Source organism: Streptococcus agalactiae ATCC 13813 (assembly GCF_000186445.1).
Classification (GTDB): domain Bacteria; phylum Bacillota; class Bacilli; order Lactobacillales; family Streptococcaceae; genus Streptococcus; species Streptococcus agalactiae.
Map to the genome: position 1 here is coordinate 213,062 of NZ_GL636070.1, position 43,734 is coordinate 256,795.

41 protein-coding genes and 2 pseudogenes are annotated in these 43,734 nt (G+C 35.6%); 37 read left to right on the top strand and 6 right to left on the bottom strand.

Going from position 1 to position 43,734, the window contains the following annotated elements:
- The 8 genes and pseudogenes from HMPREF9171_RS111890 to HMPREF9171_RS111855 all read left to right on the top strand — a co-directional run.
- Positions 1-738, top strand: a 738-nt coding sequence (locus HMPREF9171_RS111890) for a radical SAM/SPASM domain-containing protein (protein WP_000306733.1), incomplete at its 5' end; no start/stop codon positions are given.
- Positions 722-1,579 (top strand): phosphotransferase, encoded by an 858-nt coding sequence (locus HMPREF9171_RS111885; RefSeq protein WP_001871946.1) that lies wholly within the window; start codon positions 722-724, stop codon positions 1,577-1,579. The genes HMPREF9171_RS111890 and HMPREF9171_RS111885, both read left to right, overlap by 17 nt.
- Positions 1,563-2,006, top strand: coding sequence for an NUDIX hydrolase (locus HMPREF9171_RS111880; RefSeq protein ID WP_001255977.1), 444 nt, complete (start codon positions 1,563-1,565; stop codon positions 2,004-2,006). Before HMPREF9171_RS111885 ends, HMPREF9171_RS111880 begins: the two co-directional genes overlap by 17 nt.
- Entirely contained in the window at positions 2,006-3,205 is a 1,200-nt protein-coding gene (locus HMPREF9171_RS111875) for a nucleotide sugar dehydrogenase (RefSeq protein WP_000259329.1), read from the top strand. Before HMPREF9171_RS111880 ends, HMPREF9171_RS111875 begins: the two co-directional genes overlap by 1 nt.
- Before the next feature lie 35 nt (positions 3,206-3,240).
- Positions 3,241-4,197, top strand: a complete 957-nt coding sequence (locus HMPREF9171_RS111870) for a recombinase family protein (RefSeq protein ID WP_001871950.1) — start codon at positions 3,241-3,243, stop codon at positions 4,195-4,197.
- A complete protein-coding gene (locus HMPREF9171_RS111865; protein WP_000160969.1) occupies positions 4,190-5,629 on the top strand; it encodes a recombinase family protein in 1,440 nt (479 codons plus the stop codon). The genes HMPREF9171_RS111870 and HMPREF9171_RS111865 overlap by 8 nt, the downstream gene beginning before the upstream one ends.
- A 110-nt stretch (positions 5,630-5,739) precedes the next feature.
- Positions 5,740-6,066, top strand: a pseudogene (locus tag HMPREF9171_RS111860) (NUDIX domain-containing protein); the annotation flags it as partial.
- Complete coding sequence (locus HMPREF9171_RS111855; RefSeq protein WP_000631751.1) at positions 6,038-6,508, top strand: GNAT family N-acetyltransferase; 471 nt, start codon at positions 6,038-6,040, stop codon at positions 6,506-6,508. The pseudogene HMPREF9171_RS111860 and the gene HMPREF9171_RS111855, both read left to right, overlap by 29 nt.
- Positions 6,509-6,546: 38 nt before the next feature.
- On the opposite strand, the gene HMPREF9171_RS111850 is transcribed toward HMPREF9171_RS111855, so the two are convergent.
- The gene (locus HMPREF9171_RS111850; protein ID WP_000859575.1) at positions 6,547-7,263 is read right to left on the bottom strand and encodes a MerR family transcriptional regulator; all 717 of its coding nucleotides are present in this window, start codon (positions 7,261-7,263) and stop codon (positions 6,547-6,549) included.
- A gap of 129 nt (positions 7,264-7,392) precedes the next feature.
- Between HMPREF9171_RS111850 and HMPREF9171_RS111845 the strand changes: the two genes are divergently transcribed.
- The 25 genes and pseudogenes from HMPREF9171_RS111845 to HMPREF9171_RS111730 all read left to right on the top strand — a co-directional run bounded on the left by HMPREF9171_RS111845 (position 7,393) and on the right by HMPREF9171_RS111730 (position 31,102).
- Complete coding sequence (locus tag HMPREF9171_RS111845) at positions 7,393-7,845, top strand: MepB family protein (RefSeq protein WP_228305702.1); 453 nt, start codon at positions 7,393-7,395, stop codon at positions 7,843-7,845.
- Entirely contained in the window at positions 7,842-8,795 is a 954-nt protein-coding gene (prmA, locus tag HMPREF9171_RS111840; RefSeq protein ID WP_001099298.1) for a 50S ribosomal protein L11 methyltransferase, read from the top strand. The genes HMPREF9171_RS111845 and prmA overlap by 4 nt, the downstream gene beginning before the upstream one ends.
- Complete coding sequence (locus HMPREF9171_RS111835; RefSeq protein WP_001188246.1) at positions 8,795-9,535, top strand: 16S rRNA (uracil(1498)-N(3))-methyltransferase; 741 nt, start codon at positions 8,795-8,797, stop codon at positions 9,533-9,535. Before prmA ends, HMPREF9171_RS111835 begins: the two co-directional genes overlap by 1 nt.
- Positions 9,532-10,119, top strand: coding sequence for an AAA family ATPase (locus HMPREF9171_RS111830; protein WP_000582348.1), 588 nt, complete (start codon positions 9,532-9,534; stop codon positions 10,117-10,119). Before HMPREF9171_RS111835 ends, HMPREF9171_RS111830 begins: the two co-directional genes overlap by 4 nt.
- 200 nt (positions 10,120-10,319) lie before the next feature.
- On the top strand, positions 10,320-11,201 hold the full coding sequence (locus HMPREF9171_RS111825) for a substrate-binding domain-containing protein (protein ID WP_000716332.1): 882 nt from the start codon (positions 10,320-10,322) through the stop codon (positions 11,199-11,201).
- Between the two features lie 14 nt (positions 11,202-11,215).
- On the top strand, positions 11,216-12,061 hold the full coding sequence (gene pstC / locus HMPREF9171_RS111820) for a phosphate ABC transporter permease subunit PstC (protein ID WP_000814831.1): 846 nt from the start codon (positions 11,216-11,218) through the stop codon (positions 12,059-12,061).
- Between the two features lies 1 nt (position 12,062).
- Positions 12,063-12,941: a phosphate ABC transporter permease PstA gene (gene pstA, locus HMPREF9171_RS111815; protein ID WP_000427930.1), complete on the top strand. Its 879-nt coding sequence runs from the start codon at positions 12,063-12,065 to the stop codon at positions 12,939-12,941.
- Entirely contained in the window at positions 12,934-13,683 is a 750-nt protein-coding gene (gene pstB, locus HMPREF9171_RS111810; RefSeq protein WP_000041121.1) for a phosphate ABC transporter ATP-binding protein PstB, read from the top strand. Before pstA ends, pstB begins: the two co-directional genes overlap by 8 nt.
- Positions 13,680-14,336: a phosphate signaling complex protein PhoU gene (gene phoU, locus HMPREF9171_RS111805; protein WP_000621377.1), complete on the top strand. Its 657-nt coding sequence runs from the start codon at positions 13,680-13,682 to the stop codon at positions 14,334-14,336. The genes pstB and phoU overlap by 4 nt, the downstream gene beginning before the upstream one ends.
- Positions 14,336-15,013 (top strand): winged helix-turn-helix domain-containing protein, encoded by a 678-nt coding sequence (locus HMPREF9171_RS111800; RefSeq protein WP_000638643.1) that lies wholly within the window; start codon positions 14,336-14,338, stop codon positions 15,011-15,013. The genes phoU and HMPREF9171_RS111800 overlap by 1 nt, the downstream gene beginning before the upstream one ends.
- On the top strand, positions 15,006-16,661 hold the full coding sequence (locus HMPREF9171_RS111795) for a sensor histidine kinase (RefSeq protein ID WP_000162283.1): 1,656 nt from the start codon (positions 15,006-15,008) through the stop codon (positions 16,659-16,661). Before HMPREF9171_RS111800 ends, HMPREF9171_RS111795 begins: the two co-directional genes overlap by 8 nt.
- Before the next feature lie 157 nt (positions 16,662-16,818).
- Complete coding sequence (locus HMPREF9171_RS111790) at positions 16,819-19,002, top strand: PTS transporter subunit IIBC (protein WP_000795067.1); 2,184 nt, start codon at positions 16,819-16,821, stop codon at positions 19,000-19,002.
- 53 nt (positions 19,003-19,055) lie between these two features.
- Positions 19,056-19,871 (top strand): endonuclease/exonuclease/phosphatase family protein, encoded by an 816-nt coding sequence (locus HMPREF9171_RS111785; RefSeq protein WP_001029865.1) that lies wholly within the window; start codon positions 19,056-19,058, stop codon positions 19,869-19,871.
- Positions 19,872-20,147: 276 nt separating this feature from the next.
- Entirely contained in the window at positions 20,148-20,900 is a 753-nt protein-coding gene (locus HMPREF9171_RS111780) for a response regulator transcription factor (RefSeq protein WP_001019934.1), read from the top strand.
- Positions 20,901-20,968: 68 nt separating this feature from the next.
- Positions 20,969-21,266: pseudogene (locus tag HMPREF9171_RS1000000114215) on the top strand (GHKL domain-containing protein).
- A 122-nt stretch (positions 21,267-21,388) separates the two neighbouring features.
- Positions 21,389-22,237, top strand: coding sequence for an ABC transporter ATP-binding protein (locus HMPREF9171_RS111775; RefSeq protein ID WP_000926587.1), 849 nt, complete (start codon positions 21,389-21,391; stop codon positions 22,235-22,237).
- A gap of 5 nt (positions 22,238-22,242) precedes the next feature.
- Complete coding sequence (locus HMPREF9171_RS111770) at positions 22,243-23,397, top strand: ABC transporter permease subunit (RefSeq protein WP_000623422.1); 1,155 nt, start codon at positions 22,243-22,245, stop codon at positions 23,395-23,397.
- A gap of 228 nt (positions 23,398-23,625) precedes the next feature.
- Complete coding sequence (locus HMPREF9171_RS111765; protein WP_000369170.1) at positions 23,626-24,660, top strand: acyltransferase family protein; 1,035 nt, start codon at positions 23,626-23,628, stop codon at positions 24,658-24,660.
- Positions 24,661-24,906: 246 nt separating this feature from the next.
- Positions 24,907-25,332 (top strand): PTS sugar transporter subunit IIA domain-containing protein, encoded by a 426-nt coding sequence (locus tag HMPREF9171_RS111760; protein ID WP_000823122.1) that lies wholly within the window; start codon positions 24,907-24,909, stop codon positions 25,330-25,332.
- Between the two features lie 16 nt (positions 25,333-25,348).
- Complete coding sequence (locus HMPREF9171_RS111755; RefSeq protein ID WP_000632641.1) at positions 25,349-25,840, top strand: PTS sugar transporter subunit IIB; 492 nt, start codon at positions 25,349-25,351, stop codon at positions 25,838-25,840.
- Between the two features lie 15 nt (positions 25,841-25,855).
- Positions 25,856-26,665: a PTS mannose/fructose/sorbose/N-acetylgalactosamine transporter subunit IIC gene (locus tag HMPREF9171_RS111750; RefSeq protein ID WP_000605775.1), complete on the top strand. Its 810-nt coding sequence runs from the start codon at positions 25,856-25,858 to the stop codon at positions 26,663-26,665.
- The gene (locus HMPREF9171_RS111745) at positions 26,662-27,489 is read left to right on the top strand and encodes a PTS system mannose/fructose/sorbose family transporter subunit IID (protein WP_000841956.1); all 828 of its coding nucleotides are present in this window, start codon (positions 26,662-26,664) and stop codon (positions 27,487-27,489) included. The genes HMPREF9171_RS111750 and HMPREF9171_RS111745 overlap by 4 nt, the downstream gene beginning before the upstream one ends.
- Positions 27,490-27,626: 137 nt before the next feature.
- Positions 27,627-29,276, top strand: a complete 1,650-nt coding sequence (locus HMPREF9171_RS111740; protein ID WP_001215125.1) for a sensor histidine kinase — start codon at positions 27,627-27,629, stop codon at positions 29,274-29,276.
- A 3-nt stretch (positions 29,277-29,279) separates the two neighbouring features.
- Positions 29,280-30,053: a response regulator transcription factor gene (locus tag HMPREF9171_RS111735; RefSeq protein WP_000286071.1), complete on the top strand. Its 774-nt coding sequence runs from the start codon at positions 29,280-29,282 to the stop codon at positions 30,051-30,053.
- An 11-nt stretch (positions 30,054-30,064) separates the two neighbouring features.
- Entirely contained in the window at positions 30,065-31,102 is a 1,038-nt protein-coding gene (locus HMPREF9171_RS111730) for an extracellular solute-binding protein (RefSeq protein WP_000660657.1), read from the top strand.
- Positions 31,103-31,323: 221 nt separating this feature from the next.
- On the opposite strand, the gene HMPREF9171_RS111725 is transcribed toward HMPREF9171_RS111730, so the two are convergent.
- The 4 genes from HMPREF9171_RS111725 to HMPREF9171_RS111710 all read right to left on the bottom strand — a co-directional run bounded on the left by HMPREF9171_RS111725 (position 31,324) and on the right by HMPREF9171_RS111710 (position 35,883).
- A complete protein-coding gene (locus HMPREF9171_RS111725; protein ID WP_000226646.1) occupies positions 31,324-31,821 on the bottom strand; it encodes a kinase in 498 nt (165 codons plus the stop codon).
- On the bottom strand, positions 31,821-32,858 hold the full coding sequence (locus tag HMPREF9171_RS111720; RefSeq protein WP_000450428.1) for a M42 family metallopeptidase: 1,038 nt from the start codon (positions 32,856-32,858) through the stop codon (positions 31,821-31,823). Before HMPREF9171_RS111720 ends, HMPREF9171_RS111725 begins: the two co-directional genes overlap by 1 nt.
- Before the next feature lie 10 nt (positions 32,859-32,868).
- A complete protein-coding gene (nrdI, locus tag HMPREF9171_RS111715; RefSeq protein WP_001125401.1) occupies positions 32,869-33,324 on the bottom strand; it encodes a class Ib ribonucleoside-diphosphate reductase assembly flavoprotein NrdI in 456 nt (151 codons plus the stop codon).
- A 156-nt stretch (positions 33,325-33,480) separates the two neighbouring features.
- On the bottom strand, positions 33,481-35,883 hold the full coding sequence (locus tag HMPREF9171_RS111710; RefSeq protein ID WP_000033925.1) for a bifunctional 2',3'-cyclic-nucleotide 2'-phosphodiesterase/3'-nucleotidase: 2,403 nt from the start codon (positions 35,881-35,883) through the stop codon (positions 33,481-33,483).
- 259 nt (positions 35,884-36,142) lie between these two features.
- On the opposite strand from HMPREF9171_RS111710, the gene HMPREF9171_RS111705 reads away from it, so the two are divergent.
- The 4 genes from HMPREF9171_RS111705 (at position 36,143) to HMPREF9171_RS111690 (ending at position 42,599) form a co-directional block, all read left to right on the top strand.
- On the top strand, positions 36,143-38,359 hold the full coding sequence (locus tag HMPREF9171_RS111705) for a RelA/SpoT family protein (protein WP_000237872.1): 2,217 nt from the start codon (positions 36,143-36,145) through the stop codon (positions 38,357-38,359).
- A 9-nt stretch (positions 38,360-38,368) separates the two neighbouring features.
- Positions 38,369-38,812, top strand: a complete 444-nt coding sequence (gene dtd, locus HMPREF9171_RS111700; RefSeq protein WP_000691434.1) for a D-aminoacyl-tRNA deacylase — start codon at positions 38,369-38,371, stop codon at positions 38,810-38,812.
- Between the two features lie 254 nt (positions 38,813-39,066).
- Positions 39,067-39,990: a metal ABC transporter solute-binding protein, Zn/Mn family gene (locus HMPREF9171_RS111695; RefSeq protein WP_000822455.1), complete on the top strand. Its 924-nt coding sequence runs from the start codon at positions 39,067-39,069 to the stop codon at positions 39,988-39,990.
- Positions 39,991-40,016: 26 nt separating this feature from the next.
- The gene (locus HMPREF9171_RS111690; RefSeq protein ID WP_001080380.1) at positions 40,017-42,599 is read left to right on the top strand and encodes a pneumococcal-type histidine triad protein; all 2,583 of its coding nucleotides are present in this window, start codon (positions 40,017-40,019) and stop codon (positions 42,597-42,599) included.
- Between the two features lie 281 nt (positions 42,600-42,880).
- Here the strand turns inward: HMPREF9171_RS111690 and HMPREF9171_RS111685 are convergent, their stop codons facing one another.
- Complete coding sequence (locus tag HMPREF9171_RS111685) at positions 42,881-43,657, bottom strand: DeoR/GlpR family DNA-binding transcription regulator (RefSeq protein ID WP_000919190.1); 777 nt, start codon at positions 43,655-43,657, stop codon at positions 42,881-42,883.
- Between the last annotated feature and the right edge of the window lie 77 nt (positions 43,658-43,734).

Here is a 43,734-nt window from a genome sequence, read left to right on the forward strand (position 1 = left end):
CGATTATTAATTAATAATAGAATTCTCGATATTCTAACAAGAATGAATTACATACTAATTAGTGTTGATGCTGGCTCACAGAATACATATGATTGTCTAAAAAACAATGGTAAATCATCTACAAACTTTCAACGATTATTGGACAATATAGAAATGTTGAATAAATATAAAAATGATTATAATAGGGGTGTTGAAATTAATGTAGGGTTTGTATTAAATGAAATGAATTACAATGAAATTTATCCATTGGCTGTATTATTAAAAGAAAGAGGGGTATCGAATTTAAGGATTAAAACAGATATTTCATTGAAATATTTGATTGATGAGTCTTTCAAAACTTTAGTTCAGGAGCAATATGATCTTGTTCGAAAAAATCTTGTTGATGAGAGCTTTAATCTAGTAGAGTTACATCGAATAACAAAACAAGTAGATAGAGAAAGATACTTTGATAGGTGTATAATTAATAAAATATACGCTAATATAAGCTCTGATGGATTTGTTTATGCATGTAACTATCATCCAGCAATTAAAGGAGTAAAGTATGGAAATGTAAAAACAGTCCCATTTGATGAAATTTGGGAAAATGCAGAAAAGGATTTTAATTTATCATTGTGTCCAAGGGTATGTGATCCATTTAAAACAAGAGCAAATAATATGCTGAATTCTTATTTCAATGATACAGATTATAGAAATCAAGTTGATAGTGTACTGGTTGATAGATATGGATATTCTAAGTAAAAAGTTTAACAAAAATATATATAAGGTTATAGTTGCAGGAAATGCTTACATTATTAATTATTGTTTATTAGATAACCAAAAATTATTTAATAACTTGAATAAAATACATACATACTGTAGTCAAAAGGGATTATGTCCTGAAATTATTGTAAATTCAAAAAAATTTTTTATTTATAAGTACCTAGCCAGTTTGGAAGTTGAAGAAAATTTTCGAAGGTATGCTAGGAGTATTGGAGAACTGCATAAAACATTATCAGAAGCAGAAATTGATTTTAGTTCTTTGTATCAATTCAAAAATCAAAGTTATGAACTAAGTATTAGACAGCTGGAATTAATGAATACTAAGAATTCAAGAGATATGACTGAAATTTTAAAAAGTCTTAAGAAAAATAATTGCTTATCTGTGAAGATGAACGAAGAAGATATTAGGTTAATACACGGTGATTTGCATATAGGTAACATTATTTTTTCTGAAAGCAATAGAACTTTCTTTATTGACTTTGAACAGCTATCTTATTTTTACGCTTCATATGAAGTATTACGTTTTTTCTTTCATACAATTAGTCTAGAGGATGATATGTCCAATATATTAAAAAATCTTCAATCATTTATTTGTGAATATAATAAAATAGTTGGACTAGAAATATCAGAATGGTCCGCAAGTTTATTTTTTTATTTAGAAATATTAACAAAAGATACTTCAATGGCAGTCAGTAATCCAAAATATTACGGATTTAGAGTCAATCTAGCAAAATTTATATTTAGAAATTTTGATGATTTATTTTTAACAATTGTTAATGCTATTCAGATTAGAGAGGAAAACAATGAGGTCAGAATATAATGTTTTAGTAATACCATTTGTTGAGAAAGAAGGCTTAGTTGAATTTTGTATCTTAAAAAGAACAGATTTAAAAATTTGGCAATTTGTAGCTGGAGGTGGTGAAAGTGGAGAAGATTCCATAACTTCTGCTTTGAGGGAGTTAGAGGAAGAAATTGGTTATAAAGGTGATAGAGAAAAAATAATATGTTTAGATTCAAGTGCAACTGTGAGAATTGATTGTTTTCCTGACTTAAAAGAAAGTAATAAATTTGTCATACCTATCCATTGTTTTGCATGTAGGATGAGTGACAAAAACATTATTCTTTCTAATGAACATACTGAATATAAATGGGTTAACTACGAGATTGCAGATCAATTCTTACATTTTGATTTGGATAAAACTGCAATGTGGGAGCTTGCTAAAAGAATTGTGAGGAATGAATATTGATGGTAACATATGAAGAGTTACGTAATCGAAACGCTTCAATTTGTGTAATTGGCTTAGGTTATGTTGGATTTCCATTACTCAAATTATTATCCAAAAAATACAGAGTGATTGGATATGATAGCGATTACAGGGTTGTTGCAAAATTATCAGCAGAAGCTGGGAATATAAATAAGAACTATGAACTGACTAATGATCCGAAGGCTATAAGTAATTGTAAGGTTTTTATTGTTACAGTTCCAACACCAACTAATGAGGATGATTACTCACCAAATTACTCATATATAAAAAGTGCTACAGCCACCATTGCTTCTCATATGGGGATAGGTACACTTGTTATATATGAATCAACCGTAGGACCTGGCACTACTGTTGAAAAGTGTGTCCCATTATTGGAAAAAATATCAGGACTTAAATGTGGTAAGGATTTTAGTGTGGGTTATTCGCCTGAAAGAATAAATCCAGGTGATACTATAAATACACTTGAGCAAATCACGAAACTCGTCTCAGGGTTTGATTTGAAAACTACAAATTTAATAAAACAGATATATGATAATGTTATGATTACGCCAACTTATCCTGTTTCAGATATAAAAATTGCAGAACTTTCAAAGCTTTTAGAAAATATACAAAGAGATGTTAATATTGCTTTGTTAAATGAGTTTTCTGAAGTATTATCTAATTTAAACATTAATGTACAAGAAGTACTAGAAGCTGCTCGTACAAAATGGAATTTTGTGAATTTTAGACCAGGGATTGTTGGTGGGCACTGTATAGGGGTTGATATCAATTATTATTTGGAATTTGTTAGTAAAAATAATCTCACTTCTAAATTAATTGGAACTGCAAGGGACATAAATGAAGAACATGTTGAATATATATTTGAAAAGATTCAGGGATATCTTGAGAATAGTAATGCAAAAAAAATTTGTGCGATGGGAATTTCTTACAAAGAAAATGTTTCTGATATTCGTAATAGTAAGGCTTTGAAAATAATAAATCATCTTCAAGATTCAAAAAAATTTGAGATAGATATTTTTGATCCATTACAAGATAAGGAGGAAATGAAACAAAATAAAATATCTCTGATAGATATAAAAGATTTTGATCCATGTCAGTATGACTGCTTATTACTATTTGTTGCTCATAGAGCATTTAAAGAATTTTTAGATGATAAAATTAATTTCGATACCCAATTTTAGAGTTTGTTTTTCAAGAGGCAATCGAAGGTAAATCCATGCCTCAGATTACTGCTGAATTGAATCGTAGAGAAATTGCTGTACCTCATTCCTACCGTAAGACAGGTCAATTATATAGAAGTGAGCAGGATACGAAAAGATGGCAAGCAGGAAATTTACTTCGTCTGATTAAGATGCCTGTTTACAGGGGAGACCTTGTTCAGCGAACACGAAACAAATCCTTATCTGAAGATGACTATATCTATTTTGAAAATGCGCAGGAAGCCTATATCAGCAAAGATGACTACGAAAAAATTCTTCAGTATTCAGCTAGTCGTAAGTCTGTTAAAAAGACTGACCGAGTGAAAACTTCAAATCGCTATAAAGGTTTGATTTATGCCAAAACCAAATCAGCTCAAATGGTTCGAAAGTGTCGCCATTTTTCAAACAATAAGTCTGATTATGATTACTATTATTTTATGGACTACGTCTATGATTCCAACCAATCAGAAAGACGGACAGTTTCTATTAGTGAGAATGCTTTGGATAAGATAATCTTAGAGTTGCTTCAAACTACAATGAAGCGTTTAGGTACAGTTGAGACTTTATTGCCTCGACTTGAATCTAAAAAGGAGAATTGCCTTAAGAATTATCAAAAGCAGTTGAGGGGTCATCAAGGTTCAATAGTACAATGGAATGCTGAACTAAGCGATCTATACGCAGTGTTCAGTCTTAATCGGTCTAAGCGAGAAGACTATCTTTCCAAGAAGAAAGAAATAAACTCAAAAATCAAAACCATTTCACAAGAAATAGCCCAATGTGAAACTTCAATAAAGCAGATTGAGGAGGAGCACAGTAAGCAGGTGAATTGGGTTAGACATCTAGCCAAGAGTAACAATCAAGCAGTTTTAACGGCAGAACTCTTAAATTCTTTAATAGAACGGATTGAAGTTGATGTGGACAAAACAGTCACAGTAACTTTTAACTGTCGGATCGGGGGGGACGAGCATGACTAAAATCGCTCTATACCTCCGCTTGTCAGTTGATGAGGCTAATACAGATGAAAGCAACTCAATTACTCATCAACGGTACTTATTAAACCATTTTCTTGACCAAGAATCTAAGTTCAAGAACTGGGAACGTTTGGAGTTTGTGGACGATGGTTTTTCAGGCACCAGTCTTAACCGTCCAGCCTTTAAACGCATGATGGCTGATGTTAAGGCTGGAACTATCCGTTATATCATCGTCAAGGATTTGTCTCGATTTATGCGTGACTATCTGGAATTGGGAAACTATTTGGAGAATATTTTTCCTTTTCTCGGAGTTCGATTTATTGCTCTCAACGACCATTATGATAGCCTGGTTTCTGAACATAATGGACTGGATATTGATGTGCCCTTTAGAAACTTACTCAATGATTTCTACGCCAAAGATGTTTCTGAAAAAGTCAAGAGTGCAATGAACAGTATGAAACGCTCTGGGAAGAACATGAGTTGGTTACCACCGTTTGGTTATATCAAGGACCCAAATGACCGATTTAAGATTATCATTGATGAGGAAGTCGCTCCAATTGTGAGACGAATTTTTAGACTTTGCATTGAGGGAATGGGAACTCAAAAAATAGCGATGTTACTTAATAGTGAACAGACTATTACTCCAGCAGAGAGGAAAATGCAGGTTAGTCAAGCAAGGTATGCAAAATCAATTATCATTACTGTCGAACAAAAGAGGAATGTATGGACGAGAAGTGGAGTTCTCCAAATACTCAAAAATGAAGCCTATAAGGGGACGTACCTGTTTAACACTAGAACAATGGTAAATGGTAAGCAGATTAGACGACCTGAATCAGAGTGGGAACGTCTTGAAAATAACCATGAGGCAATTGTACCAAGTGAGGACTTTGACAAAGCTCAACAATCACTGGCTTCTCGCATTAGTGGGGCGAAAAGTCAGACTTGTAATCAGCCACAAGAAGTTTTATTGCGAGGCTTAGTTATCTGTGAACATTGTGGGCATCGTCTCCTTCGATATAGCCACTATAACAACTATGATTATTTTTATTGTCGCTATTGTAGAAGCCAAGGCCAGAGCATGAAGTCCTGTCGGATAGATAGAATAGAAGATGCTATCGAGAAAGAATTAAAGTCTCGGTTGCCGATGAGCTCTCCAAAGTTACCCAAAAGGAATCCTATAAGAGAAGTTGAACGGCTGAAAACTCAAAAGGTTTCTCATTTTCAAGACTATAAAGAGGGTTTGATGACAAGAGAAGCTTTTATGAAAAAACGCCAGATTTTGGACAATTCTATAATGGAATTAGAAGAACAACTAAAGGTAGTTGATGGGGAAAATATAGCATTTGACAAGAAATTGACCAGGGAAGTGGTTGACATTCATATCGATAGGATTGTCGTCAATGGCCAAGGTTCTTTTACAGTCGTCTATAAATAATCAAATGAGAGGCTTGTGTAATAGCAAGTCTCTTTCTTGAAAAGTAGCTTTGTGGTATAATAAGAGTGTATAAAGTGGAGAAAAATAGTGTCATTTACTTGACATAAGAGGGTGGTCGTGAGGGCGATGAAACACCTTTGGAATGTCTTTTTCGAGAAGTTAGTGAAGAATTAAATCTGACCTTAACTCGAAACCATATTAATTGGGTCAAGACTTATAGGGGTATGTTGAAGCCTGATAAATTATCAGTTTTTATGGTTGGACATATCAGTCAGAAAGAGTACGATAGCATTGTTCTAGGTGATGAAGGACAAGGCTACAAGCTCATGTCCATTGACGAATTTCTAAGCCATAAAAAGGTCATTCCTCAGTTGCAGGAGAGGTTGAGAGATTATTTGGAGGTGGAAGATGATTACTTTACAAAAGGCGGAAGCTAGTGATTTAGAGAAGATTATTGCCATTCAGAGAGCTAGCTTTAAGGCAGTCTATGAGAAATACCACGATCAATACGATCCCTATGTGGAAGAAGTTGAGCAGATTCGATGGAAACTAGTGGAGCGACCAGATTGTTTCTATCATTTTGTCCTTGTTGATGAGACAATTGTTGGTTTTCTTAGACTGGTTATCAAAGACGAGGAGAAGCGTGCTTGGCTTGGTACGGCGGCTATTCTTCCCCAATATCAAGGGCAGGGCTACGGCTCAGCAGCGATGGCTTTATTAGAGAAAACCTATCCTAAGCTTACAAAGTGGGATTTATGTACGATTGCGCAAGAAAAACTAATGGTCAGTTTTTATGAAAAATGTGGTTATCATTCAACCCATACCGAACCTGAGCAAGAAGGAATGGATATGGTCTATATGACAAAGAAGATAGAATAAAAAAAGAAAACTAGATGATTGTCTAGTTTTCTGATAGTTTATTGGCAATAGTAAGCAATAGCTTGGCTGACAAAATCACTTGTTCCTGCTCCACCAGCTTTGTCAATTGATTGACTAAACCGGTCATCTGATTGATACATTTGTCCTAGTCCAGCAAGGATTTCATTGGTACAGGTGTAAAAATGCTGAGAGATATAGTCTTGTAGCCGTTTCACACACATTTGAACAGATTCATCAGATACATTTTGTGTCTTTAATTGCCCAAATTGTACCATTATTTTTGCCATTTCTTGGCTAATTTGTGCAAAGTCATCTGAAGCATGTTTTTGAGCAAATTCTTGGTAGGCTGCTGTTTGTCCCCATTTTTCTTTTGCTTCAGCTTGTAATTGTTCTAATTCTGTTTTATTATAAACATCGAAATTCATATAATCATCTCCTTTTTCTTGTAATCGTTTCGCATGGGTGATAACCTGCTCAAGATGCGATCTTTTCCATTCAAGCAATTTGATTTGTTGGGCTAATAAGTCTTGCCTTTCCTCTTTTGCTTGCTCAAGCAGGTATTTGATATCTTTGAGAGGGAATTCCAACTCACGAAATAGCAAAATTTCTTGCAGGCGAATCAATGCTTCATCGTCATAAAGTCGATAGCCTGCTTCGGATAGGGCGGTAGGTGGGAATAAACCGATTTTATCATAGTGATGCAAGGTGCGCACACTTACACCGCTTAAGATACTGACTTCTTTAACTGTTTTCATGGTAATAACCTCCTCTCACTTACATAGTATAAAGGATAACCTAAGGTCAGGGTCAAGCAAAAAATAAATTATTTTGAAAAGTATGGTTAATCATATTGATTTGAAGATAAAGGAGGGATAGTTATAGAAATAGTTGAGCTACTAAGGGAATGGTATTCTTCCTTTGAAGTTAAAGAAGAAAAGTGGAATGAAAAATATGAAGGTATCCTCATAAGAATTGAAGGCGATAGAAACTATAAAAGGTGTCGTTTAGCTCATAAGACAGCTAGCAAGATGGGGTATTTTACAGTATTTTGGCAGAAAGATGGAAATGGTAAAAATATTCCTTTTTATGAACAAGATGAAGTGGAAGATTTGATTATTGTCATTAAAGATGGTAGATGGAAAGGTTTGTTCATCATTCCCAAAGAGGTTGCAGTGAGTAAGGGTATTCTTTCATCTGCTAACTCTCAAGAAAAGATGGCTATGCGATTTTACCCTCCTTGGTGTAGCGATTTAAATAGAACAGCTTTGGTGACACAGCGATGGCAGTTGAATTATTTTATTGATTTAAGTAGAAATAATGAAGGAGTTACTACATGAACACATGGAATGAACTAACGGTTCACGTGAATCGTGAGGCAGAGGAAGCTGTCTCGAATTTATTGATTGAAACTGGCAGTCAGGGGGTTGCGATTAGCGATTCGGCTGACTACCTTGGACAGGAGGATCGTTTCGGTGAGCTTTATCCTGAGGTGGAGCAATCTGATATGATCGCTATTACTGCCTATTATCCTGATACGCTTGATATTGAGGTGGTTAAGGCTGATTTGGCTGATCGTTTGGCTAATTTTGAAGGCTTTGGTCTTGCGACGGGTAGCGTCAACCTTGACAGTCAGGAATTGGTTGAAGAGGACTGGGCTGATAATTGGAAGAAGTACTATGAGCCAGCTCGCATTACCTATGATTTGACCATCGTGCCGTCATGGACGGACTACGAGGCTAAGGCTGGTGAGAAAATCATCAAGCTAGATCCTGGTATGGCTTTTGGGACTGGGACTCACCCAACGACTAAGATGAGTCTTTTCGCTTTGGAGCAGGTGCTTCGTGGTGGTGAGACGGTTATCGATGTGGGGACTGGTTCTGGCGTTTTGTCTATCGTTAGCTCTCTTTTGGGTGCCAAGGACATCTATGCCTTTGATTTGGATGATGTTGCGGTGCGCGTGGCTCAGGAAAATATCGATATGAACCCTGGTACTGATAATATTCATGTGGCTGCTGGTGACCTGCTCAAAGGTGTCGAGCAAGAGGCAGATGTCATTGTTGCCAATATTTTAGCGGATATTTTGATCCATCTGACAGATGATGCCTACCGTTTGGTCAGGGATGGGGGCTACCTCATCATGTCTGGTATCATTTCTGAAAAATGGGATATGGTGCGTGAAAGTGCTGAGAAAGCTGGTTTCTTCCTTGAGACTCACATGGTTCAAGGTGAGTGGAATGCCTGCGTTTTCAAAAAGACAGATGATATTTCAGGAGTGATTGGCGGCTAATGCAACAGTATTTTGTAAATGGTAAAGCAGATGACTTTGTGACCATTGAGGACAAGGATACCATCAAGCACATGTTCAATGTCATGCGATTGACAGAAGATGACCAAGTGGTCTTGGTTTTTGATGATGCCATCAAGCGTCTGGCAAAGGTGGTGGACAGCTCTGCCCATCGCTTCCAAATTCTAGAAGAGCTAGACAGCAATGTTGAAATGCCTGTCCAAGTGACCATCGCCTCAGGCTTTCCCAAGGGAGACAAGCTAGACCTTGTGACACAAAAGGCGACAGAATTGGGTGCAGCGGCTATCTGGGCCTTCCCAGCTGACTGGTCAGTCGTCAAGTGGGATGGCAAAAAACTGGCTAAAAAAGAAGATAAGCTGGCAAAAATTGCTCTGGGCGCTGCAGAGCAGAGCAAGCGTAATCGTCTTCCTCAGGTTCGTTTATTTGAGAAGAAGGCTGACTTTCAAGCGGAGCTTAATGGCTTTGATAAGATTTTTATCGCCTATGAAGAGTCTGCCAAGGAGGGTGAAATGTCAGCGCTAGCCCAGAATTTGCAGACTGTAAAAGCAGGTGACAAGCTCCTCTTCATCTTTGGACCAGAAGGGGGCATTTCTCCAAAAGAAATCGCAGCTTTTGAAGAGGTTGGAGCTATCAAGGTGGGCCTAGGGCCACGCATCATGCGCACAGAAACAGCGCCGCTCTATGCTCTAAGTGTTATTAGTTACTCAACGGAGTTATTATGATTATTGCTATTCAAGGTGGTATGGCTGTAGGGAAAACCACAGCTTTGAAAATCATTGAGAAAGTTTACCCGAAAATCGCTATTAGTTTTGAGGATATTTCTCCAGTAGTTGATAAGATTAATAAACATCAGCTTGATAACAATAAATTAGACGATTATTGTGAAATTCAACAACTATTTATTCAGCATGAGCGAGATAGATACGAACTTGTTAGAGATAATGAAATAGTGTTAATGGATTATGGAGCTGAGGAAATTGCTTTCTATACACAATACTTTCCAAAGGTGGCGGGTTATAGTTGGACTTTACCTTCTAATTTGTTACTAGAGGTAAATAGGCTAAAGGAATGTTTTGCTGATTATATTATTTTTCTAGATGCAGATGAGACGGTCCTATACCAACGTCAAAAAAATGATTTTAATAGACGGCGTCATTTTTTCAAATGGTATACTTATCACCTGCTGCCTGCTAAAAAACATTATTTAGACACATTTTCCAATGTTATTCATATTAATACAAATCATTTAAATGCTGAGGAAGTGGCTGAAAAAATCATTGACATCATTCGTAAGTTAACTCTATAATGGGATAGTTATACTTCAATTATGTGGTATAACAACTGTTTCAAGCCGACTTATTGGCTGAATTACCATAATAGAAAAAAGGAGTTTGGATAATTTTCCAACTCTTTTTAATTTTACATTGATTTTACAAAAATCCTCAAAGAGATTTGATATTCCTTAACTATAATAAAATCAAATCAAAAAATATTTAGGAGTTCATCATGAAAAAACACAAAATGCTATCTCTTTTGGCGGTATCTGGTCTTATGGGAATTGGCATCCTAGCAGGATGCTCAAATGATTCATCATCTTCATCTAAAGGGACAATTAACATTGTTTCTAGAGAGGAAGGGTCTGGAACTCGTGGAGCTTTCATAGAGTTATTTGGGATCGAGTCAAAAAATAAAAAGGGCGAAAAAGTAGACCATACTTCTGATGCAGCAACTGTTACAAATTCAACTTCAGTTATGCTAACCACTGTCTCTAAAGACCCGTCAGCTATTGGTTATTCTTCACTAGGTTCATTAAATAGTAGCGTTAAAGTGCTTAAAATTGATGGCAAAAATGCAACTGTAAAAGATATTAAATCAGGAAGCTATAAGATTTCTCGTCCCTTCAATATTGTAACAAAAGAAGGTAAGGAAAAAGAAGCAACAAAAGATTTTATTGATTATATCTTAAGCAAAGATGGGCAAGCAGTCGTTGAGAAAAATGGCTATATTCCACTTGACAATGCTAAAGCATATCAAGCAAAAGTGTCATCTGGTAAAGTTGTTATAGCAGGTTCAAGTTCAGTAACGCCGGTTATGGAAAAGATTAAAGAAGCCTATCATAAAGTAAATGCAAAAGTAGATGTTGAAATTCAACAAAGTGATTCTTCAACTGGGATTACAAGTGCAATGGATGGATCAGCAGATATAGGTATGGCATCACGTGAATTGGATAAGACAGAGTCATCCAAAGGGGTCAAAGCTACTGTTATTGCAACAGATGGTATTGCAGTAGTTGTTAATAAGAAAAATAAAGTTAATGATCTATCAACAAAACAAGTAAAAGACATTTTTACTGGAAAGACAACGTCTTGGTCTGACTTATCAAAGTAAGGTAAGAGTAAACAATGAAACAAACAAAAGAAGGTCTTATGCAAGCTGTGTTTTTCATCACAGCTTGCGTCAGTGTTATATCAGCTATTTTAATTTGCCTCTTTCTCTTCTCTAGTGGTCTTCCAGCTATTACGAAAATCGGCTGGGGAAATTTTATATTTGGTAAAGTCTGGCATCCTAGTAATAATATTTTTGGCATCTTTCCAATGATTGTAGGTTCCTTATATGTTACAGCAGGAGCTTTACTTTTAGGAGGACCGATAGGTATCCTTACTGCTGTTTTTATGGCTTATTTCTGCCCAGAAAATATTTATAAGCCTTTAAAGTCAGCTATCAATTTAATGGCGGGAATCCCTTCAGTTGTTTATGGTTTCTTTGGACTCGTTGTTATTGTCCCTATGATAAGGCAATATATTGGTGGCTTTGGTATGGGAGTCTTAGCAGCTTCAATTTTGCTAGGAATTATGATTTTACCAACAATTGTTAGCATTTCAGAATCTTCTTTAAGAGCTGTTCCAGAGAGCTATTATGAAGGCGGTATTGCCCTTGGTGCCTCTCATGAACGAAGTGTCTTCTTTGCTGTTTTACCAGCTGCTAAACGTGGTATTTTAGCATCGGTTGTTTTGGGAATTGGACGTGCTATTGGTGAAACAATGGCTGTCATCATGGTAGCGGGTAATCAAGCTGTCTTGCCTCAATCGCTGACATCAGGCGTTAGAACTCTAACCACTAATATTGTCATGGAAATGGGCTATTCTTCTGGTTTGCATCGTCAAGCCTTAATTGGTACAGCTGTGGTACTCTTTATCTTTATATTAATGATTAATATCAGTTTTTCAGCATTACAGAAAGAGGAATAAGATGGAAAATATTAACCAAAGAACGTCAAAACAATATTTAGCATCTTTAAAAAAAGATCCCCTTTCCTTCTTTCTTTTTGCTATTGTCTATTTGGGAGCAATTCTAAGTTTTGCTACAATTGCATTTGTTGTTATTTATATTTTAGTTAAGGGGCTTCCTTATGTGAATACTGGCTTGTTTGCATGGACTTATAATACTCAGAATGTCTCACTATTACCAGCTTTCATTAACACTATCTTTATAATCGCCTTAACTTTATTATTTGCAGTTCCACTTGGTATTGGTGGATCAATTTATCTAACGGAATATGCTAGACGTGATAATCCTTATCTCAAAATTATCCGTGTTGCAACCGAGACATTGGCAGGGATACCTTCAATTATTTATGGTTTATTTGGTGCATTATTTTTTGTAAAATACACACACTTAGGCTTATCTTTGATATCGGGTTCTCTGACTTTGAGCATCATGATTTTACCTTTGATTATGAGGACAACTGAAGAAGCTTTACTATCTGTTCCGGATTCTTATCGAGAAGGAGCCTTTGCGCTTGGTGCTGGTAAATTGAGAACCATATTTAAAATCGTATTACCTAGTGCTATGTCTGGTATTTTTGCTGGTATTATTTTAGCGGTAGGACGTATCATTGGTGAGTCAGCAGCACTTATTTTCACAGCTGGAACAGTTGCAAAAGTAGCACATTCGGTATTTAGTTCATCTCGTACTTTAGCAGTACATATGTATGCTATTTCGGGTGAGGGCTTATATGTTGACCAAACTTATGCGACTGCGGTCATCTTATTGCTTTTAGTTATTATTGTCAATTTTGTATCTGGACTAGTAGCCAAACGATTAGGAAGTGAGTCGAACAGTGAGTAAATTAGTAATTAATAATTTAGATTTGTATTATGGAGAATTTCACGCTCTGAAGGATGTTAATTTAGACATTGAAGAAAAAGAAATCACAGCCTTTATTGGACCTTCTGGGTGCGGAAAGTCTACTCTCTTGAAAAGTATTAACCGTATGAATGATTTGGTCAAAAATTGCAAAATCACAGGGGATATTACTTTAGAAGGCGAGGATGTCTATAGACAATTGGATATTAACCAATTGCGTAAAAAGGTTGGAATGGTATTTCAAAAACCTAATCCGTTTCCAATGAGTATTTATGATAATGTTGCTTTTGGTCCAAGAACGCACGGTATTCATTCCAAAGCAGAGTTAGATGATATCGTTGAACGTTCCCTTAAACAGGCGGCTCTATGGGATGAGGTTAAAGATCGTCTTCACAAATCTGCTCTGGGTATGTCTGGCGGACAGCAGCAACGTTTGTGTATTGCGCGTGCTCTTGCTATTGAGCCTGATGTTTTACTTATGGATGAACCCACAAGTGCCTTGGATCCTATTTCAACAGCAAAAATTGAAGAATTGGTTATCCAACTGAAGAAGAACTACACTATTGTTATAGTGACACATAATATGCAACAAGCTGTTCGTATTTCTGATAAAACAGCATTCTTTCTGATGGGAGAAGTGGTTGAATATAACAAAACGAGCCAACTCTTTTCATTGCCACAAGATGAGCGTACAGAAAACTACATTACAGGGAGATTCGGATGATTCGTTCACGATTTGCAAGTCAACTTAATGACCTTAATAAAGAAATTATTTTTATGGGGGCATTGTGTGAGGACATCATTGGGAAGTCCTTAGGTGCTCTAACAAATAGTAATGACGTTTACCTTGACGATATTTCTGAAACTTATCACAAGATTGAACAAATGGAACGGGATATTGAGGAGAGATGTTTAAAACTTTTACTTCGTCAGCAACCAGTTGCCAAGGATTTACGCCGTATTTCTTCTGCATTAAAAATGGTTTATGATATGAAACGTATTGGTGCTCAAGCTTATGAAATTGCGGAAATTGTTAGTTTAGGTCATATTATCCAAGGTGCAGGTTCTGAAAGGGACCAACTTAACAGCATGTCTAATAATGTCATTAGTATGCTGACTAAGAGTATAGATGCTTTTATTTATGACAATGAAAAACAAGCGCATCAAGTAATTGAACAAGATAGGACAGTTAACCAGGAATTTGATACAATAAAGAAACAGTTAGTGTTATATTTTTCGGTACAGGATGTTGATGGTGAATATCCCATAGATGTTTTAATGATTGCCAAGTACCTAGAGCGTATTGGTGATCATACAGTAAATATTGCTAAATGGGTGCTTTTCTCAATAACAGGTAACCTAGATGGAGAAGCGTAATGATATATTGTGTTGAAGATGATGCTGATATTCGCGAAATGATGCTCTATACTTTGCAAATGGCAGGTTTTACAGCTCAAGGATTCTCGAGTTCAGAGCTTTTTTGGGAAGCTATTCAGGAGAAAGTTCCAGACTTGATTTTACTTGATATTATGTTGCCGGGAGATGATGGTTTGACTATTTTAGAGCGTTTAAGGAGAAAACATCAAACGGAAATGATACCAGTAATCATGACAACTGCTAAAGGTAGTGAGTATGATAAAGTTAAAGGGTTAGATCTTGGAGCAGATGATTATCTCGTCAAACCTTTTGGGATGATGGAAATGATTTCACGAATAAAAGCAGTCTTGAGACGTAGCCGCCAAGTAGATTCAAAAGCTCATATTATTATTGGAAATTTAGAGATTGACCCGACTAATTATTGGGTCAAAAGGGGAACGGAAAAAATCCACTTAACCCTAAAGGAATTTGAGTTATTAGTATTATTCTTCCGTAATCCCAATAGAGTCTTTACAAGGCAAGAACTTCTGGATAAGGTTTGGGGAGAACAATTTTTAGGAGAAACTAGAACTGTGGATGTTCACATTGGGACACTGCGAACAAAACTTGGTGAGGATGGCTATTTGATCGCTACAGTAAGGGGAGTTGGATACCGTTTGGAGGAAAGACATGACTAAAAAAATTTTCCGTACAACTTTATCCGCTAGTTTGGGAATTGTTTTAGTTACAATTTTGATGATTATGGGATTTCTCTATAATTACTTCAATCACATTCAGCGAGAACAGTTGAGAACACAAACGGCACTGGCGTCACAAGGAATTTCCTTTGAAGGTAAAGATTATTTTGAAAATCTTAAAACTTCAAATGTGCGTATTACTTGGGTAGATAATAAGGGACAAGTGCTTTATGATACCCAATCAGATGCAAAACATATGAAAAATCACGCCAATCGTCAAGAAATTAAAGAAGCTATCAAGAGTGGTTATGGTGAGAGCACGAGGTGGTCAGCGACACTTACTGAGAAGTCTATCTATGCTGCGCAACGTTTAAATAATGGAACGATAGTTCGTTTATCAGTTGCGCAACAAACTATTTTTTATCTTCTCCTTGGTATGATGAGTCCCTTAGCAATTATCATCTTACTTGCTATTATTTTATCTGTATTAATTGCACGATATATAGCGAAAAAAGTATCAGAGCCTTTAAACAATATTGACTTAGATCATCCTTTATCAAATGATAGTTACGAGGAGATAACACCATTATTAAGGCGTCTTGATAGCCATCAGGCTAAGATTCAACATCAAAAACTGTTATTACAAAAGCGTCAAAAAGAATTTGATACCATTATTTCTAAAATTAAGGAAGGAATGATTCTTTTAGATGATCAAGCAAGAATCGTTAGTATCAACGCAGAAGCTTTAAAGTTATTCCAAATTAATGATGATTGGCATGGGCGCTTTATGATGGAAGTTAGCCGAGATTTAACTCTCAAAGACTTAATCGATCAAGGACTAAAAGGGAAAAAGAAAGAGGCTAATATTGACATTGAAAATAATCATTACCGCGTCTTGGTAAGACCAACTACAGATAACAACCGAGTAACAGGATTGGTTGTTCTACTGTTTGATGTGACTGATCAACTCCAAATGGAACAACTTCAACGTGAATTTACTGCCAATGTCTCTCATGAATTAAAAACCCCGCTTCATGTTATTTCTGGGTACTCAGAACTGTTAGCTAATCAAATGGTTCCAAACGAAGAAGCCCCACAATTTGCAGCTAAAATTCATAAAGAATCTGAACGATTAGTTAAATTGGTTGAGGATATTATCAACCTTTCTCACCTTGATGAACAAGAAAAATTACCGCAAGAGACAGTAAATCTGTATGACTTAACACAAAAAGTTTTAGAAGGTTTACAAGCTAAAGCAGATAAGAAACACATACAAATCAATTTTAATGGAGAAGAAGCTATTTTGCGAGGGAATCCAGTTTTATTGAATTCCTTGGTGTACAACTTGTGTGACAATGCTATCACCTATAATCATGAGAAAGGTCAAGTAAATGTGACTCTGAAAAATTCATCTGATACAATTACCTTAGAAGTTAGTGATACGGGACTAGGCATTGCAGAGAAGGACAAAAAACGTATTTTCGAACGTTTCTATCGCGTCGATAAAAGTCGCTCAAAAATAGTTGGAGGGACTGGTTTAGGTTTGTCTATTGTAAAGAGTGCTTTAGATTTTCACAATGGTAGTATAAAAGTGGACAGCCATTTGGGGCAGGGAACAACAATGACCGTTTTACTTCACAAACAATAAAAACTCACGAATAAAAGTCTAGATGATATTATCTAGACTTTTTTAGTAATTCAGAAAAAATATACAAGTAAGGGTTTACAAAAAACAAATAAGTGCTATAATAAAACCATAATAACGCAAACGATTGCACTAGTAAGTGCATAATAGGAGATTGAAGATGAAAAATAATGTCAAACAGCTCTTTAGTTTTGAATTTTGGCAGAAGTTTGGGAAGGCTTTGATGGTTGTTATTGCTGTTATGCCAGCAGCAGGATTGATGGTTAGTATTGGTAACTCCATTAGTCTATTGGATCCATCAAATGTTTTATTAGGGCGCATAGCTAATGTTATTGCTCAAATTGGTTGGGGGGTCATTGGTAACTTACACATCTTATTTGCATTGGCTATTGGTGGTAGCTGGGCTAAAGAACGTGCCGGTGGTGCTTTTGCGGCTGGCTTATCCTTTATTCTTATTAACCTTATTACGGGGAACTTTTTTGGTGTTAAAACAGATATGTTAGCAGACAGTAAAGCAACTGTTCAAACGGTATTTGGTGCAACCATCAGAGTTTCAGATTACTTTGTTAACGTTCTTGGACAACCTGCTCTTAATATGGGTGTATTTGTCGGTATTATTTCAGGTTTCGTTGGTGCAACTGCCTTTAATAAATATTATAACTATCGTAAATTACCAGATGCTTTAACTTTTTTCAATGGAAAACGTTTTGTTCCATTTGTTGTTATTTATCGTTCAGTCATTGTTGCATTAATTTTATCAGTATTTTGGCCGGTTGTTCAATCAGGTATCAATGGCTTTGGTAAGTGGATTGCAAGTTCACAAGACAGTGCTCCAATATTAGCACCATTTGTCTACGGTACGTTAGAGCGTTTATTGCTCCCATTTGGTTTACACCATATGTTAACTATTCCAATGAACTACACGCAACTAGGTGGCACATACACTGTCCTTACAGGTGCAACTAAAGGAGCACAGGTGTTGGGACAAGATCCACTGTGGTTAGCATGGGTTGGTGATTTAATTAACTTAAAAGGCTCAAATTCAAGTCAATACCATCACTTATTGACAAGTGTCACTCCAGCACGTTTTAAAGTGGGGCAAATGATTGGTGCTTCAGGTATTTTGATGGGATTATCTTATGCTATGTATCGTAACGTTGATAAAGATAAAAAATTGAAATACAAGTCAATGTTTATTTCAGCAGCAGCGGCTACTTTCTTGACAGGTGTTACTGAGCCAATTGAGTACATGTTCATGTTTGCAGCAATGCCACTCTACCTTGTATATGCTGTCGTTCAAGGATGTGCGTTTGCTATGGCAGATATTGTTAACCTCCGCGTTCATTCATTTGGTAATATAGAATTTTTAACACGTGTTCCTATGGGCATAAAAGCGGGCCTTGGTGGTGATATTTTCAACTTTGTTTGGGTGACACTTCTTTTTGCAGTATTGATGTACTTTATTGCAAACTTTATGATTAAAAAATTCAATTTAGCAACAGCAGGACGTAATGGTAATTATGATAACGAAGAGGTTGATAATGCTCCTTCAACAGCTTCTGGTTCTGCTGATGCAAATTCTCAAGTTGTACAAGTTATTAATTTACTTGGTGGTCGTGATAACATTGAAGATGTAGATGCATGTATGACTCGTCTTCGTGTCACAGTTAAAGATGGAAATAGCGTGGGTTCTGAAGCAGCTTGGAAAAAAGCTGGTGCAATGGGATTGGTGTTAAAAGGTAATGGTGTTCAAGCTATTTACGGACCTAAAGCAGATGTCCTTAAATCAGACATTCAAGATTTGCTAGATTCAGGTACAGTTATTCCAATAGTTGATTTAGAAACAGGCCAACCTGTAGTAGCAGCCCAAGTTACAACTTATAAAGGAATAACAGAAGAAATTGTTTCGGTGGCTAATGGTCAAGTAGAAGCATTGGATGTTGTTAAAGACCCTGTCTTTTCTCAAAAAATGATGGGTGATGGCTTTGCTGTGGAACCAACTGATGGCAATATCTATGTTCCAGTTTCAGGTACAGTTACTAGTGTCTTTCCAACAAAACATGCTTTTGGTTTATTAACAGAAAGTGGCCTAGAAGTTTTAGTACATATCGGTCTAGATACAGTAGCTCTTGATGGTCAACCATTTGAGGTTAAAATTTCTAGTGGTCAAAAAGTGGTAGCAGGCGATCTTGCTGTAGTAGCAGATTTGGAAGCTATCAAAGCAGCTGGTAAAGAGACAAGTGTGATTATCGTCTTTACAAATGTTTCAGATATAAAAACTGTTAAACTTGAAAAATCAGGTCCACAAATAGCTAAAACAGTTGTGGCAAAAGTCGAACTGTAACAAACGATAGGAGCTGGGCAAGTCTCAGCTTCTTTCTGATGAAAGGATACTCTATGGCAAAATGCTTAACGTTAAATACTCATTCATGGATGGAAGTAAATGCTCTAAAGAAATTATTTGATTTAGCAGAGCATATCTTCCGTGAAAAATATGATATCATCTGCCTACAAGAGGTGAACCAGAGCATATCTTCCCCTCTTGCTAAGAGTAGTCCAAATTATCATCCGATTGAAGGTACACCAGCTCTTCATCAAGATAACTTTGCCTTGCAATTAGTGCATTACCTAAATCTTCAAGGTCTACACTATCATTGGACATGGGCTTATAATCATATTGGTTATAGCAAGTACCATGAAGGGGTAGCGATACTTTCTCTGAAACCATTAAAGCCAGATGATATTTTAGTTTCAGCTGTAGACGATGAGACTGATTATCATACTCGTCGTGCTCTGGTAGCTGAGACCACTCTGAATGACAAAGTTGTTACAGTAGTTAGCCTCCATTTATCATGGTTTGAGAAAGGATTTGCGGAGGAGTGGAAACGACTAGAAACTACCCTACTTGAGGTAGAAACTCCACTTTTACTCATGGGTGACTTTAATAATCCTACTGGAAATCAGGGTTATGAACTTGTTCTTAATAGTCCATTAGCATTAAAGGATAGCCACCAGATAGCCAATCATGTATTTGGGGACCATACTATTATGGCTGATATTGATGGTTGGGAAGGGAATAAAAAGGCTCTTAAAGTTGACCATATTTTTACTAGCGAAGACCTTTCAATCAGTTCAAGTCAAGTAGTTTTTGAAGGTGGTGAAGCACCTGTCGTTAGTGATCATTACGGCTTGGAAATTACCATAGATTTCTAATATCTTATAATAAAAGATACCCTTAGGTTCAGATAAAGTCTGTATCTAAGGGTATTTTAATAGAAATAATTTATTTTTAATACTTAACTACTTAATTAGGTGTTCAAATAGTTATATATATGTTAAAATTAGCATATATTTATTATGCTTTTAAAATTAGCCTCATGGACGTCACATATTAAGACGAGATAACTCATAAACGATACCTATGAGAAGAATATCGTAGTGGCTCTATTGTTACTATTAATATTCAAGTAATAAGATAGAGGATATAAGGTGAATATTTTTATACTTGAGGATGATTTTGTTCAACAAGCCCATTTGGAAAAAATCATTAAAGAGATTAGAGTTCAGTACAATCTGCATTTCAAAACAGTAGAAACGTTTGCTAAACCAGTTCAATTATTGGAATCAATTTATGAAATAGGTTTACATAATTTATTTTTCTTAGATATTGAAATAAAAAATGATGAGCAGATGGGCTTAGAGGTAGCAAAACAAATTAGACAAGTTGATCCTTATGCTCAGATTGTTTTTGTTACAACTCATTCAGAATTAATGCCTTTAACCTTTCGTTATCAGGTATCAGCTTTAGACTATATCGATAAAGGACTTTCACAGGAAGAGTTTAGCCAAAGGATTGAGGAAGTATTGTTGTACGTAGATGGCATTTGCAATAAGCCCTTAGTGGAAAATTCATTCTACTTTAAGTCGCGTTACAGCCAGGTACAATTACCTTTTAACGATCTTCTTTATATAGAAACATCCTCAAGATCACATAGAGTTGTCCTTTATACTGAAAAAGATAGAATGGAATTCACAGCCACTTTGGGGGATATTTTAAAACAAGAACCTAGGCTCTTTCAATGTCATCGCTCTTTTTTAGTAAATCCCTTAAATATTTTTAAAGTGGATAGGATAGATAGATTAGTTTACTTCCAAAATGGAACGACTTGTCTGATTTCACGCAATAAAGTGAGAGATATAGTATCTATAGTGGATAAATATCAAAAGGATAGAAAAAGATGAGTTCTATTTTAGACTGTCACTTCAAAACTTCTTTACAGGAGAGGTTGGTTGTTCAAAGAAAACTCCAATTGGCTAATATGATAGATTATAGCCACCATATTGAAGTTTCTTTAGAGACAGATGAACCTAAGATAGCCATGTCTTATTTTACATTAAACATAAGCAAATTTTTATCATAGAAAATTCGATAGTCGAGGAAAGAATAGATGCTTCACGTTTGTTTGGTTATGGAGCAAGTAGCAAGGGAGAAGATAGGGGTTAGGCCTTTATAATGTCATGAAAGTTATTGACCGTTATCCTAATGCATCTATTAGTACAAATAGTGAACAACATACTTTCCGTCAGGGCTTAGAAATAATCTTTTAGCTATATTACTTTACAATCATTTAGAGAGTAAGTGAGAAAGCTCATTTTTAACCTTTAGCTCAGTCGCTATATTTTAGTAATTGATTTTTCAACTGTCTTAATTATTGAAAGGAGACAATACTATGTTATTACAGCTAGATAATATCACTAAAAGCTACGGAAAAAAAATAGTACTTAACCAGATTTCCTACCAGTTTACTCCTGGTTTGTATGGACTCTTAGGAGCAAATGGTACTGGCAAAACAACCTTATTAAATTTGATGAGCCACTTTACATTCGCAGATAGTGGGAATATTTATTGGAATGGACAGGAGCAGTCGGAAGAATTTTATCGTCACATTGGTTTTTTACCGCAACATTTTCGCTATTATGATCAATTTACTGGCATTGCTTTCTTAAATTATATCGCTACCTTAAAAGGTGTTGATAAAAAGAAAGCTAAACAAGAAATTCCTAGATTACTAGAGCTTGTTGGTTTAGGCGATGTAGGTAAAAAGAAGATTTCATCATATTCCGGTGGTATGAAGCAACGTTTAGGCATTGCTCAAGCACTTATCAATGACCCTGAAATACTCATTCTGGATGAACCAACTGTTGGACTTGATCCTAAGGAACGGGTTAAATTTCGCCATATTTTGAGTCAGTTATCCACCAATAAAATTATCATTTTATCAACGCATATTGTGTCGGATGTGGAAGCTGTTGCCAAAGAAATTATAGTATTAAAAAATGGTAAATTTATCGAACATGGCAACACCGCACAGCTGTTGAAAACTATTGAGGGAAAAGTGTGGGAAATAACGACTGAACCAGATTTATCTCAGATACCCAATATTGCTATTGTTAATGAAAAAGTCATTTCAGATAGTCGGGTATTTCGTGTAGTGAGTGATATTTGTCCGAGTGATTCGGCACAGTTGGTTGTTCCGACTCTAGAAGATTTCTACATCTATCATTTTAGAGGGGAGTAAGTAAGATGATATCAATTTTTCCTTTTGAATTAAAAAAACTTCTACAACGTAAGGCAGCATTGGGGGCTTTTATTATCTTCCTTCTTGCTATTTTTGGTCTATTTTACCAGCATTTTTTTGTTGGGCAAATTAGTGGCTATTCTGCAGATAAAATACATGGTCGAGAAGCGGTTGCCATTAATCGTAGAATAGCTGAAAAATATTCAGGGGATTTATCTGAAGAACGAGTAACAAATATTATTAAAAACCATGTTAATCCGCCAGCAGGACGCCCCCCTATATTTGATGTTTTTAGTTATTATGTGGCAGACACTTTTGATCGTGATTTTTTAATTTACTATAACCAATTGAAAGATGATAAAACAATTGATTTTAATAAAATAAATATTAAAGATCAAAAACAGTTGGGTTCTGCGCTACCACTAAAACAACTAAAGCTAGGTAACTTTGCTCCTTGGAATCAACTTTTTGAAGTAAGTAATAGCACTTATATTTTAATTATCTTATTTACTCTATTCTTATCAGCTCCTCTTTTTTCAGGAGATAGGGCTAAGAAGATTAATCCTATACTACTGACGACTCGGTATGGACGTAGTCAGTTGACCTGGGCTAAGTTAGCTAGTACGATGACCATCGGTATTTCCACATTTATCCTAGCATATGCCCTCATTCTGACGGTATTTGCAGATTATTTTGGTTTTAGTGGTTGGGAGACAAGCGTTCAACTGAATTTATACTGGACATCACCTTTGGCTAATATTATGGGATTTCCTGTACCTATGACAATATCAACTGCTTTTGTTCATATTATTGTCTTACAATTTGTTGGACTCCTTTTTATAGCCAGTCTTAATTTCTTTATATCAAGCATCACAAATTCGCCATTAACATCTTTTGCTGTTTCAACGCTTGCCTTTTTTGCTCCTAGCTTTTTAATGGCTATGTTTAATAAAGGCGTGATAAACAAGTTATTAACTATTTTCTCAGTATCAACGACAGACACTCCAGCTTTACTTTTAAAATTATCACGTAATGGTAGTCATGGCTTTTTCTTTGATAGTTTTTCTGCTAATGAAATCTGTCTGATTAGTCTACGTATGTTAATTGCAGTGTTATTGATAGCCTATACCTATCGTTTAATGCGACGAAGAAGTTTATAATTCCCACTAGTTATCTGAACAAGAAATTATTCTAAGCTGATTTTCTTTTGCGAAATCAGCTTTTTTATTTCCTAATATGGTTGATAAGGTATTAACAATAATTATCAGATACCATTTAAGGCGTTTCAATGACTTTTTGGGATAATTGAGATATTCTTCTGAAGAGATTGGTATCATAGTAATGATAACTTATAGAAAGTAATGTTAAGGATGAAGAGAAGTCAGTGCGTGGATAATAAGCAGCATAATACATCAATGATTAGCTTGCTACAATATCTTTTTTCCATACTGGTCATTTTAGTTCATAGTGGAAGGTTATTTAGTCAGGATGTCATTCATTTTACCTTTAAAAGTTTCCTAGGTCGGATGGCTGTTCCTTATTTTTTGATTTGTACTGCTTTCTTTTTGAGAGGTCGTATACAGCAAGGTTTGTGTAATCACTCCTACTTTCGTAAACTGATTAAAAAGTATAGCATGTGGACTATCATTTATTTGCCTTATGGTTATTTCTTTTTTGAATCTCTAAATATAGCGAAGATTTATTTGCTGCCGGGTTTTATTGTGGCATTTTTGTATTTAGGTATGTCACATACTCTTTGGTACATCCCTGCTGTTATTCTAGGTTGGTTCATTATTCAAGGATTATTGAAGTATGTAGGAACTAGGGGGACATTTATCACAGTTGTTGTACTCTATTGTATTGGAGCAGTAGAGACCTATTCTGTCTTTGTACAGTCAACAAAATTTTATCCCCTGATGTCCACTTATATGTCAATTTTTCAGACAACACGAAACGGATTATTTTACACTCCAGTTTATCTTCTAGCAGGATATTTACTCTATGATTATTTTAATACTGACCTATTTACCAAATCGCGTGGTCTTAAGTATATTCTCTTCCTTTTACTTCTAGCTTTAGAGAATGTTCTTATTTATTTTAATCAAGGGTTGGATAAAAATTTCTTCTTATTAGCTCCTTTATGTGCAGTATTCTTATTTAACTGGAGTATACGTACATCACTGTTTAAGGGCTATCGTTTAAGTCCTTTAAAACAGTTGAGTGTCTATTATTTCTTCCTTCACCCTCTTTTTGTTGGCATAGTGTCTTACTGTTTAAAATCAACTTCCTTAGTTGCACACCATCAAGGAAAAGTGATTTTTGTGGTGACCTTGGCATTAACACATGCTTGTGCTCTACTCATAATAAAGGTTGTTAATAAGATACCCTATCAAAAAATTATTCCATTATCTCTTTCGAAATAGTGATTCATATAAGAGAAAGTTTAAAGTTATAGTGATGTAAAGGTTGTGTAAACTATTAGGATACATGACCTTTTTATTGTTCTGTTTTTAAATATTAATTATATAGAATAGTCCACACATAGAGTAGAATAGTCCATTTTAAAACCGCTTTTATTTGTTAGAATGATAGTAAAGGTTATCTTATTCAAAGTATTGATAAAACTTTCAGAACTAATTTAGGGTAATGTAATAAATAGGAGGAGAAAGATGAAGCGGAAATTCCTAATCGGCAGTCACGGAAAACTTGCGAGTGGGTTGCAGAGTTCTATTGATATTCTGACAGGCAAGGGACAAGAGATTCAGACAATAGATGCTTACATTGATGATAGTGACTATACCAAGTCTATTGTAGAATTTATTGATGAGATTGCACCAGATGAACAGGGGCTTATTTTTACAGATTTGTTAGGTGGTAGCGTTAATCAGAAAATGGCGACTGCTGTAATGAATAGTGGGAAAAATAATGTTTTTTTAATAACGAACAGCAATTTAGCGACCTTGTTGTCATTACTATTTTTGAAACCTGAAGAGGAATTAACTAAAGAAGAAATTGTAACCGTTATCAATGAATCTCAAGTGCAGCTGGTAGATCTCAGCTTTAAAGCGGGTTCAGAAGATGACTTTTTCGATTAATAATTAGGAGGAAAAAATGATTACTCAAATTCGTGTTGACGACCGTTTGATTCACGGGCAAGTGGCAGTTGTATGGACTAAAGAATTAAATGCACCACTTTTAGTGGTGGCTAATGATGAGGCTGCAAAAAATGAAATCACACAGATGACTCTTAAAATGGCTGTGCCTAATGGCATGAAATTATTAATCCGTTCAGTTGAAGAATCAATAGCTCTATTTAAAGATCCACGCGCAACTGACAAGCGTATTTTTGTGATTGTCAATTCTGTTAAAGATGCCTGTACAATTGCTAAAAATATAACCGATTTAGAAGCAGTAAATGTCGCTAATGTAGGACGCTTTGATAAGTCTGATCCAGCTACAAAAGTCAAACTAACATCAAGTCTCTTATTAAATCCAGAAGAGTTGGAAGCCGCAAAAGAATTAGCCAGCTTACCAGATTTAGACGTCTTTAACCAAGTATTGCCTTCAAATACTAAGGTTAACTTGAGTCAGCTAGTCAAATAAAGTGAGGTATGACATATGATAATGCCAGCGACGATGGCAGCTTTAGCTGTGTTGATTTGTTTTGGGGGAAATTACTTAACAGGTCAAAGTATGATGGAGAGACCACTTGTAGTTGGTCTTGTAACAGGAATGCTACTAGGTGATATTAAGGTTGGTATCTTAATGGGAGCCTCCCTAGAAGCGCTATTTTTGGGAAATGTTAATATTGGGGGTGTTATTGCAGCAGAGCCAGTAACAGCAACAGCGATGGCAACAACTTTTACCATTATTTCAAACATTGATCAAAAAGCAGCAATGACTCTAGCTGTTCCGATTGGAATGTTGGCAGCATTTGTTGTTATGTTTTTGAAAAACGTCTTCATGAATATCTTTGCACCGATGGTGGATAAAGCTGCAGCCGCAAACCATCAAGGTAAACTTGTGATGCTTCACTATGGTACATGGATTATTTACTATCTCATTATCGCTTCTATTTCTTTCATTGGTATTTTAGTAGGTAGTGGGCCTGTTAATAGTTTTGTACATCATATTCCTCAAAACCTGATGAATGGCTTGAGTGCGGCGGGAGGCCTCCTTCCAGCTGTTGGTTTTGCCATGCTGATGAAATTATTATGGACAAATAAATTAGCTGTTTTTTACTTGCTTGGTTTTGTTTTAACAGCTTATTTAAAATTACCAGCGGTTGCAGTTGCTGCCCTAGGAGCAGTTATTTGCGTCATTAGTTCACAACGTGATATAGAATTAGACGCAATTACTAGAGGTGCGATCAGTAAACAGACAACCTTTGACTCTAAAGAATCAGAAGAGGAGGACTTCTTCGCATGAAATCACAGGATAATTTGACTAAAGAAGACCGTAAAATGCTTCGCTCAGTCTTCTGGCGCTCATGGACGATGAATGCCAGTCGTACTGGGGCAACACAATACCACGCAGTAGGAGTTATTTATACTTTACTACCAGTCATCAATCGTTTTTATAAGACTGATAAGGATAAAGCAGAGGCACTGGTCCGTCATACAACATGGTTTAATGCCACCATGCACATTAATAATTTTATTATGGGTCTTGTTGCATCTATGGAAAAGAAAAACAGTGAAGATCCTGATTTTGATGCTAGTGCCATCACCGCAGTTAAGGCTTCTTTGATGGGACCTATATCTGGCGTTGGTGATTCATTCTTTTGGGGAATTCTAAGGGTTATTGCGGCAGGTATCGGTATCTCCTTAGCAAGTACAGGCTCAGCTATGGGAGCTGTTGTCTTTCTACTCTTGTATAACATTCCAGCTTTTCTGATTCATTATTATAGTCTCTATGGAGGTTACTCTGTAGGTGCAGGGTTTATCAAAAAATTGTATGAATCAGGTGGTATTAAAATTGTTACTAAGACTTCAAGTATGCTTGGTTTAATGATGGTAGGCTCAATGACTGCTTCAAATGTTAAATTCAAGACAATCTTAACGGTAGCAGCTAAAGGAGCTAAGGAAGCAGCTTCCATACAAAGTTACCTTGACCAATTATTTATTGGCGTAGTGCCACTGTTGGTAACGATATTAGCCTTCTGGCTTCTACGTAAAAAAGTCAATATCAACTGGATCATGTTTGGTATTATGGTGTTAGGTATTGTACTTGGTCTCTTAGGTATTTGCTAATAATCTCCTAGCATTAAAGGTAAGTGGAACAAGACGATACTTGTTTAGCTTATCTTTTTTTCTTTTGAAAGTTATTGTATGAAAGGAGTTGACTATCTTTATTGGATAGCTATTTGCTATAATAAAAGGAGATGGAAATGAGAGGATATAGAATGGAAGAACGCTTTAAGAAACGACTACAAGATGATATCTCTAAACATTTTTCCCGCCAGTCTTTAATTTTATCCTTGTTATTGATTGCACTTTTCGTCCTTTTTTCTTTAGCGCCTCAACAGATAGGTCTTTATAAAGATGTTAATTCAGTTTCCTATAGTTATAAGCAATTGATTCAAAAACATGATACCTTATTAGATGACTTAGGTAAAAATAGTTTGAAACCATTTGTCTCAGGACACTTAGGAAGTGCTGATTTGAGTAAGCAATATTATCATTTAAGGAATCATTTACAAAGTCAAACAGAACTTTTAGTATTCTTACCTAATCAAGAACTTTTGTTTGCTAGTAATTCACATTTAGGTAATTTTTTTAGTAAGTCTATTTACATTAGTGAAGTTTTAGATAAGGCTAAAATAAATCAAAGGCTACTAAAAATTATTGTAGATAGTGAGGGAGGGCATTACCTTGCACTCATTAAGCCAATTATAGTTAATAAAAGAGTTTCAGGTTATGCCTTTTTATTGATGAATGGGAAAGACTTTTTACTTCCAACGAAGGCTATTAACTCAGACTTGATTATTGCCGATCAGATAAATAATAGCTTTACTTTTACTAATCGTGATTTTATCTCCTCTAGTTTAGATAAGGTAGATAGTCAATTCTTAACTAGATATTTTAGTTTTCACGATCATCGAGCTTTTGTTGTTAGGAAAGTAGCTCTGCAAGACAATATCCTACTTTACATGTATCGTCCCCTGATACCAGTAACTCTGGTCGTCCTTTTTTCTCTAGTATCATCAGTTATTATTTTTGTGATTTTACGACAAAAATCTAGAGTTCTAGCCGATCGCATCGCAGTAAAAAATTCTGGCGCCATAAATCAAATGGTGCTAGATATGGATGCCATTTCCCGCCAAGAAAAATCTAGTATTGAGCTTGATAGTCAAGATGAATTTCAATATCTATCTGTTCAAATCAATCAGATGGTTTCACGGTTAAAAGATTTACATGAGAAAACTCTCGATTTGGAAACACAAAAGTTGCTGTTTGAAAAGAGGATGTTAGAAGCTCAGTTTAATCCTCACTTCCTTTATAATACCCTTGAGACAATTTTAATAACCAGTCACTATGATTCACAATTAACAGAAAGAATCGTTATACAACTAACAAAATTATTGCGCTATAGCCTTAGTGGTAGCACAGAGGCAGCTGTGCTTAAGGATGATTTAGCAATCATTGAATCCTACCTTTTGATTAATCAAGTGAGATTTGAAGAATTAACTTACACTATTTCAGTATCTCCTGAACTTGAACACATGCGTGTACCAAAACTTTTCTTGTTACCGCTAATTGAGAATGCTATTAAATATGGCTTAAAAGAACGTCATGATGTAGCAATAAACATAGATATTTGGCAAGATAGTGATGGAATTTGGTTTACTGTTTCAAATAATGGATCAGGTATTAGTTTGGCTAGGCAAAAAGCCATACGTACAATGTTAAGATCAACTCACTCGCATCATGGGCTTATTAATTCTTATAGACGATTACAATATCAATTTTCAACAGTATTGTTAGAGTTTACGAAGACAGATGATGCTTTTCGAGTTAGCTATATAGTAAAGGAGTGAGTTATGTATAGATTACTTATCGTTGAGGATGAGCACCTTATTCGTAAGTGGTTGCGCTATGCTATTGATTATCAATCATTGAATATTTTAGTGGTTGGTGAAGCAAAAGATGGTAAAGAAGGAGCTCAATTAATTCAGGAAGAGCAGCCAGACATTGTTTTAAGTGATATTAATATGCCAATTATGACAGCATTCGATATGTTTGAGGTAACCAAAGGACAATCTTATGCCAAAATTATTTTATCTGGCTATGCTGATTTTCCAAATGCGCAATCAGCTATTCACTATGGCGTTCTTGAATTTTTAACAAAACCACTAGAAAAGCAAGCTTTGATTGATTGTTTAAAAACAATTATGGCTAGAATTGAGGAACATAAGGAGAAGCACCTACAAGAGCATACAGAATTGTATTTACCTCTACCACAAGCTAATGACCAAGTTCCTGAAGTTATTAAAGATATGCTAGCATGGATTCATAGCCATTTTCATGGGAAAATTGTGATTAGCCAGTTAGCTCACGATTTAGGTTACAGTGAAAGTTATCTTTACACAGTCACTAAAAAGCACCTTCATATAACTTTGAGTGATTATATAAATCAATATCGTATTAATCAAGCCATTCAGTTGATGTTTAGAGAACCAGACCTAATGGTTTACCAAATTGCAGAAGCTGTTGGTATTTATGATTATCGTTATTTTGATAGGGTTTTTAAAAAGTACTTGGGTCAGACAGTAAAAGCGTTTAAGGAAGAACATATTTTTAAACAGATGGATTAGGTAGGTGAAAGATGAAAGAAAAACAGTCGAAAAGGCTTATTTATATACTACTGGTTGTTCCCATTATTTTTATAAGTGTTTTTACATACAGTATTAGCCAGCCTTCTAAACTACTTCCACCAAAAGAATTAGTTATTCTAAGTCCAAATAGTCAAGCCATTTTAACAGGAACGATTCCAGCTTTTGAGGAAAAATACGGTATAAAAGTTAAGCTTATTCAAGGTGGGACAGGGCAACTAATAGATAGATTAAGTAAGGAGGGTAAGCAGTTGAAGGCGGATATTTTCTTTGGAGGAAATTATACGCAATTTGAAAGTCATAAGGCATTGTTTGAGTCTTACGTATCAAAGAATGTTCATACTGTTATTCCAGACTATATCCATCCAAGTGATACGGCGACACCTTATACTATAAATGGGAGTGTCTTGATTGTAAATAACGAATTAGCTAAGGGACTTACTATCAAGAGTTATGAAGATTTATTACAGCCTTCCTTAAAAGGTAAAATTGCCTTTGCAGATCCGAATACTTCCTCTAGTGCTTTCTCACAACTCACTAATATACTCTTGGCCAAGGGTGGTTACACCAATCCAAAAGCGTGGAACTATGTTAAAAAGCTACAACATAATATTAATGCTATCAAATCTTCTAGCTCTTCAGAAGTTTATCAATCAGTTGCAGAAGGAAAAATGATTGTGGGGTTGACTTACGAAGACCCTAGTGTCAATTTGCAAAAAAGTGGTGCCAATGTTTCTATTGTGTATCCGACAGAAGGGACAGTTTTTGTCCCATCTTCGGTTGCAATTATAAAGAATGCTCCTTCTATGAAAGAAGCAAAGTTATTTATTAATTTTATGCTTTCTTTAGATGTTCAAAATGCCTTTGGGCAGTCAACGAGTAACCGACCTATTCGTAAAGATGCCCAAACGAGTAATGGCATGAAAGCTTTAAAGGATATCGCTACTCTTAAAGAAGATTATCGCTATGTCACTAAGCATAAGGGCCAAATCCTTAAAACCTATAATCGTATTCGTAGAAATGCTGATTAAATGAGAATATAGAAAAACTCCTCGGAATCATTGATTCCGAGGAGTTTAATCATCGTCCTCGTCGCTTTCGAAATCTTTTTTCCAATAACGATAAAGACTAATGCATGCCAGAAATCCGGCTATAATGGGAACGATAATAAATAAGAGGTCAATCACTGTATCCATGGGCAATATACTCCAATGATAAGAAGTCATTATTGTTTATAGTGCGTACAATAATGTTAAGGTAAAACGTCTGTCATTATAAGTTTTTTGACATCCTCTAAACTCATAGATTTTGTTAATATTTTTTCAGGTATCTCTTTTAAGAAGTCTTTCTCAAGCCACCATCTTGCAAGAGAATCTTCTCCAAATTCTAAAGATTTAAGTCGAGTTGAATGTCTTTTAACAGTTTCTTGAAAGCTTAAATCATAGTAATAAGCATAAGTATTGTTGGGGTTATGTTTTAAAATATGTTTCCAAACAGGCGTATACCAATCAGAACGAAGTATGCCTTCAAGGATGATGTAGGAACAGTTATGGTAACCATAATTTAGTAAATTGATCAAAAGGGGAATGGTAGTAGTATTTTCACCATCCTTAGTTCCTAACATCTCTCTACGAAGGTGATCCTGAGATAAGAGAAGGGTACCTTCCCCTAATTCGGCTTGAAGTTGTTTAGCTATTGTAGACTTTCCGCTAGCTGAATTTCCCCTGATAATAATGAGCGTGGCTACCATTAGTTCACCATATTGCTTTTGAGATAGGCATCCACTAAGAGTTCAGTTGCTTGAATAGAATCGATATGGGTACGTTCATAAGAATGACTAGATTCAATACCTGCACCAAGTAGCGCGTGTTTAACTTCAGCACCAGCACGCATGGCAGCGGAGGCGTCACTACCATAATAAGGATAAATATCAAGTTTATAAGGAATATTATTGTTTTCAGCTAGAGAAACAAGATGTTGACGTAATTCATAATGATAAGGACCAGAAGTATCTTTAACACAGATAGAGACAGTATATTCGTCAGTTTCTTGATCGTCTCCCATAGCTCCCATATCAACTGCTAGATATTCTACAGTTTCATTTGGGATGCTTGAATTTGCTCCATGTCCTAGCTCTTCAAAGGCACTAAAGTAGAAATGAGTAGTATAAGGAAGTTGAATGTCTTCTTTCTTGTAAACAGAAAGAAGTTCCACTAGGATACCAGCGGATACCTTGTCATCTAGGTAACGTGATTTAATAAAGCCGCTGTCTGTTACGATTGTACGCGGATCAAATGAAATAAAATCGCCGACCTGGATACCTAAAGCACGTGTTTCGTCAGCAGTTGTTACTTTCTCATCTAAACGAATTTCCATATTTGTTTGATTACGTTCAGCAGTTCCAGCGTCTTTGTAAACATGGACACTAGTTTGATGAATAAGAGCAGTTCCAGAAATTTCTTTACCATTTTTTGAGAGGTGTATAGTACAGTTTTCTCCTTCAATGGCATTGTATGTGTACCCGCCAATAAGGTCAATTTTTAACCGACCATCTGGTTTGATGGCCCTAACCATAGCACCAAGTGTATCAAGGTGAGCAGTTATCATGCGATGTTTAGTATCATTTTTTCCTTTTAGAGAAACCATGACGCCTCCCTTGTTTGTGCGAATTGGTGAGTAGCCAAACGATTCCAATTCTTTGATGATATAGGTCATGATTGTTTGGGTAAACCCTGTTGGTGAAGGGATTGATGTCAGGGTTTTAATGTAGTTTAATGTTGTTTCCATACTATTTCCTTTAGGCTTTAAAGTTCGATAATGTTTCAACGATAATATTTGCGATACGTTCAACGTCGCTAGAAGTTCCTCGCAATTCAAAGTCTCCTAACATAGGAAACCCAAACCGTTCAGAGTATTGTTTTGCAGTTAAACAGTACTGATTGTTAAAATTTCTATTTCCAGAGCCAACAATTCCGATACAATTTTTGACATTATTGTGTGCAGCTATAAAATCACCAAGTGGAATGGTAAGAATTTCTTGATCGCCATTGTCAATGCCATTTCCTCCCTCAAGGTAAGTAGGTAATAGTGCTACGAAAGGTTGGTCAACAGGAAAGGTTTGATGATTTTGTTCCTTGATATTAATAGTCGAAACTTGACAGTTATGCCAAGTTGACAGTTGTTCACTAAGACGTTTGACAAAGCTTTGAGTATTGCCGCTAAGACTGATATAGACTAGGGTTAATTTAGGCATTTAGTACTCCTTAAATCTAAATTTCTTGTTATCAGTTTAGCAAAATCATGTCAGATAAACAAGCTAGAGTGGTATCTCAATATCTGACTATTTAGAGGGAAAATCTATTGTTGAGACTAAAAACTGAGGCCAATCAACCTCAGTTTTTAGTGATGACTATATTTGTTTCTTTTTAAGTAAACTTCCCATGAGTCCAAGTATTGCGACACCAAAGAAAGCCAGATAAGATTGTTTTTCTTGTCCAGTTTTAGGTAATGTTTTTTCTTTCTGTTGTGTATAGACAGTGCCTGCAATATTTGGAGAAGCTTTTGCTTTTGTATAAGCAGTTGCAACCATGTGGTGAATTTTTTGTTTTTCTATTTGGCTTAACTTTTCTTGATGTGATGGCTCAGTAAGGTCTACTTTTTCTTGTTCAGTATAGACAAATCGATAATCACCAAATCCTTCATCTTTGGTAGAACTAGCGATATACTGAATATCCTTGCTATTAGTAACAAGATTTTTAGCTTTATCGGCTGTTTGGAATCGTAAATCAAGGCCTTTAATAGACTCTGTGAAGCCCCAGTTATTATCAGCTGTAGGATTGATGGTTTTCTCTGAAATAATATAGTTGATAATAGTTTGGCGATTTTCTAAGTTAAGCAAACGGTTCATTGTGGCATTTTTAGCCCCAGGGAAGGTACCACTAGCACGGTAGTTATTGGTCACAATCATAAACTCTTGTTTGTCTGTAACGGGCTTACCATCGTACATTAAATCGCGTACTCGACTAGCTTGACTATTAACAACTTTTCCATCTTTATTGTATTTATTAGGTTGTGTAATATCAAATTTATAAGTCAAGCCATCAATAACGTCAAAATTATAGGTACGATATTCGGTATTGATAATATTTTGCGGTGCTTTATTGTTAGGATCAATTTGGTTAAATTGACCAGCGGACATTTCTAACCATTCACGTAAGTCTGCTCCGGTCACTTTTAAAAGTGCAGTAACATTATCATAAAGGTAAAGATCAGCTACGTTTTTAATTGCAACAGGTCCAGCTGGAATATCAGTATATGCGGTAGCATCGCCACGTGTTCCGGCTTTAAATGGTGCTGCAGCAGATAGAAGTGGTAAATTTGCCTCAGGTGTTCCTTTTAATTCATTTGCAACGTACCAACGTTGAGCGTTGTTAACAATTTGAACTGAAGGGTCATCTTTAACTAGTGCAAAGTAACTTGTAATTGGCGCAGTTGTTGTACCTACTTGTTGGCGAACATAGTTGATAGTGCCATCGTGTGCTTCCTTAGCCAATGCAATGATACGCTCGTCAGTAGTTGTTGAGTTCATATCAATTTTACGGATTTTAGCACTGCTTTCGGAGACTTGCCATTTTCCATTAGTATAACTAAGTCCTAAATCAATAATACCAAGATGATCCCCGTACTTGCCTGCCATTGTAATAGGTGTTCCATTTATTTTTCCGTTGATACCATCAACTCCAGTGTATTTTTCATAGAAGCCAGTACCGTTACCTGATGGAAATTCAGCGTGTGAGTGTCCCGTAACAACGGCATCCACTCCCTTGATGCTGGCAATTTGATAGCCAACGTTTTCTTCACCTTCTTCATATCGATCATCTCCAATGCCAGAGTGTGATAAAACGAGAATGACATCTGCTCCTTTAGCACGCATAGTAGGAACGATTTCTTCGATTGCTTTAACTGAATCTTTGACAATAACCTTTCCCTCTAGGTTAGCCTTGTCCCAGTTTAAGATTTGAGGAGGTACAATTCCTGTAATTCCAATATTTAGTGCAACAGATCTTCCTGTTGAATCTTTGAAGGTTTTAGTAATGATGTCATAAGTTTTAAAAACTGGTTGATGTGTTTTGAAATCCAAAACATTTGCGTTGAGGATTGGAAGGTTGGCCGTAGCAATGATTTTTTTGAGGTAATCTAAACCGTAATTAAACTCATGATTACCTAGTGTTGATGCATCATAACCAAGAGCATTCATGGCTTGGTACATAGGATGTTCTTCATTTTCTGCAACAGGTTTAACGATTGCTTTATAAGTTCCTAAAGGTGTCCCTTGAATGACATCTCCGTTATCAACTAAGACGGTATTAGGATTTTCTTTTTTTGCTTCTTCGATAAGGACAGCAGTTTTTGCTAACCCTATTTTTTGAGATTCTTTATCTTGATAATAATCATAGTTAACTAAATTGGTGTGTAGGTCTGTGGTTGACATGATGCGAAGGTCAACTTTTTCACCTTCAATAGGTTTGAGATCACTAGTTGTGGCTTCTGTGGCAACAGGCTGTGGATCTTGGTTATTGGTAGTGGTATTTGTGCTTGTGGCTGTTGAAGCATCAGTTATTGCAGTTGGAGTAGAAGTAACGTTTGACTTTTCCTCTGCAATTGTGCTAGTAGGGGTAGTTGATTCAACCTTTGTAGCGGTTGAACTTGGTGTTGTAACAATGTCTTCTGCTTGAACAGCTAAACCACTTGTTGCTGTAGCTGTTAAGACAGTTAAAGCGAATACGCTTTTTGAAAAATAATGTTTTGACATAAATCTCCTCCATTAAAACATTACATGTATATTATCCTAATCTAAAAACTATTATAGCTTATTGAAAACGTTTAATCAATCTCATTTACGAATTATTTTTAGTATTTTCACCAAAAACAATCGTTTATTTATAAAGGATAACTTGGTTAGACACATTTACTTGGCATTTAATTCTTTTTGAGCCTCTAACTTCTTTTATTTTTAGGTTAAAAAGTGATAAAATAGGTACAATCTATCACTATGATTAAAGAGGATAACTATGGTCAAAGAAATTAATTTAACAGGAGAAGAGGTTGTTGCAATCACATCCCAGTACATGAGTGAGACGGATGTTGCTTTTGTAAAATTTGCCTTAAATTACGCAACCGCAGCTCATTATTATCAAGCAAGAAAGTCGGGAGAGCCCTACATTATTCATCCAATCCAAGTAGCAGGTATTCTTGCAGATTTACACCTTGATGCCGTTACGGTAGCTTGTGGTTTTTTACATGATGTTGTAGAAGATACGGAAATTACCCTTGATGAGATTGAAACTGATTTTGGCAAGGATGTTCGCGATATTATTGACGGCGTAACAAAATTGGGTAAAGTGGAGTACAAATCTCATGAAGAACAGTTAGCAGAAAATCACCGTAAAATGTTAATGGCTATGTCTAAGGACATCCGTGTTATTTTGGTTAAGCTCGCTGACCGCTTACATAATATGAGAACCCTTAAACACCTCAGAAAAGATAAACAAGAGCGTATTTCACGTGAGACTATGGAAATATACGCTCCTTTAGCGCATCGTTTGGGGATTAGTCGTATCAAGTGGGAATTAGAAGATTTATCTTTTCGTTACTTGAATGAGACGGAATTTTATAAGATTTCTCATATGATGAGTGAAAAACGTCGTGAACGCGAAGAGTTGGTTGATATAATTGTCGATAAAATCAGATCCTATACTGAGGAACAGGGTTTATATGGTGATATTTATGGTAGACCAAAACACATTTATTCTATTTACAGAAAAATGCGTGATAAAAAGAAACGCTTTGATCAGATTTATGATTTAATTGCGATACGCTGTATCATGGAAACTGCTAGTGATGTTTATGCCATGGTGGGGTATATCCATGAGTTATGGCGTCCTATGCCAGGAAGGTTTAAAGATTATATTGCGGCACCAAAGGCCAATGGTTATCAATCTATTCACACGACGGTTTATGGACCTAAAGGGCCAATTGAAATTCAGATTCGAACTAAAGAAATGCATCAAGTTGCCGAGTTTGGTGTTGCAGCCCATTGGGCCTATAAAAAAGGAATCACCAGTAAGGTTAATCAAGCAGAGCAATCGGTTGGTATGGGATGGATTCAAGAATTAGTTGAGCTTCAAGATGAATCAAAAGACGCCAAGGATTTTGTTGACTCTGTTAAGGAAGATATCTTTACAGAACGCATCTATGTTTTTACCCCAAATGGTGCTGTTCAGGAATTGCCAAGGGAATCTGGACCAATTGATTTTGCTTATGCTATTCACACGCAAGTTGGAGAAAAAGCTACTGGCGCTAAAGTAAATGGACGTATGGTTCCATTGACTGCTAAGTTAAAAACAGGAGATGTTGTTGAGATTATCACAAACCCTAATTCATTTGGACCAAGTCGTGACTGGATTAAGATTGTTAAGACCAATAAAGCTCGCAATAAAATTCGTCAGTTCTTCAAAAACCAAGATAAAGAAACTTCTATTAATAAAGGTAGAGAATTACTGGTTGATTATTTCCAAGAACAAGGTTATGTGCCTAACAAATATTTAGATAAGAAACATATTGAAGAAATCCTTCCACGTGTCAGTGTTAAAAGTGAGGAAGCTTTGTATGCAGCCGTAGGTTTTGGTGATTTGAGTCCGATTAGTATTTTTAATAAACTGACGGAAAAAGAACGCCGTGAGGAGGAACGTGCTAAGGCTAAAGCGGAAGCAGACGAACTTATTAACGGTGGTGAAATCAAAACCGATAAGCGTGATGTTCTCAAAGTTAAGAGTGAAAATGGTGTTATCATTCAAGGAGCTTCAGGTTTATTAATGCGTATTGCAAAATGTTGTAATCCCGTTCCTGGAGATCTCATTGAAGGCTATATAACTAAAGGTAGAGGCGTGGCTATCCATCGTTCAGATTGTCAAAATTTAAAGAGTCAGGAGAACTACGAACAACGTTTGATTGATGTTGAGTGGGATGATGATGGATCTAAAAAAGAGTACATGGCTGAAATCGATATTTATGGTTTGAACCGTAGTGGCCTCCTTAATGATGTTCTTCAAACCTTATCAAATGCAACAAAGCTAGTATCGACAGTAAATGCACAACCAACAAAAGATATGAAATTTGCTAATATTCATGTTAGCTTTGGAATTTCAAATTTAGCACAATTGACAACTGTGGTTGATAAAATCAAAATTATCCCAGATGTTTATTCTGTTAAACGTACGAATGGTTAGGAGAGCAAAATGAAAATCATTATTCAACGTGTTAGTCAAGCAAGTGTTTCTATTGAAGATGATGTAGTCGGATCTATTGAGAAGGGTTTAGTACTTCTAGTTGGGATTGCTCCAGAAGATACAACAGAAGATATTGCTTATGCAGTTCGTAAAATTACTAGCATGCGTATTTTTTCTGATGATGATGGGAAAATGAACCTTTCAATTCAAGACATTAAAGGAAGCGTCTTATCTATCTCACAATTTACACTCTTTGCAGATACCAAAAAAGGAAATCGTCCAGCTTTTACTGGGGCAGCTGATCCTGTTAAAGCGAATCAGTTTTATGATATCTTTAATCAAGAATTAGCAAATCATGTTTCGGTAGAAACAGGTCAATTTGGAGCTGATATGCAAGTCAGTCTGATTAATGATGGACCAGTAACTATCGTTTTAGATACTAAAAATAAATAAAAAACCAAAGAGTTGGGCAGAATGCTTGGCTCTTTTTATTGTGGTTCTAATTATACTCCTTAACCCATTCATGTTTATGAAAAGATTTACTGTAGCTTGGAAAGGCATGAATAAAGGTTGTTGATGTGAAATTAAGTGCACTTAACAATATTAAAAATAGAAAAATATTAGATTTATGGTTTTTCGTTGACACTAAAATAAGAATACTCTAAAATGTTAACTGATTAAGTATTTTTTATTTTAAAGGAGGTTTAATGAAAAGGATACGGAAAAGCCTTATTTTTGTTCTCGGAATAGTTACCCTAATTTGCTTATGTGCTTGTACTAAACAGAGCCAGCAAAAAAATGGCTTGTCGGTCGTGACTAGCTTTTATCCAGTATATTCCATTACAAAAGCAGTTTCTGGTGATTTGAATGATATTAAAATGATTCGATCACAGTCAGGCATTCATGGTTTTGAACCCTCATCAAGTGATGTTGCTGCCATTTATGATGCTGATCTATTTCTTTATCATTCGCACACACTAGAAGCTTGGGCGAGACGTTTGGAACCTAGTTTGCATCACTCTAAAGTATCTGTAATTGAAGCTTCAAAAGGTATGACTTTGGATAAAGTTCATGGCTTAGAAGATGTAGAGGCAGAAAAAGGAGTAGATGAGTCAACCTTGTATGACCCTCACACTTGGAATGACCCTGTAAAAGTATCTGAGGAAGCACAACTCATCGCTACACAATTAGCTAAAAAGGATCCTAAAAACGCTAAGGTTTATCAAAAAAATGCTGATCAATTTAGTGACAAGGCAATGGCTATTGCAGAGAAGTATAAGCCAAAATTTAAAGCTGCAAAGTCTAAATACTTTGTGACTTCACATACAGCATTCTCATACTTAGCTAAGCGATACGGATTGACTCAGTTAGGTATTGCAGGTGTCTCAACCGAGCAAGAACCTAGTGCTAAAAAATTAGCCGAAATTCAGGAGTTTGTGAAAACATATAAGGTTAAGACTATTTTTGTTGAAGAAGGAGTCTCACCTAAATTAGCTCAAGCAGTAGCTTCAGCTACTCGAGTTAAAATTGCAAGTTTAAGTCCTTTAGAAGCAGTTCCCAAAAACAATAAAGATTACTTAGAAAATTTGGAAACTAATCTTAAGGTACTTGTCAAATCGTTAAATCAATAGGTAGTTATATAAAGAAAGGACGCAGGATGAATCGTAAAAAAACAGTTATTATTAGTGCTTTATCAGTAGCTCTATTTGGTACTGGTGTAGGTGCTTACCAATTAGGTAGCTATAATGCCCAAAAATCAGACAATAGTGTTTCTTATGTGAAAACAGATAAATCTGATAGCAAAGCACAAGCAACAGCTGCAAATAAAACGCCCGACCAAATCAGTAAAGAAGAAGGCATATCTGCAGAACAAATCGTTGTTAAAATTACTGATGATGGTTATGTAACTTCTCATGGAGACCATTACCATTATTACAATGGGAAAGTGCCATATGATGCCATCATTAGTGAAGAATTGATTATGAAAGACCCTAGCTATGTCTTTAATAAAGCTGATGTCATTAATGAAGTCAAAGATGGTTATATTATCAAAGTTAATGGTAAGTATTACCTCTATCTTAAAGAAGGTAGCAAACGAACAAATGTTCGTACAAAGGAACAAATCCAAAAGCAACGCGAAGAATGGTCTAAGGGTGGTTCTAAGGGAGAATCAGGAAAGCATAGTAGTGCAAAAACTCAAGCTTTATCAGCCAGCGTACGTGAAGCGAAAGCTAGCGGTCGCTATACTACAGATGATGGTTATGTTTTTAGTCCAACAGATGTCATTGATGACATGGGAGATGCCTTTTTAGTACCACATGGCGATCATTTCCATTATATACCGAAAGCTGATTTATCTCCATCAGAGTTATCAGCCGCACAGGCATATTGGAACCGCAAGACTGGCCGATCAGGTAATAGCTCAAAACCATCAAATTCAAGTTCATACATTCATGCAAGTGCACCAAGCGGTAATGTATCAACAGGAAGACATGCTAATGCCCCTATTTCTATTCCAAGAGTCACTCACGCAAATCATTGGTCAAAACCAGCTGGTAATCATGCTACGGCACCAAAACACCATGCACCTACAACCAAACCAATCAACAAAGATTCTGCTTTAGACAAAATGTTGAAACGTTTATATGCTCAACCGTTATCTGCTCGTCACGTAGAAAGTGATGGTTTGGTTTATGACCCAGCACAAGTTAATGCTTTCACAGCAACCGGTGTTTCTATTCCGCACGGTAATCATTTCCACTTTATTCACTATAAGGATATGTCTCCATTAGAGTTAGAAGCAACAAGGATGGTGGCAGAGCATAGAGGACATCATATTGATGCATTAGGGAAAAAAGATTCTACAGAGAAACCAAAGCATATTTCTCATGAACCTAATAAGGAACCTCACACAGAGGAAGAACACCATGCAGTAACACCGAAAGACCAACGTAAAGGCAAACCAAATAGCCAGATTGTCTACAGTGCTCAAGAAATTGAAGAGGCAAAAAAAGCTGGTAAATACACAACATCTGATGGTTACATTTTTGATGCCAAAGATATTAAAAAAGATACAGGTACAGGTTATGTCATTCCACATATGACACATGAGCATTGGGTACCAAAGAAAGATTTATCAGAGTCGGAATTAAAAGCAGCTCAAGAATTTCTTTCAGGAAAATCTGAAGCAAATCAAGACAAACCAAAAACAGGTAAAACAGCTCAAGAAATCTATGAGGCAATTGAACCAAAAGCAATTGTTAAACCTGAAGATTTATTATTTGGAATTGCACAAGCGACAGACTATAAGAATGGTACATTTGTAATTCCTCATAAAGATCATTACCATTATGTGGAATTAAAATGGTTTGATGAAGAAAAAGATCTTTTAGCTGATTCAGATAAGGCATATTCTTTAGAAGACTATTTAGCTACAGCTAAATATTACATGATGCACCCAGAAAAACGTCCTAAAGTTGAGGGATGGGGTAAAGATGCTGAAATTTATAAGGAAAAGGACTCTAATAAAACAGATAAACCAAGTCCTGCACCAACTGATAATAAATCAACATCAAATTCTAGTGATAAAAACTTAAGTGCTGCAGAAGTATTCAAACAAGCAAAACCAGAAAAAATTGTACCGCTTGATAAAATTGCTGCTCACATGGCATATGCAGTTGGATTTGAAGATGATCAATTGATTGTTCCTCATCATGATCATTATCATAATGTTCCTATGGCATGGTTTGACAAGGGTGGTTTATGGAAAGCACCAGAAGGCTATACATTACAACAACTCTTCTCAACAATTAAATACTACATGGAACATCCTAATGAATTACCAAAAGAAAAAGGTTGGGGACACGACAGTGATCATAACAAAGGCTCAAATAAAGACAATAAAGCCAAAAATTATGCTCCAGATGAAGAACCTGAAGATTCAGGGAAAGTAACTCACAACTATGGTTTTTATGATGTTAATAAAGGTTCAGACGAAGAAGAACCAGAAAAACAAGAAGATGAATCAGAGCTAGATGAATATGAACTAGGAATGGCACAAAACGCTAAGAAATATGGTATGGATAGACAATCTTTTGAAAAGCAACTCATCCAATTATCAAATAAATATAGTGTAAGTTTTGAAAGCTTTAATTATATTAATGGTAATCAAGTTCAAGTTACTAAAAAAGATGGCTCTAAAGTGCTTGTTGATATTAAAACACTAGCAGAAGTGAAATAATAAAAGAGTTGAATAAACTTAGCTGACAACTAAAAACAAACAAGTCACCGCACTTGTTTGTTTTTTAGTTATGATTTCTAGCGTGCGAAGATTTTAATGATATATCTAATTCTTATTTTGAACAACCATTGTTTTACGCTTAAAAAGAGAGTTAATGTATTTTTGTTTGAGGAAGTTTTCTTGTTTTGACTTTTATAAAACGACTAAAGTTATAATCACTAAATAAAGAGCCACTACTAAAAACTGTATAACAGGTTTCTAGTAGTGGCTCACTTGTTTTATTACATGTAATTGTTATTAGTTAAAATTTTGGTGAAGCTACTGTATTGCTCTTTAACAACATTATCAATATTATGATCTGTTAATACAAAATCAATATCGTCTAATTGATAAAAAGTATAAAAATCATATTTACCAAATTTTTGGCTATCAACTAAAAGGAATTTTTCAAAGGAATTATTAAGAGCAATGCGCTGGATTTCACCTTCTCCCTCGTCGTAAGTAGCGATAGACTTTTCAAAAACACCATTACTACTAACGAAAGCTTTTGAAAAATTAAGTGATTTAATAGAGTTAATAGTAACAGAACCGACAAAAGCACCAGTAATCTCTCTGTACTCTCCTCCTACAAGGATAAGGTCAAGTGTTGAACTTTGATTCAGAATATTGAAAACAGGAAGGCTATTGGTTACTACCCTAATTTTAAAATCAAGTAATTGCGTAGCTAATTTCTCTAAGGTTGTTCCAGGCCCAATAAAGATTGTTTCACCATCATTGATGAATTGTTTTGCAAATTGGGCAATTTCTAATTTTTCATTTGTTTGAATATCGTATTTTTCAGTGTTTGATTTTTCATAATTTTGTGGAATTGGTGATGCGTTTACTTTTTGTGCACCACCGTGGATGCGTATTAACAGTCCTGCTTTATCTAATTCATCCAAGTCACGCCTAACAGTCATGTCTGATACATCAAGTTCTTCCATGATTTCATTAACAGTGACAATACCATTTATATTGACTTTTTCTATTATTTTTTGTAATCTTTCTCGCTTTAACACAATGACCTCTCCTACCTCTTCATTATATATATCATACCATAAATAGAGCTAAAATAATAATTTTGAAAAAAATAAAC

What these genes read in the sequence shown, in the direction of transcription:
- HMPREF9171_RS111885 (WP_001871946.1), top strand. Translation starts at nt 722, where the DNA reads ATGGATATTCTAAGTAAAAAGTTTAACAAAAATATATATAAGGTTATA.
- HMPREF9171_RS111880 (WP_001255977.1), top strand. Translation starts at nt 1,563, where the DNA reads ATGAGGTCAGAATATAATGTTTTAGTAATACCATTTGTTGAGAAAGAA.
- HMPREF9171_RS111875 (WP_000259329.1), top strand. Translation starts at nt 2,006, where the DNA reads ATGGTAACATATGAAGAGTTACGTAATCGAAACGCTTCAATTTGTGTA.
- HMPREF9171_RS111870 (WP_001871950.1), top strand. Translation starts at nt 3,241, where the DNA reads ATGCCTCAGATTACTGCTGAATTGAATCGTAGAGAAATTGCTGTACCT.
- HMPREF9171_RS111865 (WP_000160969.1), top strand. Translation starts at nt 4,190, where the DNA reads ATGACTAAAATCGCTCTATACCTCCGCTTGTCAGTTGATGAGGCTAAT.
- HMPREF9171_RS111855 (WP_000631751.1), top strand. Translation starts at nt 6,038, where the DNA reads ATGATTACTTTACAAAAGGCGGAAGCTAGTGATTTAGAGAAGATTATT.
- HMPREF9171_RS111850 (WP_000859575.1), bottom strand. Translation starts at nt 7,263, where the DNA reads ATGAAAACAGTTAAAGAAGTCAGTATCTTAAGCGGTGTAAGTGTGCGC.
- prmA (WP_001099298.1), top strand. Translation starts at nt 7,842, where the DNA reads ATGAACACATGGAATGAACTAACGGTTCACGTGAATCGTGAGGCAGAG.
- HMPREF9171_RS111835 (WP_001188246.1), top strand. Translation starts at nt 8,795, where the DNA reads ATGCAACAGTATTTTGTAAATGGTAAAGCAGATGACTTTGTGACCATT.
- HMPREF9171_RS111830 (WP_000582348.1), top strand. Translation starts at nt 9,532, where the DNA reads ATGATTATTGCTATTCAAGGTGGTATGGCTGTAGGGAAAACCACAGCT.
- HMPREF9171_RS111825 (WP_000716332.1), top strand. Translation starts at nt 10,320, where the DNA reads ATGAAAAAACACAAAATGCTATCTCTTTTGGCGGTATCTGGTCTTATG.
- pstC (WP_000814831.1), top strand. Translation starts at nt 11,216, where the DNA reads ATGAAACAAACAAAAGAAGGTCTTATGCAAGCTGTGTTTTTCATCACA.
- pstA (WP_000427930.1), top strand. Translation starts at nt 12,063, where the DNA reads ATGGAAAATATTAACCAAAGAACGTCAAAACAATATTTAGCATCTTTA.
- phoU (WP_000621377.1), top strand. Translation starts at nt 13,680, where the DNA reads ATGATTCGTTCACGATTTGCAAGTCAACTTAATGACCTTAATAAAGAA.
- HMPREF9171_RS111800 (WP_000638643.1), top strand. Translation starts at nt 14,336, where the DNA reads ATGATATATTGTGTTGAAGATGATGCTGATATTCGCGAAATGATGCTC.
- HMPREF9171_RS111795 (WP_000162283.1), top strand. Translation starts at nt 15,006, where the DNA reads ATGACTAAAAAAATTTTCCGTACAACTTTATCCGCTAGTTTGGGAATT.
- HMPREF9171_RS111790 (WP_000795067.1), top strand. Translation starts at nt 16,819, where the DNA reads ATGAAAAATAATGTCAAACAGCTCTTTAGTTTTGAATTTTGGCAGAAG.
- HMPREF9171_RS111785 (WP_001029865.1), top strand. Translation starts at nt 19,056, where the DNA reads ATGGCAAAATGCTTAACGTTAAATACTCATTCATGGATGGAAGTAAAT.
- HMPREF9171_RS111775 (WP_000926587.1), top strand. Translation starts at nt 21,389, where the DNA reads ATGTTATTACAGCTAGATAATATCACTAAAAGCTACGGAAAAAAAATA.
- HMPREF9171_RS111770 (WP_000623422.1), top strand. Translation starts at nt 22,243, where the DNA reads ATGATATCAATTTTTCCTTTTGAATTAAAAAAACTTCTACAACGTAAG.
- HMPREF9171_RS111760 (WP_000823122.1), top strand. Translation starts at nt 24,907, where the DNA reads ATGAAGCGGAAATTCCTAATCGGCAGTCACGGAAAACTTGCGAGTGGG.
- HMPREF9171_RS111755 (WP_000632641.1), top strand. Translation starts at nt 25,349, where the DNA reads ATGATTACTCAAATTCGTGTTGACGACCGTTTGATTCACGGGCAAGTG.
- HMPREF9171_RS111750 (WP_000605775.1), top strand. Translation starts at nt 25,856, where the DNA reads ATGATAATGCCAGCGACGATGGCAGCTTTAGCTGTGTTGATTTGTTTT.
- HMPREF9171_RS111745 (WP_000841956.1), top strand. Translation starts at nt 26,662, where the DNA reads ATGAAATCACAGGATAATTTGACTAAAGAAGACCGTAAAATGCTTCGC.
- HMPREF9171_RS111740 (WP_001215125.1), top strand. Translation starts at nt 27,627, where the DNA reads ATGAGAGGATATAGAATGGAAGAACGCTTTAAGAAACGACTACAAGAT.
- HMPREF9171_RS111735 (WP_000286071.1), top strand. Translation starts at nt 29,280, where the DNA reads ATGTATAGATTACTTATCGTTGAGGATGAGCACCTTATTCGTAAGTGG.
- HMPREF9171_RS111730 (WP_000660657.1), top strand. Translation starts at nt 30,065, where the DNA reads ATGAAAGAAAAACAGTCGAAAAGGCTTATTTATATACTACTGGTTGTT.
- HMPREF9171_RS111725 (WP_000226646.1), bottom strand. Translation starts at nt 31,821, where the DNA reads ATGGTAGCCACGCTCATTATTATCAGGGGAAATTCAGCTAGCGGAAAG.
- HMPREF9171_RS111720 (WP_000450428.1), bottom strand. Translation starts at nt 32,858, where the DNA reads ATGGAAACAACATTAAACTACATTAAAACCCTGACATCAATCCCTTCA.
- nrdI (WP_001125401.1), bottom strand. Translation starts at nt 33,324, where the DNA reads ATGCCTAAATTAACCCTAGTCTATATCAGTCTTAGCGGCAATACTCAA.
- HMPREF9171_RS111710 (WP_000033925.1), bottom strand. Translation starts at nt 35,883, where the DNA reads ATGTCAAAACATTATTTTTCAAAAAGCGTATTCGCTTTAACTGTCTTA.
- HMPREF9171_RS111705 (WP_000237872.1), top strand. Translation starts at nt 36,143, where the DNA reads ATGGTCAAAGAAATTAATTTAACAGGAGAAGAGGTTGTTGCAATCACA.
- dtd (WP_000691434.1), top strand. Translation starts at nt 38,369, where the DNA reads ATGAAAATCATTATTCAACGTGTTAGTCAAGCAAGTGTTTCTATTGAA.
- HMPREF9171_RS111695 (WP_000822455.1), top strand. Translation starts at nt 39,067, where the DNA reads ATGAAAAGGATACGGAAAAGCCTTATTTTTGTTCTCGGAATAGTTACC.
- HMPREF9171_RS111690 (WP_001080380.1), top strand. Translation starts at nt 40,017, where the DNA reads ATGAATCGTAAAAAAACAGTTATTATTAGTGCTTTATCAGTAGCTCTA.